Below are 46,841 nucleotides of genomic sequence, written 5' to 3' on the forward strand. Positions count from 1 at the left end.
TCAAAACAGTGTTTGGACCGAAGAATACCTGACATCAACAAACTGAGAGACGAAATCAATATCTGGCAACGGGAACGAAATGCGATCCGCGCAACTGTCCGCTGGAAGTTCAGCAAAGACAACGCCAGAGCAAAACTCAAAAGACACTACAATATGGTTAAAAATAAATGTTAAAGAGCACTAGTGATATTTACTCTCTTAGTGATGTGTGTATGCAGTGGAGTTGAAACAAAAGCCTATGTGATCCAAGAGAAAAATATTTCATTCGATCTGCCAGGTGCGACAATAAAACGACAGGGTTTTAATGTTTCAGGTGCAATGTTCTACGACTCTTTTGAGATAACGAAAGATAACGGCGTTGCTTATCTATATATGTACACAGTTGGGTCGCCTTGGAGCTATATGAGTTCTGAGGCCATAACCGATTTTCTTGTTGGTACAACTCGCGAAAACATGGAGAACGAAGGCTATATTGAAACCGGTAACTGGACATCTCAGGATCACTCTGGAAAATCTGTAACAGTATACAATTACTACCTGAAGGGTCAGCTGTTCGAAGTAAATCTTGCCATATGGCCACTAGAAGGTAAAAGATTTGCAGAACTCTATGCCATACTAGATCGTGATTCTACAAATAAAATAATAAATACTCTAAAAGTTGAGTAAAGTAGAATAGGTCTGCATAATTATATTTTACATTTTTCATCAAAAAGGTAATTTTCGGACCAAAGAAATCGTCTATCTCTGTAAGATGCCTATAGCTTCCGATTTTTCGCTCAGTCCGGCATGGGATCTCCACTTATATGGCTCTCTTTCTCGAATATCGACTCGAAGAGGAAGTACTTCTCAACGTACGCCTTCAGCTCCTCGTCAGATATGCATGATCTCCTCTTCTCCTCATCATACAGCCTCTTTATCTCAGAGTGTATGAGATTGAGCCGCCAGTCGTCCTTGCTCACACTGACATCCATATCGATGAGCTCTCTCAGCGCCTCCTCGACCTTGATCTTCAGAACCTCCCTGCCTGATGTCGGGCCTATCATGAGGCTTCTGGTGGCTCCCACGATCTCCGGCGGGTATGGCTCGTAGGTGAAGGGGTTCTTGATCACGCCAGCCGTGTGTATGCCGCTCTCATGCGAGAATATGTTCCTGCCAACCACTGCTTTGTTCCTCGGCACCCTTATGCCCACACGCTCCTCCATGAACTGCGCGAACTCCGTCAGGCACGATAGATCGTACTTCTCGAAGCCCTCAACCCTGGTCTTCAGAAACAGCAGAACCTTCTCAAGCTCAGCGTTGCCAGCCCTCTCCCCTATGCCCAGAAATGTGAGGTTCGACCAGTTTGCTCCGTACCAGTAGCCGACGATGGAGTTCACCGTGCCGAAGCCGAAGTCGTCGTGGATGTGCGTCTCTATGTTCTTCACCCCCATCTCGCGCAGCCTCCGGACCATGTTTGGTATCGAGTACGGATCGTTCAGACCATCAAACGGCAGCCCGTAGCCGAGGGTGTCGCAGATGCGGATGGTACAATCCCTGTCTATATCGATTATCTCCCTAACAAGTGGGTACACGAAACCCTCCAGATCCGAGCGCGTGATGTCCTCCAGATGCGCTCTGGTTCTAAGACCATGGTCGACAGCATACTGAAGCGCATTTAGATACATCTCCCGCGCAGCCTCCCTTCCAGGAAGTCCCATCTTTATCAGCATGTGCGGATCAGAGATCGACATCAGTATGCCTGTCTCCCTGATCCCGTCCATCTCCAGAACAAGATCTATATCATTCGTGTTCGCCCTGCTCCAGCCTGTTACCTCCGGGTTGCACCCCCTGTCCAGCATCTCCCTTGCAGCCCTCTTGTCGGTGCTGCTGAACAGGAATACCTCCAGCTTCTCTATGCCTATCCTGTGGAGGTACTCGTATATCCTCAGCCTGTCCCTCAGAGTTATGACTATCCCGGGCATCTGGGCTCCATCGCGAAGCGTGGAGTCGCTTATGTACACATCATTCCCGTTCGGCAATCTTATCTTCGGGAGATCCTCATAGGACATGAACCGCATGCACATCAGCCTCCATTCAGGGCTCTGTGTTCGACGTGCTGTGGTGATCGGACAACCTCTAAAAGCAGGCATCAAAGCAGGAATCCACACATGCGCGAAGAAACAGGCCCTGATCCAGATAATAAGGTCGACGATGATATTTATAAATTCTGCCCAATCTTAATTATAAAATTATATTAATATTATCAGGCGCTACTCTGTTAGGCTCTCTCATAAGATCGGGTGTATGAAGCAGGATTCCAATGACTAAACACCGGATGCCATTATCCCAAAAGTAGAAATACGCATCGATCTAATTCACAATTATGTCTCACGCCGACAGGATCATCAGGGCAGCATTCCAGTCGGATGAGGCTCTGAGGGAGGCTATAAGATCGGTCATCTCAGAGATGGGGATGAGCACCAGGGAGTTCAGCAGGATCTCATCAATACCCCAGAGCACCCTTTACAAGATACTCTCGGGGCACAGGGAGCCGAACATAACGACGCTCCGGCAGATCGTGAAGACCATCCGTGATCTCGAGGGCGGAGGCGAGAGGTTCATAGCGATAATAGCCGCCAGGCCTGTTCTGGACAAGATCGAGGAGACCAAGATGCGCATCGGGGATAAGGTCTTCACGCTCCGCGAGTACTCAGCGACAAATATCGAGGAGGCGATCATCGCTGCGGTCAGGGCAGAATCCGACGGCGCAGCCGCAGTAGTCTGTGCCCCGATCGTCAGCCCGACCGTTGAGAAACTCCTCACAATACCGGTCGCCACGATAATACCCAGGGAGAGCGTAAAGAGGGCGATAGAGGTCGCGGCAAAGAAGATAGAGGTATGAGCGCATGGGCGTCGATCTCGGGGACATTCTCACCAGAAAGAAGATCTCGATCGAGGATCTCTCGGGAAGCTGGATCGCAGTCGATGGATTCAACACCCTCTACCAGTTTCTCTCGACCATAAGACAGCCTGACGGCACACCACTAATGGATTCTTCTGGAAGGATAACATCTCATCTATCAGGACTGCTCTACCGCATGACGAACCTCGTGGAGGCCGGGATCAGGGTTGCATTTGTCTTCGATGGCAGACCTCCAGAGCTCAAGGCAGGGACGCTTGCCGCCAGGGCCCAGATGAAGGAGATCGCGGAGATCCAGCTCCAGGAGGCGATAGCCACAGGTGCTGAGAGTTTCAGGTACGCGCAGGCCACAACGAGGATAAACAGCGAGATACTCCATGACTCCATCAGGCTCCTGGACGCCATGGGGATCCCGTATGTCCAGGCCCCCTCAGAGGGCGAGGCGCAGGCAGCCTTCATGGCGATCCGCGGGGATGTTGATTACGTCGCATCCCAGGACTACGATTCCCTCCTCTTCGGAGCGCCCAGGGTTGTGAGGAACCTCGCGATCACAGGCAGGAGGAAGATGCCGAGGAAGAACGTTTACATCGAGGTCCCTCCTGAGGTAATCATCTTAGAGGATGAGCTCACCAGGCTCGGGATAAGCAGGGAGCAGCTCATAGACATAGGGATAATGTGCGGGACCGATTACAACAAAGGACTCCAGAAGGTGGGTCCGAAGAGGGCGCTCAAGCTCATAAAAGAGCATGGATGCCTGGAGGCCGTGCTCGATGCGCTGGGGGAGAGCATCGAAAATCTTCAGGAGATACGGGATATCTTTCTGCATCCGGAGGTCACGGAAAGCTACGAGCTCAGGATGAAAAAGCCCAGTATCGATGAGATTGTCGGGTTTTTATGTAACGAGAGGGACTTCTCGGAGGAGAGGGTCAGAAAAGCTGCGGAGCGCCTGAATGCATCGTTCCGCGCAGGGCAGTGCACACTTGAAAGGTGGTTCTGATGCTCATCTCAGGGTACGAGATCGATCTGGAGAAGGCGATCAGCATCATTAAAAGAGCGGGGGTCAGAAGGGTCGGCGTCCAGCTTCCCGATGGCCTGAAGAGATCCGCTGCTGAGATCTCAGGGATCATAGCGGAGACCGGCGCTCAGGTTCTTGTCTCTGGGGATCCCTGCTATGGTGCATGTGATCTGGATCTCCAGCTGTGCAGCATGGTCGATCTGATGGTGCACATAGGCCACTCGGAGATGTGCGAGAGCCTGAGCGACAGGATTGTTTACGTGGAGGCGAGGATGCCATCTGATGTTGGAGATGTCGTGGAGAGATCCCTTGGATTCCTCACGAAAAGCAGGGTGGCTGTCTGCACAACCGTCCAGCATTCTCATATGATCGATCGTGTGATTGGGATACTGAGATCTCACGGGATAGATGCCATCGCAGGCGGGCCGTCTCCGAGAACAAGGCACCGGGGGCAGGTTCTCGGCTGCTGCTACACAGCCGCCAGGGTCGGGGCAGAGGAGGCTCTCTTCATAGGCACCGGCAGGTTCCATCCTCTGGGCCTCTCGATGGCGACAGGCATGCGGGTGGTAGCAGCGGATCCTGTAACAGGCTCGGTGGAGGAGATAGATTCGCAGGGTTTTCTAAGGTGGAGATACGGGATCATCGCCAGAGCATCGGATGCGAAGAGGATTGGGATCCTGATATCGAAGAAGCCGGGACAGAGGAGATGCGTGACCGCGAGGAGGCTCAGATCTCTCGGTAGATCTAAAGGAAAGAGCATGCTTGATGTCTACATAGACAGAATCGAGCCTGAGAGGATTCTCGATCTCGGCCTGGACGCGGTAGTCTCGACAGCATGCCCGAGAATCGCCCTCGATGACGCCCGCAGGTACAGCGTTCCCGTTCTGACACCGCCAGAGTTTGAAATGGCGCTTGGCACGAGAAACGATTACGTCTTCGACGAGATCCTCGAGGCATGCGGCGAGCCCGAAAGCACTTGATGGCCAGCAGGGGGCTCTCCGGAGAGCTTAGCACCGGAAGCGCGCGAGGATTCACTGTACCAGTCAAAGATGCACACAGGTTGATACGTATTTATATAAAAATACATCAAAAATTGTGTGCTTATGAAGCCTCGCGCCGTTAGCAGGACCTCCTGGAGGTGATCGCCTCCAGATCACTCAGGAACAGATCGAGGTTCTCCTGGGTCATGTGCGGCATCAGTATGAGCCTCAGCGCCTTTGGCTCTCTGGTCATCGAGACGTGCCAGCCCCTCTCAAGCAGCGCCCTCCTGACCCCAGGCGGATCATCGATCTTCAGCGCGACAACGTTCATCACAGGCTCTATGACTGGCTCGATGCCCATGGAACGGGCCTCTGAGACGAGATGCGCCGTCATCTCCATGCATCTCCTGACAACCTTCCTGTAACCATCAGTGCCGAGATGCATGATCACAGCGTATGTGGCAGCGGCTGCAGCTCCGCTCCTGGTGCCCGTCAGCGATGCCTGTCTCGCGACAGTCAGGTAGTACGTCTCTGTCTCAAGCCGTTTTACATGATCCGGACTCCTGAAGATCAAACCGCCGGCTGGAATCGGACTCATGCCCATCTTGTGCGGATCGATGGTTATCGACTGCACCCCCTCAACCCTGAAATCCCAGTGGTACTCTCTTTCAAGGAACGGCAGAACGAACCCGCCGAATGCTGCATCCACATGAAGAGGTATTCCGTTCTCGATCGCGAGCTCTGAGAGATCCTCAATTGGATCGACCTGGCCGAACTCTGTTGTTCCGGCGATGCCAACAACACACACCGTGTTCTCATCGATCAGCCTCTCGACATCCCCGACATCCACCCTGAGCATCTCATCGAGCTCTGCCTTCCGAACCTCCAGGTTGAGGAGATCCGCGATCTTATCAAAGGAGAAGTGAGCCGATTTTGGAACGACTATGTTCCCGTCGCGCCTGCCGGATGAGTTCCTGGCGGCGCGTATCGCCTGGATGTTCGACTCGGTTCCGCCTGTTGATATGTAGCCTGATGCATCGGGGCATCCCAGTAGGGACCCAAGAATCCCAACAACCCTGCGCTCGATCTCCGATGTTCCTGGGAACAACCCGGGATCGCCCAGGTTCGTCTCCAGGAACATGGTGTATGCCCGTACCGCCACGGGATGAGGGCGTGTGCACATTGTGGAGAGGAGACGTTCGTAGGAGGAGTCCCTCCCACGCATCTCCCTCAGGAGATCCTCGACGGTCTCCTCTGACAGACCTTTCTCCGGGAACGTGTACATCATCGATTCCTTGCAGCCTCTAGGAGTATCGAGAGCTCCGCCCTTGCCACAGTCTCCCTCACAGCAGCCACCGCATCGATGTTCGCGGATATGCTGTCTATCCCGATCTCGACAAGCCGCCTGGCCATCTCCGGATATGATCCAGCCTGGCCGCATATCGATGTCTTGACACCGGCCTTCTTGCACCGCTCCACAACATACTCTATGAGCTTGATGACCGCTGGATGCATCTCAGAGTACAGGCCAGCGACGTTCTCGTTGTTCCTGTCCACGGCGAGCGTGTATTGGGTGAGATCGTTCGTGCCGAACGATATGAAGTCCAGTCCCTCCTCGATGAAGTCCTCGATTGTGAGCGCAGCAGCCGGCGTCTCGACCATTATCCCCACATCGATCCTGCTCAGATCCAGCCCTTCCTCGACCATGATCTCTTTCGCCCGTTTGAGCTCGCTCACGTGCTGGACCATTGGAAGCATGATCCCCACGTTTGTGAGCCCGAGCTCGTGTAGCTTCTTGAACGCCCTTATCTCCAGCCGGAAGTGCTCCACCTCTGTGAGGTCCCTCCGTATCCCGCGCCAGCCGAGCATCGGGTTGTGCTCGATCGGCTCGTTCTCGCCGCCCTCCATCGCACGGAATTCGTCCGTGGGCGCGTCCAGGGTTCTCACCCACACAGGCTTCGGGTAAAATGCATCTGCCACTATCTTGATGTTCCTGACGAGCTCATTGACGTACTCCTCGCTCCGTCCTGATCGTATGTAATAACCAGGTGTCTTCCCCAGCCCCAGGATCATGTGCTCTATTCTGAGAAGACCCACACCGTCTGCCATCGTTGCGGCTGCAGCCTGTGCTCTCGTGGGCTCGCTGATGTTGACCTTGACCTCTGTCGCTGTCACCGGCTTGTAGGCCACAGCGACCGGCTGAGCCTTCTTCTCCTCGGCCACGGCCACCTTTCCCTCGTAGACCTGGCCCTTGGTGCCATCGACTGTGACAACCATCCCATCCCTGAGCACTTTTGTTGCGTTCTTTGTCCCCACAACCGCGGGGCAGCCGAGCTCGCGGCTCACTATGGCAGCATGACATGCCATGCCGCCCTCGTCTGTGACTATTGCTCCCGCGCGCCTCATTGCAGGGACCATGTCGGGCATGGTCATGCGGGTGACCATTATGTCCCCGTCCTTTATCTTCTCCAGATCCCTGACTCCGGAGATGATCCTCACGGTGCCGGTGGCCGTGCCTGGAGACGCTCCGAGACCTGTGACCAGGACCCGGGCCGTGCCGGGAGCCTCTGCCGCGGCCTTTGCGGCGCTTTTTGCTATCGTTGTTATCGGCCTTGACTGTAGGATGTATATCTTGTTCTTCTGCACGCCCCACTCTATGTCCTGGGGTATACCGTAGTGCCTCTCCAGGATCTCCGCATACTTCGCGAGATCCAGTATCTCGCTCTCGGTGAGAACCTGCGCATCCCTCTTCTCCGGTGGAACCGGTACTGTCACGGTCTTCGAGGTCACAGGATCCCTGACGATCATGATCTCCTTCGTGGCGATCATCTTGTGGACTATCTTCTTGGAGGTTCTATCAACAACGTAGTTATCCGGAGACACACTGCCGCTGACAACCGCCTCTCCGAGACCCCATGCTGCCTCGATCACAACAAGCGGCTCTCCTGTGCTCGGCTGGGAGCTGAACATGACCCCTGACTTCTCCGAGTCGACCATCTTCTGGACTATCGCGGAGAGGTTGACCTTCTCATGCTCGAAGCCCTGCTCGACCCTGTAGAATATCGCCCTCGCGCCGTAAAGTGATGCCCAGCACTTTTTAACGGCCTCGAACACAGCATCAGCGCCCCTGACGTTCAGGTATGTCTCCTGCTGGCCTGCGAAGCTCGCATCCGGAAGATCCTCTGCGGTCGCGCTGGATCTGACAGCGACGAAAACCTCCTCGCCCTCCCGCTCGCAGAGCTCCCTGTACCTCTCCTTTATCGCGTTCTCTATGTCCTTTGGAACCTCTGCATCCATCACGATCTTCTTGGCCCTGGCCTCTGCCCTCAGAAGCTCCTCAGGGTTGTTCACATCCACTTTCAGAGAGTCGAAGAGCTCTTTAGCAATGCCTGCACGCTCGATGAACTGCCGGAAGGCCTGTGCCGTGACCGCAAACCCGCCAGGTACAGGAATGCCGATGTTTATCATCTCGCCCAGGCTCGCGCCCTTCCCGCCGACTACAGGTATATCCTCCTTCCCCACCTCTTCAAGCCAAACAACGATCGCCATTAAAGTCAGCCTCTTAGCGTTATCATGAGAGATGGTGGTGCTTCAATTCGCGACCGTATATTACTCTTTCCTTTCAGATACAATGAGGTGGATGATCTCAAAATTACAGATCAGAATATGCTCGTCAGGGTCCAGAATTACTGATCAACGAAATCGCTATCATCCAAATCGGTCAATCATCAGACACTCTTCTAAGAATGCGATTTATCTCAACATATTGATCATGTTCGCAGATCACCGGACCTGCAGCTCCCTGGCAACCTCCGCAGCCCTCCTGAGCGCCTTTATGGCATCCTCCCTCTTGAGATCCTCACGTCTGCTCTCAAGAAATCTCCTGAACTGTAGAAGCGTCTCCTCCGGAACCCTGCATCTGGCATCTCTTATCAGATTCTCATAGCTTCTGGAAGGAAAGTACCTGGCCCTCGCAATCTCCAGCAGATCTGCGGCGCTTTTCTCATCGATGAGGCCCTCGTTCACAGCCAGCCTGAGGTTGTGGCGTATGTTGACCAGAGGCTCGGAGAGTGGCTCGAGCGTCACGGGATCGAAGACCAGGGCGACCTCGTCGTCAGCGACTATCTCTCCGCTCTTATACGCACTGTAGATCTCGCCGACGCCCTCCATGCCATAGACATCCATCTCAGCTGCCCTCAGAGCTCCCATGCTTGAGGCGCCAATCACCCGCACGCCCATCTGGAGCGCCTCGAGGATCTCCTTGTGCGCCACAGAGGAGTCCTGGAAGAAGACGCCGTCTATCAGGCATATTATGTCCGCTCCATCTCTTGCAGCCGCGAGAACGTCTCCGCGCCTGGCTGGCGGCCTGTAATCCGCATCCAGGATGGAGCGCGCCTCATCATGAGGCATGCTTGGACCCAGAAACACGACGACTCTTGGCATCCCTGCACCGCTTGCCGACCCTCTCCGGATCCACAGCCGAGATCTCCAGCCCGGGCACTATCACCCTGACCACGGGCACCATTATCTCAGGAGCCGTGAGATCCACAACTATCGCCCTCTCAAACCCGGCCGACTGAAGCCTATCGAGAATATGTTTGATATCATCCAGAAAATCATCGGTATCATAAGACTTTATGGAGCTGAAATCCTCCTCGCGCTCGTACTCGAACCAGTGCCTGTTAAGGCGCTTCAGCCTTTCGTATCCCATCATGCGCCTGAAATCCGCGCTCACAGTATCCTCCCTGGCGCCATGTATCTGTGTGAGCCGGCTCTGTGCGACCTCTGTGAGCGCTCTCAGAAGCGCCACCTCTGGGTCGGTGTGCGTGCCCATCCCTGCGGTCAGAAGCGCCGGATCCCTCAGCCTCACATCATCTGAGACCGCGGCGAATGTTGTAACGCCCACATCGCTTGTTATATCCCTCACGTAAACCCGGACCTCCGCGCGCTGGAACATACCAAGAAGCTCCCCTGCAAGGCCGTCACCGTTGTATCGAAGCAGCGGCCCCATGCTCCTGGTGTGTTCTGCGACCGACCACGCATCCCTCTCGACGACCTCTGCAAGCCCGTGGAAGATCGCCTCCTCCAGCTGGTTCCCGGATGCAAGGCCTGTGGTGTTTGTCCTGAACAGACGCGTGTAGCTCGAGGGAAGCGGATGAAATACTGCGTTCGCAGGAACCAGGATCTCCTCCTCCCCTATGAGATCATATCCCCTCACCCACGGGATCTCTGCATCTGGATCAGCACCTCTCGGAAGTATGAGCTCCTCTGGATTTAACGCGTTCTCCCTGAGCTCCGAGAACCTGGCAGTTATGAGATCAGCATTGCGGACCTCTGCAGAGTATCTCTCGATGCCCTCCATTATGGCAGAGACCTTCGCCTCGGTCGGCGTGGCCCCCTTTCCATTGTAAACGGATATCGCGCCCTTCTCTGCCGTCGGTCTTATCGATGTGAATACAGGTATGCCTATCCGGTCGAGGTTGGTTATGTCCGCAACCCTTGTTATTCCGGCTGCGGGCATCTTTCTCTCCACAATCTCCAGCGTCTCCTCAGGAGGCAGAGCACGGTGTGTGTCCTTCTTGTACCTCTTCAGGCAGGATCTCAGTCGCAACTCACCATCTCCTGGCCGGTGATGGCTTCAGGATCCTCTCCGCGTCTCCCTTTAGAAGCATGTTGGTCAGGGCGCTCAGGGAGCAGAGTGTGCCGCGCCCCTCGATCTCCTCTCCAGCAAGCCTGGCGACTATGTAGCCCTCAGCCGAGACCTCGATCTCCGCGCCGATCTCTGTGAGCCGCTGCAGGATTATGTTTCCAGTGGCGCCCATGGACTTGTCCATCCAGCAGTGCTTGAACGGGCAGAGGTTGCAGTAGAGCTTGAACTGCTCTGCGCTCGCCTGCGGCACAAGCCCTGCGGCGATCTCAGCCTTCACAGTGGCGTATGCCATGCAGCATCCCAGAACCCTGCTGGCCAGAACCTCATCTCCCCTCGCCAGGGTGACACGGACGTGGCCGTGCTCTATCTCGTATCTGTTCTCTAGACCGAGATCGAGCTTCTTCCTCCCTGTGTTCGGCTTACCCTCAAGCGTTTTTTTAATATGATCAGCGATCTCCGGCGTGATCGCGGCGGCGATCGTGACCGCACATGTGGGGCAGTAGGATGGAGGAGATGATGTGATCACATTCCCCTTTGAGTCGAAGAATGTTGCCACCACGCCCAGCCCCTCCCGCCTGATCAGTGTTCTCCCGCCCATCTCCTTCACCATGTTCAGCGCCAGGACCGCTGGGGTCACGACCCTGCCGTAGCCGAAGAGCGCTGCAACCCTCTCCACGATATCCTGGGTGCTGGTCCCATCTCTTCTGAGAGAATCCTCAAGATCAGCGGGCACTATCCCCGCATCCAGCTCAGCTGCAAGGACTGCGGGCGACCAGACGATGCCGAAACCCTCCCCGATCACCTCTCCTCTGTCGTCTGTTATCCTGGCGAGTATTCCTGAAGGACGCTCGTATGCGAGGATGGACCCCCCTGTGGCGCACACCTCCTCAGCTATGGCGTGGCAGGTGCCGCAAGCGCCCTCCCTGGGGCGGATCCTCCTCGCAACACGCTTCACAAGCTCGTCCATGTACATACTATTAGGAATTGTCACGATGCTCCTATTAACTTTGTGGAGTGCCTGAGGCCTATAATAACATCCTCGCGACGTTACAGCGATCACGAAAATCTCGCAGAAGTTGTTCCCAGCATTCCAGAGACATAGCAGCGCCTCTGTACAAAGGTCCTTCATGCATAGCAATTTTCCCAAGTGATCTCATGCTACTGAATGCATGCGATCTGGCTTGATACTGACAGGTCTGCGTACTGCAAAACTCCAAGTACTATTAGCTCAACGTCACCAATGTGTATATAGTCGCAGACGCCTCTGTGTTCATACTTGGAAAGCCGCTGAAGGGAGAGGTGATCACGGTTCCTGCGGTGGAGCAGGAGCTCAAGGACATCCGCTCGAGGATCAAGCTGCAGATCTCAGATGTGAGGATCGAACCACCCACAAAAGAGGCCCTTAAAAGGGCGACAGATGCGGCAAGGGAGACAGGAGATCTCTCAAGGCTCTCACAGACGGATCTGGAGGTCCTTGCCAAGGCCATAGAGTATGATGCAGTGCTTGCCACAGACGACTACGCTCTCCAGAACGTCGCGGTCCATCTGGGTCTCAGGGTCGAGCCGGTCGTCCAGCGTGGAATAAGGCGGTTCATAAAGCGCACACAGAGATGCCCCGGATGCGGCAGAGCCTTTGAGGGAGATCTCTGTCCTGTATGCGGAACACCTCCCAGAGGAAGGAAAAGGGGATGATAATCATGAAGAGTATAGAGGATCTGATAAAGAAAGCCACAGAGCTCAAGTCTGAGGGCCTCTCAGAGGGCCAGATATCTGAGGAGCTGAACGTCTCCAGGGAGACCGTCACCTGGCTTCTAACGCACGCGGAGCGCGCCACCGTCCCCGGGCCGAAGGATATCTCGGTGGACTGGTCGATGATAGGAAGGAGCGCCTACAGGCTGAGCCACATAGCACAGGCGCTCTCAGAGATGATATTCGATGTCCTGGACGAAAAGGAGCTTGACATCGATATGGTCGTGGGCGTGGCGCTGAGCGGTGTCCCCCTCGCGAGCATGGTCGCGAACCATATGGGTGTTGGGCTCGCTGTCTACATGCCCACAAAGCAGATGGCATCGCAGGATGTCAAACCCCATGGAAACCTGAGCACGAACTTCGCCGACGTCAATGGCAGGGAGTGCGTCATTGTGGATGATGTGATAACATCTGGCAGGACCCTGGAGGAGGCGGTCGCATACCTGGATGATCACGGCGCCAAGACGAATGTCATAGCGGTGCTGATCGACAAGAGGGGCGTGGACAGCATCGCAGGCGTGCCGGTCTGCTCCCTGCTGAAGGTCATCAGGGTGAACTAGCGATCTTTATTTTTTTTGTGTCGGATATGTTATGAGAATCCGCAAGCAGAAGACGGTTCCAGGAATGCATGGAGAATCGATCGTAATCGATATCTGGAGAAGTTATCTAGAAAGGTTCTCAAACACAGCATTTTTATGCTCTGTACGTGCAGCCAGCGCAAGGGAATTTTCTGTGCACGATCTCGAAAACGTATGCTGCGGATCTGGATTTTCAGAGCTCAGGAAATGCCCATCAGCATGCCTGTTCTCTGTAAACCGTTGCGCGCAGGACAGCAGTGTGATTCCTGCTGTAGTACTGATTTGCATGCCGTGACCCACTTTGACCCCCTTGCAGCTGCTCCGATAACAAACTCTTATAACTCCCTTATGACATTGGCCGTATGTGCGCTCAGTCAGTCTCATAATACCCACCCTGAACGAAGCGGACACGATCGGCGAATGCATAAGGAGATCGCGCGCTGTCCTCCAGAGCATTGCCTCCGAGTGGGAGATAATCGTCGTAGACAGCTCTGATGATGAAACCCCAAGGATAGCTGAGAGACAGGGCGCCAGGGTGGTGAGATCCGAGGCTCTCGGATACGGAAGGGCGTACCTGAGGGGCTTCGGGGCGGCATCCGGGGAATACATCGTTCTCATGGACGGGGATCTGACATATGCACCTGAGGACATACCAAAGCTTCTGAAGCTGCTCGACGATGGCGCGGATCTGGCGATGGGCAGCAGGCTCCGCGGCAGGATACATCCAGGAGCGATGCCGGCGCTTCACAGATACATTGGAAATCCCGTTCTCACATGGATCCTCAACCATCTCTACTCCATCAGAGTCTCTGACGCACACTGCGGGCTCAGAGCGATAAGGAGGGATGCTCTTGAGAGGATGCATCTTAGAACCACTGGCATGGAGTTCGCCTCGGAGATGCTGGTCGAGGCATCCCGGCAGGGTCTCAGGATCGCCGAGGCGCCGATCGATTACTATCCACGGGGGAAAGGTGGATCGAAGCTCCGCTCGTTCTCAGACGGCTGGCGCCATCTGAGATTCATGATGCTCTATCAGCCGATCCCGTTTCTCGTAGCGCCCGGGGCGCTGGTGATGGCTCTGGGCATGATGCTCACCGCCGGGGTCCTTCTTGTATCCCGCTCCTCTGAGCTCCGTATGCACTCACTGATCCTTGGAATAATGATGCTCTTCATCGGATACCAGACGCTCCTGGCGGGCGTTCACTTCAGCATATTCGGCGCCATGCACGGAATCGCGAGCAGCTGGCTTGCAGATAGGCTGCTGAGCTATCACTCCCTGGAGAAGGAGATTCTTCTGGGGATGGCTTTCATAACCGCAGGCATCGCGATCGGTGGTAGGGTGCTGATGAGCTGGATCAGCTCCGGCTTCGGATCGCTTGCGGAGGTCCAGAGCGCAATGATCGCGATGGTCTTCTCCATGATCGGGATCCAGACAATATTCTCAGGCATGCTCATAAGCCTCTTCCTGCTCACAGACGGCAGGGAGTGATCTGAGCATGATCCTCTGAGGGCAGGGCGGATCGCCATGAGAATCGCATATGTTTATGACGCAGTGTACCCCTGGATCAAGGGCGGGGCTGAGAGGAGGGTTTACGAGCTCTCGCAGAGGCTCGCCCGGAGGGGGCATGAGGTCCACTGCTACGGAGCCAGATGGTGGGGTGGAGAGAGGAGGATCAACCTGGGCGGTGTCTGGCATCACGGCGTCTGCCCGCCACATCCGTTATACATAAACAATAAAAGGTCGGTGAAGCAGGCCCTGCTCTTCTCGCTTGGCGTTCTCAGGAAGCTCGAGGGCGGATTTGATGTGATCGACTGCCAGGAGTTCCCGTATCTCTCATGCTTCTCCGCAAGACTCCGCTCCGGAGGAGCATCTCTCTTCATAACATGGCACGAGATCTGGGGCGATTACTGGCTCGATTACCTGGGCATCCTGGGTCATCTTGGAATGGCCGTTGAGAGAGCTGCTGCGATGCTTACCGGCAACAACATAGCTGTCTCTGAGATGACGGGGAGGGAGCTGATGAGGCTCGGGGCCGAGAGCACCGTGGTTCCGAACGGAATAGATTTCATGCATATTCAATCAATCATGCCCGCGGATTCTGAGCACGATCTTGTGTTCGCAGGAAGGCTGGTCTCCCACAAGAACCTTCACATGCTTCTGGAGGCCATCGCTCAACTTTCGGAGGTGAATCTACTCATAATCGGGGAGGGCCCGGAGGCGCCGCGGCTTCGCGCCCTCTCAAGATCGCTGGGTTTGGATAAGAGGGTGAGATTCAGCGGCTTCCTCAAATACGAGGACACCATCGCTCTGATCAAGTCCTCGAGGGCTTTCGTGCTCCCGTCAACGAGGGAGGGGTTCGGGATGGCCGCGCTGGAGGCTATGGCATGCGGGGTTCCTGTTGTCACGGTGCGCCACAGGATGAACGCCGCATGTGACCTTCTCACCCATGAGACAGGTGTGATCGCAGATCCCTCCCCGGGCTCGCTGGCAGGTGCAATCAGTACAGCGCTCGATCTACCAGGAAGCGCTGGCCAGAAGTGCAGGGAGATCGCCAGGCGGTACGACTGGGATGTGATATGCGGAGAGATCGAGAGGGTGTATGCCGCGGGCGTATGAGATGCTGCATCGAGGCCCCTGGAAAGCATGATACGACAGCGTCAAATCAATCCTTATTTATCGAGGTAACAGGGGGATCTATTCGATGATCACCATCAGGACATCAGGAGAGAAATGCCTCTGCGATTTCACCTTCGATTTCTACTGGCAGCACAGAGGCTCGCGTTTCGATCCTGATGCTGAGATCGATGGATGGAGCTACAGGGCTCTGGTGGACGCGCTCAGGCGCGGCGGGACCGTGAGGATCTTGGGAGATGTGGGGAGCAGGCTCTGCTCCAGCATGGGAGTGGATCTGATGAGGCTGGGCGGGAGCGGTGGCGCTGTGGATGCAGGGAAGGTGATAGTGGATGGAGACGTGGGCCCGAGGATGGGGATCTCGATGATCCGAGGCACTATCTACGTTAGCGGCAGGGTCGAGGAGCCGCTGGGAAACGTCATCGAGGTTGAGAGCGATCTGTCTGGGTACAGAAGGTTTGTGTCCATAACAGAGCTTCTTGAGAGGGGGTATTCTCCCCTGCATCCGAACGAGCTGTCTGATGGCGTTCTCAGGATATCTGATGGCATAACCAGAGAGACGATAGGAGCGAGGAACTGCTCTCCCATGAGGATCGAGGTCTTCGGGAATGCGGGAATGAGCGCAGGAATCCTCATGCGCTTGGGGGTTCTCGAGATCCACGGCAGCTCGGGCAGGAACACAGGGGTTCTGCTCAGCGGTGGAACTGTGGTTGTGCACGGCGACACGGAGGATTTCACGGCGACAGAGATGAGATCTGGCGAGATCTTCGTGAAGGGAAACGCAGGCGGTTTTGCGTGCTCCAGGATGCGCGGTGGGTGTGTGTTTGCGAGGGAGTGCAGGCCGGTGCCTCCAGCCAGGAACACCTCACCCGGTCCGGATGATCTCCGGAGAATCTCGAGGATCTTCGGCATCAGCAGCATTCACGCGATGATGTACCGGAAAATTGTGCCTGTATGATGCTGATCTCAGTGATTCGGGAAAAATCACCGTGTTCGCTCACATGGGGTCTCAGTATTCGAGGTGCTGGGAAGCAGCTAATTTTATAATCCACATCTCACTCTCATAGGGTGGTACGATGAGCGAGATGCGAGAGCTTGTCATAAACGAGGAGGAGATCCGTGACTTTCTTCTGGAGCGTCTCAGGCTTGAGGGAAAGAGCGCAGAGGCCCTCGATAAGCTGAGCCTGCCGTTCCTGTTCGCGTCGGGCAGCGAGCTCCTGCGCACATACATCCTGAACGCGTCGGGTTTTGCATCGACGCTTCCCGACAAGTACAAGATTCCACAGAGAGGATACATCTGGTACATGTTCTCGCAGGCTGTCAGGGAGATAGAGGTGCGCCCAAAGGAGATTCTGATCAGATACGAGCTCCAGGACAGCTACATGCTCCCGTTCAGGCAGTTCTACCTCTAGTGCAGCCTTCCCTTCAGCTTCCCGGCCAGCGCCAGCCGGCCCAGCCTGAGCTCCGCCTCCCTCAGGAGCGGCGATGGCTCCCGGGATTCCAGCGGAGTTCCCGGCAGAGGCATGAACCTGTGGGCTCTGACCCTGCCCCCCATTCCCACTATCCTCTCAGCCAGCTCGACCGTGAGCATCTGGTCCTCCTCGCTCTCCCCGGGTAGGCAGAGTATCAGGTCGACATTCGGGATTATGCCATGGTCGATGCAGAGCTCGCATGCCATCTCGATATCATGCACAGAATGACCCCTGTTGATCGATCTCAGAATCCTGTCGCTCCCCGACTGTCCGCCTATGCTGAGCGTTCGGTTCGTGCAGTATGTGTTTATGAGCTCAAGCGCTCTCTCTGATACGAAGTCAGGCCGCACCTCCGATGGGAACGTGCCGAAGTATACCGGCCTGCCGAGTTCTGAGAGCGTCCTCAGCAGCATCTCGACCCTCTCCAGTCTCGGTCTGAGACCGTCTGAGCCGTATGCGAGAGCGTTCGGGGACGTGAACCGGAGATCCATGTGCATCCTGGCATGGCTGAGGATCGATGGTATGGAACGATGGCGCATGACGCTTCCGCAGAGCCTTGGTGTCTGGCAGTATGCGCAGCCCCATGGACACCCCCTGCTTATCTCTATAGGCGCGAGGAGAGGGCGGGAGAATGAGGGATATAGATCGAGGTCCACGAAATCCCTGCGCTCCGTCACTACCAGCTCCCCGTCCTTCATGTATGCTATCCCCTTCACAGATCCCGGATCGCGGCCCGATCGGAGAGCATCGATGAGCTCTGGCAGCGTCTCCTCGCCCTCTCCTATCACAACGTAATCGAAGTGCCTGAGGACCTCTGCAGGCCTTGCAGATGGATGTGGCCCACCAGCGATGAACAGAGATCTCATGCCTGAACTGCGAGCTGCATCTACCTCTCTGTAGACCTCCTCGGCCTGCGGGGTTGCAATGCTGTAGAGCATGATTCCCGGCCTCGGGCCATCAGCAAGCCTGGCGCCGCTCACTAGCGGCAGCAGAGCTGCTATCGTGTACCTGTTCTTCCTGCTCCACCTAAACCATACATCAGGCCCGGACATCGCCACCCTTTACTCCATAAATAGAGGAACGTGCCTGAACTCCCTCACATCCACAAGGCCTCTGTCTGTGATCCTGAGCTCGGGTACGACCGGCAGGGCTAGGAATGAGAGCGTCATGAAGGGATCGTCCAGCTCTGATCCAAGAGAGTGTGCTGCTGATACCACATTCTCCGCGTCCTCGACCACATCCTCCACACGCCTCTCGGATAACAGACCGGCGATCGGGAGGGGCAGCGAGGCGAGTGTTCTCCCATCGACAGCAACCCATCCACCGCCCGTTGATATCAGGGCTTCCACAGATCTGAGCATGCTCTCATCATCAGCTCCAACGACTGTGATGTTGTGGGAGTCGTGTGAGACGGAGCTCGCGATCGCGCCTCTCCTCAATCCAAACCCGCTGACGAGGCCGAGACCGACGTTGCCGGTGGCCCGGTGCCGCTCAACAACAGCTATCTTCAGGACGTCATCCGTGGTATCTGATACGACCTCCCCGTTCATCACAGTGGGGCGCGCTGCAATTGCCTCTGTCAGTATCTGGTCCGGCACAACGCGGATGACCCTGGCGATTCTGCCTGCTGCAGGGATTCTGAAGGATTCCAGCGTGAGGGGCCTGCGCACATTCATGCTGCTCTGTATCGGCAATCTCTTCGATTCAAACCCCGCTGTGAGCCTTCCCTCCCTGGCCACCTCCCTGCCCTCGAAGATAACGCGTCTCACATTAAAATCGTGATCCATAACGACGATGTCAGCCCTGTATCCCGGGGCAACAGCACCTGTCCTGCGGAGCCCGAAGTGGCGCGCCGGGTTGATCGTGGCCATCTGTATCGCCGCGACAGGATCTACGCCTGCAGATACGATTCTTCTTATCATGTGATCGATGTGTCTGTGCATGATATCTCTCGGGTCTAGGTCATCAGTGCAGAGCATGATGTTTGGTGTGTTGTGTTCTCCGATGATCTTCAGGAGCTCATCGAGGTTCCTCGCCGCGCTTCCCTCCCTGATCATTATGCATATGCCTGAGCGGAGCTGCTCCATCGCCTCCTCCGCTCTGGTGCACTCGTGGTCGCTCTCGATCAGCGCGGCAGCATACGCGTGTAGATCCCTGCCCCTCAGCCCGGGAGCATGGCCGCAGATCGTCTTGTTCTTCGAGGCCGCGACCTCCAGCTTCGCGAGCACGGACTCATCCCCGTGTATCACTCCGGGATAGTTCATCATCTCCCCAAGGCCCACGACCCTGGGATCCTCAAGAAGCCTGGAGATCTCGCTCACGCCCAGAGCAGCGCCTGATGTCTCCAGCGGCGTCGCGGGCACGCACGATGGTGCTGTCACAAGAAACCTCATCGGGATGCCCTCGGCGCTTCTGAGCAGATATGATATCCCCTCCACTCCCATCACGTTCGCGATCTCATGCGGATCCGCTATCACCGCGAGCGTCCCGCGCGGGACAACAGCCCTCGCGTACTCAGAGGGCATCACCATGGAGCTCTCGATGTGAACATGTGCATCTATGAACCCAGGCGATATCAGATGGTCCTCGACCGGGATCACCTTTCTGGCGCTCGAGCAGTCAAAACCTGCCACGTATCCGCCGTAAATCGAGATGTCAGCCCTATGTATTTCCCCTGAGAAGACGTTGACCAGCTCCCCGCCCTCCAGGAGCAGATCCGCCTCAAGCTCACCCCTCGCTGCGGCTATCAGATCACTGATCCTCAAGGAATCACCTTCAGAACATCGTTCAGCCTGGGATATAGATCTGCTCTGAGCGGCTGCGGATCGTCAGAGAACCTTAACAAACTGTTAGAACAAGAATGCAAAAAATACTACGGAGTGTTAAATGCGGAATGTGGGATGCCAGCTTGCCCTCATTTCCTTCGTGCTCACGCAGGGAATTGGTGCTTGCGCCCTGCTCTCTATAATGCTACAGGGCTCTTTGAGCCCCGCCGGGCTCCATCTATCCTTCTCAGAAGGTACGCGGTGGCAGCGCCTCCTGCGATCGTGAGGAACCAGAGCTGTATCAGCCTGGAGAGTATTGTTGCGGCGACAGCGTAGCTCGTGGGAACCCCTATGGCGCTGAAGAGCGTTATCATCACTATATCGACAAGCCCGATGCCGCCTGGAAGCACCAGAGGCAGCATCTGGATGAATATCATCACAGCATAGACCGCGAATATCGCCCACATCGATACCTCGATACCCATCGATCTGAAAGTGACAAACGCGACCAGATTCATGCAGAGCCAGGCTGCAAATGCCCAGGCTGTGCTCACAACGATCGTCCACCTGTGCTCCGTGAATCCGCTCATCGCTGAGTGAAATCTGCGGACTATTCCGATGCACATGCTCCTGTCGACCCTGCGGTGGAACACCCTCTCCACAAACTCGATCAGTTTGGATATGATACCCTCAAGCCAGCCGCTCGAGAAGCATATGCCAACGAATATCGCGTTGATGCCGAGAAGAACAACCGCAATCCCTGAGCATGTCGCGATCGCCCATGCCGGCGCGCTCGTCTCGAGCACCAGATAAGCCATGCCGATCACCACGCCAAAGAAGAACGGCACAGCTGTGATTATGCGCGTCGCAGCGACCGTCGCCGATGATTTATCTATACCCGGAGATGCGATCTTTTCCAGGAAGTATATTCTTGCGGTCTCGCCCGAGAAGCTGCCAGATGGTATCAGATTGTTCAGGAATATGCAGGAGAGGTACATGAGAAACGCGTCCGCTACCGACATCCTGCAGTCGAACTTGATGGCGACACGCCTCCAGGCGAGCCCGTCGAAGAACACGCCGAGAAGTGCCAGGATGAATCCGAGCGAGAATATGCGGATATCCACAGATCTCATGCTCTCCGCTATATCCGAGAATCCGACGTGGTAGAGATAGATGAGATACAGTGCTGTGCCGATCACCACCAGTGCGACCGACTTTCTCGCATCCGGCGTGGGAAGCTCTATCCCGTCTCGATGCACACCACAGGGGATGATCTGAAGATAAAAATAGCTTATCGTCGAAATGTTGCGAGGCTGTCAGAAGATCTCATCGGGCGGTCATACCGCTGTAGATCACCGCAGCACGAGCTGGAGCGCGCGATGGGGGCACGCTGTCACGCACGCTCCGCACTGGATGCATTTTCCCGGGTCTGTCACGACCTTCCAGTCGTCGAACCTGAATGTGCCGGTGGGGCATATCGCGATGCATGCGCCGCAGTGGACGCACTCCTCCTCGTTTCTCATCACGGGGATCTCGAGAAGTATGACATCAACGCCCCTGCGCTCGAATGCGTCTTTTACCTGCCTGCACTTATCATCTGAGACATCGAGGACTATCTCGCCGCTGACAGCATCTATGCTCGCCCTCTCGATGTTTATGAGCGCGCCGGTCTCCAGGATGACCGAGGCTATGAGAGGCTTTCTGACTATTCCAGGTGCGACCCTGAGCATCAGCTTCATCTCGATCTCCTCCCGGCAAACAGCCTGCTCAGGTCGTTGCTTGTTATCATTCCTATGACGCGATTGTCCTTATCCACAACGGGCAGCGCAGAGATGCTGTGGATATCCATCGTCCTGGCGGCCAGCTCTATCGGCTCATCCGGGGTCGCTGAGTACACCCTTCTGGTCATGATCTCCGAGACCCTTGAGATGTTGCCGTTTGCAACAGCCTTGGATATGTCCCATGTCGTTATTATGCCCATGAGCTTTCCATCCTCAGAGACCACGGGGAGATGATCGAACCTGCTTCCGACGATGACACGTGCTGCCTCAGGCACGCTGATGTTCTCTCCCACTGTGACAACATCCCTGTTCATGACGTCCCCGACGTACGGGAGCTCCTTCGTCTGCTTCATCGGCCTGCTGACGCCACCTCTTGGCAGAGGCTCAGCCTGCTCTGTAAGTAAGAACTCCCCCCTCTCGATCCACTTCTTCAGGGTTCCTGCGACCATTCTGGCCATGTGGAAGCTTGATAGAGATGCTGTCGGAACCTCCTTTCCGTTTATCTCCACAAAGCCGGACCTCAGCTCCGCGTAGCTCACGCTCCTAAGCACAGGCCTGTCCCTTCGCTGCACCCCATAATCGACGATCGGGACTGTTATGTCTTTATCCCGGACAGCAGTGCTCAGCGCGAGCCTCTCGTTCAGTATCGGTATCGGAACGCCAACGCCAACGTAAAGCGTCGGCCCGTACCTTGTGAACGTGGCTGCTCTCAGAAACTCGCTGCTCATCCTCTTTAGGTCCCCTGCGACCATGAGCGTGGCGAACCCGGTCTCAGGGCTGTGCTGTGTGCCGGGTCCCACGATGTAACCCTGCGCGCCGCCGAGGAATATCCTGACTCCAGTCCCTATGTACTCGAATCCAGGATCATTGGAGATCGGGTTGAGAACGCCCGCCCCGCTGTAATGTACATTCCCGAGGCGTGGAAGCAGCGTGCCCATGTATGTGTGAAGGGTCCTGTCAGAGGAGTTGGTGGCAGCATTGTACCTCTGGTATGCGTTTCTTGGATTGACCATCAGCGCCTGGTTGAGGTCCTCCAGATGGAGGGTTGTCTCGATCTCCATCCTGGGGTAGCAGTCCGTGCCCACGCCCTCGCCCATCACATCGACAGCTCTTCCGGAAACCAGATCCTCTATGACGTGAGCACCGCCGTACTCTATGCCTCTGTCCTCAGATGGCTGGGTCGCTCCGAGAAAGAGATCAACCGCGGCGACCCCACCATATGCCTCAACCCGGTTCAGCCAGGCCCTCGAGATCTTTATCGGCGGATCGCTGTGCCCGAGGTTCAGGAAGACGCCGGAGGAGCACATCGCCCCGAAGGTGCCGGTGGTCACGACATCAACCTCGCGCACCGCCCCATCCGGACCCAGCTCCTCGACGATGGCCGGCATCTCCTCTGCGGTCACAACCCTGACGCTTCCGTCACGTATCCGCTCGTTGATCTCGGATAGCGATTTCTCTGCTTCCACGGGTGGGGCTTGCACCTTTTCCGATAAAAAGATATCCCATATACCACAGCGATCAATGATATCATTCCACATGCCTCCTGGCACGAACAGGGTTATATTCTACATCCGGAGAAGCCTCTACAGATGTCTGGAAAGAGGATCGTCCTGACCAGCGACCGGACAATGATGTCCTCCTATCACGGTGGCGTTCTGCTCGGATTCGCCGCAATCATGCCCAGGGCAGTCATGCCCGAGTGGGTGCTGAGATCCCTATTCTGTCCTCCAGTGAGGGCGTATCCCGACGGCAGGGCAGTTTATGCGCCATGCGGCATGAGGAAGGTGGAGGCTGCGCTCTTGGATGCAGGTTTCTCCAGGGACGAGGTCATGGTTGCGCATCCCGACCACCTCGATAAGGCCATCGGCAGCGACACCGAGATCGTTGGCATAACACATGACGATCCTATGGGGAAGATAGCGGTCCGCGAGATCGAGGATATAATAAACCGGGGCCCGCCGCACAACAGGCACAGCTTTCTGAAGCTCATAAATAATCCTCTCATAAAAAAATACGATCCCGTGATCGTGGTCGGTGGCAATGGCGCATGGGAGCTCGCAGATGAGGATGTGAGCGTAGATCACATCTACCTGGGCGAGGGCGAGAGCGAGTTTCCGGAGGTGTGCAGGGCGATCCTCGATGGGAGGAATGTCCCCAGGATCATACAGGGAACGCCTGTGGCCGGGGACAGGATTCCGGTGAACAGGGGCGCCACGATCGCAGGCATAGTCGAGATCGGAAGGGGATGCTGGCGCGGCTGTGCATTCTGCTCCCCGACGATGAGGTCGCTTAGACACCGGCCGGTATCCAGCATTCTGGAGGACATCAGGGTGAACATGAGGGAGGGCATGAGGGATGTTCTCCTTCACTCAGAGGACGTTTTCACATACGGGTCCAGGGGAATGCGCCCTGAGCCTGATAGGGTGCTGGAGCTCTTCAGGAGCGTCAAGCAGCTCTCGCCGCACACAATAGATGTCTCGCACCTCAGCCTGGCGACCGTGCACCAGTCCATGGATCTCCTCAGCGATGTCTCTGAGGTGGTTGGCGTTGGCACAGATCAGAGATACATGTCAGCATGGATAGGAATAGAGACCGGAAGCTGTCGTATCCTGGAGATGCACATGCCCAGGAAGGCGCTTCCGGAATCTCCTGATCGCTGGCCCGAGATCGTCAGGGAGTGCTACGCGCTCTTCCATGAGGAGCACTGGGTGCCGGTCGCGAGCCTTGTCCTGGGGCTGCCCGGTGAGACCGCTGAGGATGTTGTCAGGACCACGGAGCTCGTGGAGTCTCTTAAAGAATACACAGGTCTCATGCTGCCGCTCTTCTTCACCCCGATGGCAGGCACAGCGCTTGGCAGTTACAGAGGCCTCGGAAAGGACAATGCCCTTCCCGAGCACTGGGAGCTGGTCGGGACCTGCATGGAGTACAACCTAAGACATCTCAGGAAGCTTCACAGCCTGTACAGAGAGCGCATGACGCCGAATCCGCTGGTGCACATGGGTCTGCGTGCCATTAACATAGCCGCAGATATAGTTCTCCCGAAATACATGAGAAGAATGAAAAGGGGAGAACCGCCAAACTGAAAGAAATTTTTCAATCCAAGACTGAGGATGGCCTGAAGCTAGTAGTTCTCCAGCACCGATTTCACTATCATCTTGTGGTCGTTCTTCAGTGAGTACACGTTGTGGTCTCCGGATACATCTATGCTGAGAATTCCCAGGCGCGTGTTCATGAGTCCGACCATGGCAGACACACCGCGATAGCTTACATTGAAGCCCTCCTTCTCCAGATACGTGAAGATGTCCTCGGTCGTAAATGACGAATCGCTCAAGAACAACTTCAGCACCGCTTTTCTGATTCCTATACCATCTCGCTTCAGATAATTCCTCAGCCGCTCCTGAATTCTCTCCTCAGCGCTCTCCATCCAGCAAGCTCACCGGCCATAAAGAAGGATGCGATGGCTTATAAAGGTATTCTCTCCACGACCATCCTGTCAGCGGTTGGATACCTCTCAACTATGTGAGGCGATCCCATATGCCTCACCTCATCTGCGATCTCCTCCAGTATCCAGGCCGCGATCTCTATTTCGTTATCTGAAAGCTCATACATGCTCTCAGGAACACCGAGATCCTTCAGCACTCTGATCGCGGCCTGCGGATCCGGAGCCAGGATGACTCCTGTCAGTAGAGTGCCATCATCGCTCACGATATCGAAGACCCTCCGGACCCTCTCAGCGCGCCGCTTCAGCCTCTCCCTGAGCTGGACAGAGTCCTTGAAGATCGAGGAGCAGTAGTGTAGCTTTATCCCGTAGTGCATGAACGATCTCGCGATCGATTCGCTCCCGATCGCGGCGCACGATTCCGGGTCTGCCCTGAAACCCCTGGCTCTGAGCATATACGCATTGGTCTCGGAGAACTCTAGCTCATTTATGTTAAGAAAAGCACCGGCGCTCCGAACAGCCTCTGCGATCCACGGCGCAGGAGCGATCGCTGGGATCTCGACGCCGGCCTCGATCCCCAGATCCATCGCGGATTTAAGTGCTTCCGCGAGGCGGGCATCCTCACGCTCCAGATCTGGATGCATCCTCAGCTCATCCAGACCTGCATCGCGAAGCCTTGAAAGCACACCCTCCTCCGGTATTATCCCAGTGTAGAGATGGATGTGATGCTCATTCCCCAGATTCCTCTTCAGCATGTGAATTGTATCGAGAACCAGATCCAGCCTCAGCAGAGGCTCCCCTCCGGTTATGCCCGTCCCGAGGGCATCGATCGCCCGCGCCTCCTCCAGGATATCCTCCTGGGATGAGACGATCCGCTCGTTCGCGAAGATGATATCCCTGCCCCTGCGCTCCAGGGAGAGCGGACAGTAGAAGCATCCTCTGGCGCATACACCTGTTACGAACAGGACCAGAGATGCGCCCTGCCTGCAGATCTCACATCCATGAGGGAGGTAGTTGTGGAATGATCCGGTGCCGTCCTGAACCCACTCCTCAGGCATACTTTATCAGGCGTCCTTTACGATCCTAATGCGTTGCATTTCTGGGCATATCACACATAAACTGCGATTGTGATCCCGCGAGCAGCTTTTGCATTCATTGCTTTCTTGACCACCTCAAACCTGACGAGCTTAAGGCTGAGGTCTACGATCTCATTCTGGCGAGCTTTTTACATGAGATAGAGCTGACCGCAGGAGGGCACAGACACAGCTCTTAATAAAAATGAATCAAAAACGTTGACATGAGGCGGCTTCCTCACGCCCGCCTCAGCTGCCCCCTATCAGGCTTATGACCAGATAAGCCAGGAGCGTACCGACAACAAACACAACTGCAAATGCGCCAAAGACCATCGAATCCGCTATGACGAACTCTCCGCCAGTCATCTATCTCACTACCAGGACAGGAGTTGTTGCCCAATATAAGACTTTCTGGACCACGCTGCCTATGAGAAGCTTCGAGACGCCGCTCTCGCCGTGGCTGCCCATCACGATGCAGTCGATGTTCTCGGTTCTGGCCACATCTATGATGACATTTGCGGGCGCACCGATCCTTATGACAGGCTCGACCTTGACGCCTATCTTCTCGCCCATCTCCTTTATGTCATCCAGGGCCTTCTCGCCCTGCTTCTGCAGCTTGGCCTCCACCTCTTTCTTGTCGGCACCCAGCTGCCTTACAGCGCTCGCTATGACGACCTCGTTGACCACGTAAAGCGCCAGGACCTCCGCACCCAGAGCCTTCGCAAGCTCAAGCCCCTCCTGCGCAGCCAGTCTGGACTTGTCGGAGCCATCTGTGGCAATCAAAATACGCTTGTACATCCTAATCCCACCTTTGTGACCTCTATCAACGGCTTGGTATAAATAGCTATCTTCAGGATTTTAGCATCCGCAGGGCCAGTAATGCGGCATTCTCTCCTGCATCTATTCCCACACATGCAACAGGCACCCCGGGGGGCATCTGGACTATGGAGAGCAGCGCATCTATCCCGAGAAGCTTCCCGCTCACCGGCACGCCTATCACAGGCCTCTCGGTCCTGGCAGCCACCGCTCCAGGAAGAGCAGCTGACATCCCGGCGACCGCTATGAATACCCTCGCATCCGAGCTCTCGATGTACTGATCGAGCTCCCTCGGGTTCCTGTGCGCGGATATGACCCTGTGCTCGTAGCTGACGCCCCTCTCCTCCAGGACTCTCAGAATTCTGTCCACGACATTCTGATCAGATTTTGATCCTGATATGATCGATACGTCTGGCATGTACCTCTAAGAGTTCTGTGGTGGAGATGAACTTTATCCGCTCTGGCGCTTCACGTGGATCACCCTCTGGGCCTTGCCCTCGGTTCTCGGGAGAGATCCTATCGGGAAGACGTCCCCCTTCGGGCTGAAACCCAGCGCTTCCTTGAGCGCCTTCTCGACCGTGTACCCCGTCACCCCTGGCTCAGCCTCGACATTGATCCTGATATCCTTGACGCCATCAATATCCTCGACGATGATCTGGTAGTTCGCCCCGACGCCCGGAATCTGCATCAACGCCTGCTCGACCTGCTTCGGGAAGAAGTTCACGCCCTTCACTATGATCATGTCATCCAGCCTGCCTGTTATGGGCGCTATCCTGATGTGCGTTCTGCCGCAGTCGCACCGCTCCCTCGAGACGATCCTGGTGAGGTCAGCTGTGCGAAAACGTATCACTGGAAGCGCCTCCCTTGTGATCGATGTCACGACAAGCTCCCCTGGCTCGTCATCCTCCACAGGCTCTCCTGTTCTCGGATCCACGATCTCCACTATGTAATGGTCCTCCCAGACGTGTATGCCGTCGTGTACCGCACAGTCCATCCCGAGGGTCCCGACTCCTCCGGTCTCGGTCATTCCGTATATGTCGAAGACCTCCACGCCGAGACCTGTGGATATCCTCTTCTTCATCGCATCCGAGAACGTCTCCGCTCCGAATATACCAATCTCGAGATCGGGAAGCTCCACGTTGAGCTCGTTCATCACCTCTATCAAACGCACCCCGTAGCTCACAACGCCGGTGATGATCCTGGTCCTGAGATCTCTGGCGAGCCTGATCTGCCTTGCAGTGTTTCCAGGGCCTGCTGGTATGACAAACAGTCCTGCAGCCCTTGCGCCGTGGTACATGCCGAAGCCGCCGTTGAACAGCCCGAAGAGTGGCGTGATCTGCACAGCATCGCCCCTTCTGGCGCCGGACATCATGTAACACCTAGCCATGCACTCCGCCCACTGCGCGAGATCCCCCTCGGTGTACGGCATTATCACAGGTGTCCCAGTGGAGCCGCTAGACATGTGCATCTCCACGATCGACTCCCTGGGAGCACAGCTCAGCCCGAGAGGGTAGTTCTCCCTGAGCAGCTCCTTGTTCATCATCGGGAGCTTCTGTATATCATCAAGAGTTTTGATATCCTCAGGCGAGACGCCGTGAGAGTCGAAGAGCCTCCTGTAAACAGGATTCGATTCGTAAACGTGATGCACTGTTCTGCGGAGCCCTTTGGTCTGGATATCGCGCAGCTCCTCCCTGGATGCAGTCTCCATTCTTTTATTGTGGAACCTCATTCAGATCACTCTACCTTTTACCGTCACTGACGGCAGACTCTTCTACCAGATTTTGACATCCATGGACAACTTTGTACAATCAAGGCCGCGGATGCTGAGAATCGGATTTAACGTTTGCGGTTGTTGTGGACGATCAGCACCAGTTCATGGGAGCAGGCTGTAGGTTTGAATAGCCGAATGGGCTCCAGGAGATCAGCATGCTGCGGAATCCGCGCACAACCTCGCATGTGAGAGGTCTCAATGATACAGGCGAGGTGGATTCGCATCCCTCAGGGAAGCTACCTCAGCATCCTCTCCCTTATATCTCTGAAGCTCCACATGCGACCTCGATCGATGCCAGGGCATCTTGATGCCTCGGAGAGCCATGATTCCCTGCTCTCCAGGATCTCCGCCCAGAACGGGTAGCTCCTGCACTGCAGAGGGCGTGCCGGGTAGATGATGCATCGGTCGCCCTGAAGCATCACACAGCTCATATCCAGATGGTCCCTCAGGACGAAGCCGTGCTCGCACTCCAGAAGATACTCCCTGATGAGCACATCCTGAGAAACGCCCAGAAAATCCGCGATCGTGTTGCACTCCTCAGGCGAGATCCAGACGATGCCCTGCCCCCTGCAGCACCTCCCGCACTGGACGCACTCAAACCTCAGCCCCTCGCGGTACCACGGCTCTGGGTTCTGCTTTATGGTATGCACCACCATTATGACTCACGAGATGCAAAGAGAGCCAATCCGACAGAACAGCTGAAGAGATGTTCAGGCATGCATTCCAGCCCTCCGCCAGCAAATTCACTGTGCTACAGAAAGTTTCGCAAAGATAGTAATCCCTTAAGCCCCATACGCATGTCCACATTGCTCGGACGAAGCCGATTCTTCATTGGATGCGCTTCCATCGCCCTATAATTGCATATTTCGCGTATCAAAGCTGGAAGGAAGTTTCTGCCACCACGCACTCACCGCACCGAATCCTGTATCCATCTCAGATACGGCTCATGCCCGTCCGCGATCTCCAGAGCTATGATCTCGGGCAGCTGGTAGCTGTGGAGCTCCAGTATCCGCCTGCGGGCTCTCTCTGCTGCATCAGATGCTGTTTTCACGAGGAGCATCTCCTCGTTCTCTCTTGAGAGCTTTCCGTCCCAGATGAAGTGCGACCTGACCGGCATAACGCTGACACATGCTGCCAGATGCTCCTCAACGAGGGCCTGAGCTATGCGATCCGCATCTCCTGGAGGCGCTGTGGTTATTATCAGAATGCATCTCCCTTCACCCATCTCCCACCCTCCTCCGTCAGCTCCTTCTTCCATATCGGAACCCTTCTCTTCAGCTCGTCGATGACATACTCACACGCCCGGAAGGCCTCCTTTCGATGAGCTGATGCGCACACCACCAAGACGATCACCTCACCCGGCGAGAGGCGCCCCTTCCTGTGCACCACATCCACTGATGAGACGCCGAAGCGGGCGATGGCCTCATCCTTTATCCTTCTGAGCTCCTCAACGGCTGCCTCATCATATACCTCCACCTCCATGGCCCTGACGCCCGGATCGGCTCTCACGACCCCCACAAATGCGACCACAGCTCCAGCATCAGGTTTTATGGAGCGATGGAGCATCTCTCCCAGATCTATCCCGCTGTCAGATATCAATCAACCACCTGCCACAGGCGGGAATATGGCAACCTCGTCGTTGTCGTAAAGAGCTGCATTGAGATCCCCAGGAAGATCCAGCCTCCGCCGGTTGAGCATGATCATGAAGTAATCCCTGAGCTCTCCTGTATCGGAGAAGAGCGCCTCCCTGAGCTCCGGCTTGATCTCACAGAGGTGGTTTATGAGATCCGATACCCTGGATCCGCTCTCAATCTCGACCATAATCTCCCTCCCCAGAATCTCCCTGAAGCTGGCGAACGCCCTGATCTTTATCCTCATGATAACCTCTGCCAAGATTTTGCGCCCTGCTCGCCATCAGCGCCTCTTTAGGGATCTCATGACCTCCTCCCTTCCCAGCTTCCTGACCCGCTCTGCCTCCGCCTCGTCCCTGTGCTTCAGCACGAATGTGCCGTGGCACGGCTTTGTGTAGGGGAACACAACGCTCCCGTCCTTCATGAGGCCAACAGCTATCGGCGGCACCCCGATTATGTACTCGCCGAACAGCTTGAACCCTGGCTGGAAATAGTAGTACTCGTCGCAGCTCGACTCTATGTACTCCCTCGCCTCTCTGAACGATATTCCTCTCAGAAGAACCTGGGGTTTGAGCATCTCTATACAGCCCATGCCAGCACCCCGTCGATCTTTTTCTTCAGCCCGAGAGGGTTGTGGACCGCCTTCTCCACGATCTTCTCCGCATCGAAATCCACATTGTCAGCAAGCTCCTCCGCGTTCCTGCCAAAGATTATCAGGAAGAACTTTGATTCCGGCAGCAGCGCCCTGACAGTGGCAGCATATGTGATCCCTGCATCGTTGTGAGCTAATGCGAAGCAGATGTTGAAAGATCGCCTCTTCTCGACGATATCCGCTATCGTTCTATCAAGATCGATCAATCTTCCCAGGTAGCATCTCTTACGATCCGCGACCCTGGCGAGGTTGAGCGCTGCAGGATTTCCAGCGATGAACACATCAGATCCTTTATCCCTTAGAGACCCGGAGAGGTAGAGCACAAGGCTCATCTGGACAGGCACCTCAGGGCAACCCATCAGAATAAGCGCTTCAGTGCTGCTCATGCACCCTCCATCAAGTGCCGATCCTGACGTTCAGCGTCGCGTTTCTCAGGGTCGCTATCGCTGAGAGGGCTGCGAGGTAACTCGTCCGCGGGTTCCTGGGTGATGGAACGTTCTCGACCCTCGTCACCATCCTGCCGAAATCGCCCTCCGCGACCACTTCGTGGATGTTCACCGTGGCGCTGGGATCCACAACTATCCTGACCCATGCATCCTGCCCGTATGTGAGGCTCAGGGTTGCAGCGACGTTGACGTTCGCCGGGAACGCCCTGACAGCCTCTGATGCTGGTCCTTCATAAATTAAAGTCGGCTCTCTGAACGAGCGGAGATCTATGTTGTTCTCAACGACGTAAGGCGCCCCCTCAAGGCCTGCAGGTGGCTTTGTGCTGGTGAGGACGACCCTTCTCAAGCGACCGATCGAGGCGGACTTGAGCCCGTCGAGGCCTGCTATCGCGCCTGAGGGTATGTACACCCTGCCGCCGCTGGATTCAGCCATTGAGCATATCCTTCTGTAAAGCTCTCTGTCCATGAGCGCGCCCACAGACATGATCATGATATCCTTTCCGCGCTTGAGAGCAGCCTCTGCGACCTGGGGAACTGCAGCCTGGGATGCTGCCTCAACGACTATGTCCGAGAGCTCCACGAGCCTCTCGAGCTCCACGACCTCAGGCCTCTTTCTCAGGGCCTCTATGAGCCTTCTCATGTTCTTTGGGTTCCTGTCGAAGACAGCTGCGAGATCAGCATCGATCTCCCCACGGTCTATTGCAGATGCGATCTCAAAACCTATGGCTCCGCAGCCTACAAGGCCAACTTTTAGGGGCATCAAAGGCTATGAATCAGTTGGAGATCAAAGCCTTTGCGGTATGCTGCGGTATTTCTGATGCAAGGCAAATGAGCACTCAGGGGCTGAGATACACAGGTCGCCCTGCGGTGCCAGGCGTTTGTGTGTCACATGAGCAGATCTCACCGTTTTCTTTTACCATGAAAGCACGACATGGAGGGTTGACCTTACTTCTCGGGTTGTTTGGACGAAACCAACCCGCATCTCAAACGCTTTCATCCTTTTGGCACGCCTCTAATGTCGCATGCAGCGTTTCAGAAGGAACGCGAGCACCACGCATATCGATGCCGCGGCAGCTCCCGGGCCTGGCTGTGCAGCAGGAGCGCTCGCGTTCTGGGACAGGTTCTGCCCTGCAGGAGGTCTCCAGTATCCCCGGATCTTCAGGGGGAATGCGAGATCTCCGCCCGGTACCTCCCGATCGCCGATGACGAAGACGTATCTTCCCGCTCTACCCGAATCATCCCAGACAGCCACAAGGTACTGGCCGTCGGTCGGGATTTTCACAATCTCTTTCTGACGTGTCCAGTACGATGTGCGGGTGAACGGTTCAAAGAACATGCTCGCGTTTGCCGGTGGCATCAGCACCATTGTGCCGTATCCCTCTGGTTTGAACACCCTGTCCGGAGGCCTGGCAGGAGCGAGACCGCGGCCCATCAGCGCCATTATGGGCGTGAAATTCTCATGCCCCTCGATCTGTGGGATGACAATGCTCAGCAGTACAGTCTGGCCCCGTGTGGCGTTGAACGAATAGTAATCCACGTCATCAGGACCATCAAGGGTTGCATAAATCGCGGTCGAGATCGCCGGGTCCTTCACAAACCACGGATCATCTGCTTTGATATCCGCCTCCTCAAAGAAGGGCTGGTGGGCGGTTGCACCCGTGAAAAGCATCAAAAGCATCATGATAGCAGTAGATCGCATGTCCCACATCTCCTCTGTAAAATTCGGCCGGTTCACTGAAATAGTTATCGTCGAACTGAGCCGTGTGAGCTCCTCGCCGGCAGGAGGGCCGGAGCTTGCGGCCTGCTACCATCATGTCCGGCCTGCGATCTCAGTTCGTGTACTTGTATCATTGGGTTCAGATGCATGCGATGCCATGGCATTATGTCAGTACGCACTGATTCCTGACAGCCTGTTCAGCTATTCGAGCACAAGGCCCGCTCTTTTGGTGATCCAAGACGCGATTGTCTCTGGTCATGGTTCGATCCCTTGAGTCGAGCTCATGAGCCGTGAAGTCCCTTCCCTCGGGGTCACCCTAAAGAATTTATTTTTGCGCTCTGGCATAGGCTGGGATACAGGTTTCAGGGTTGGTAGCTGAAGACCAGCAGCAAGAGACCTGATCACTGGAGCGATACAGGCGGGGTGTTGGATTGCTGACTCTCGAGATTGGAGGCAGGCGGTGGGAGCCTGATATCAGGCGATTGAGCGATATGCGCGACCTTCTCTGCGATACAGAATGGGCATCATCCGCTGAGGATTTGGATCTCTACTACATGTACAGGGATCTTTACCTGAGCAGGGCGGATCGGAGCAGGCTCATAGAGCATGATCTGCGGTATGACATAACAATCATACCTCCCAGAATGCTCGGCAGGGAGTATGTGAAGACAGCGGGCCACTACCATCCGAAGGTCCCTGGCACGGATGTGACATACCCGGAGGTATACGAGGTCCTGGAGGGCGAGGCGCTTTACCTTCTCCAGAACGAGGACGCGAGCTCTGTCGTGTGCATAGCAGCCTCTGAGGGCGATAAGGTCATCATACCTCCTGGCTACGGTCATGTCACAGTAAACCGCTCGAATAAGCGTCTGAAGATGGCTAACTTTGTATGCAGGAGCTTCTCGTCGATCTACGGCCCGTACAGGGATCTGCGCGGAGGAGCATACTACTGCACAAGAGATGGTTTCGTGAAGAACCCCAGGTACAGGGATCCTGCGCCCCTCAGGCGGCTGGACGCCCCGGATGATGGGGTGCTGAAGAGATTCGGGCTCAGCCGCAGCAGGGAGATGTACTCAGCTCTTAAGGAACCCGACAGGCTGGAGTTTCTGACAAAACCACATGATCACCTGAGCCTCTTCGAGGGCATTCTGGGGTGATTTTCATGGATGTGAGGGCATACCTGGAGCTGCTCCGCCCCCCGCTGGCGCCCATGGATCTCGCACTTCCTGCTGCATCAGCTCTTCTCTCCGCGTATGCAACCACAGGCTCGCTTCCAGGAGCAGCACCATTTCTGATAGCGACGATCGGAGCATACTTTGCGATAACCAGCTCATACGTCTTCAACGATTACGTGGATGTTGATGTTGACAGGGTGGCGATGCCGGGCAGGCCCCTCCCCTCGTCCAAGGTCAGCAGACGCGGCGCCGGCATCTACGCCGTTATGCTTCTCATGCTCGCGGCTGCTGCAGCGGCATACCTCAACCCTGAGAGCCTCGTGATGCTCTTCGCCGCCACCGCGATCATAACCGCTTACTCTGCATGGGCGAAGCGTAGAACGCCGCTGAGCTGGATATTCGTCGGGCTCGCCTATGGGATGGTTCCTGTTGGCGTCTGGCTCGCCATATCGCCTGCAGGATACCTCATGCCCGGCCCGGGTTTTCATCCTGCAGCCCTCATCCTGGGCCTCATGATCTGCATAACAGACTGGGGGTTCACGAACTGTGATGCATCCAGGGATGTCCCCGGGGATCGGGCAAAGGGCATACCAACAACCCCTGCCACTTATGGGATACCCCTCACATCGAAGCTCGTGGCAGCCTTCTGGACCGCGGGCGTGATTCTGTCGCTGCTGCTTGGCATGCTCTCAGGACTTGGAATTCTCTACCACGCAGCAGCTCTCCTCTCAGGCATATGGATGCTCCTCCAGTGCGCAGATTTCGTCAGGAACCCCACGCCCTCACGCGGTGAGAGGCTCTTCTACCAGGGCGCAAACTACAGAGCTGTGCTATTCGCAGCGCTGATGCTCGATGTGATCATCGGCGTGATGATCTGAATATCCCTGCCGGAAGACGGGAGCTTCATCCACACCGGGAGAAGCCTGTGAGATCAGATCTTGACAGGCCTAAAAAACTGTGAGATGCTGGCAGAGCAGGGCTTTTCGCAGGTGTTATGAACCTGGACGGTAGATACTGTAAGGAGCATGACACGAACCGGAACCGCGGATCTCCCGCTCCATGATGGTAAAGCGCCGCCATGGCTCTTCAGGAGGATGCAACTTCTTGCCGGCGAGATAGCCAGGGCGATCATATACGAACACGGCGAGAAGGAGCTTTTGCGCAGGATCTCAGATCCATTCTGGTTCCAGGCGTTCTCCTGCGTTCTCGGTTTCGACTGGCACTCATCAGGCACGACGACCACAACCACCGGAGCGCTGAAGGCCTCTCTTCGTCCCGAGGATGGTGTGGTTGTGGCTGGCGGAAAAGGAGCAACATCTCTGAACGCCCCTGAGGAGATCCTGCGCTACGGGGAGATCTTCTCTTTATCGGAGAGAAAGATCGAGGAACTCATAAGGGCGAGCAGGCTCTCGGCGAAGGTCGATAACGCCCTCGTGCAGGACGGTTACCGGCTTTACCACCATTCATTCATACTGACATCGAACGGCGACTGGGCTGTGGTCCAGCAGGGGATGAGCGAGAGGTACGCGCGCAGGTACCACTGGCTTTCAGATGGTCTGTGCAGCATGATCGAGGAGCCGCACACAGCCATATGCGCACAGCGCCTCGAATCCAGGGTTCTGGATCTCACATCGAGGGAGAGCAGGGAGAACAGGCAGGCCACGCTCGATCTCATCAGGGATGGTCCTGCACACATCAGGAGGTACACAGCACAGCGGAGCCTCGAGGACTTCTCGCCGGTGCTGAGGATGCCTGCGAGGCACCAGATACTCCCTGTGGATATCGGCAGAGATGGCCTCAGGATACTCCAGGCAGCCTACGAGCTGCAGCCATCAACTTACGAGGAGCTGATGGCTCTCAGGGGGATGGGCCCGAAGAGGATACGCGCCTTATCCCTGATAGCAGAGCTTATTTTCGGGGCACCGCCGAGCTGGAGGGATCCTGCGAGGTACAGCTTCGCCCACGGCGGGAAGGACGGGCATCCGTATCCGGTGGACAGGGAGAACTACGATCGGAGCATAGAGCACCTCAGAGAGGCGCTTAAGGAGGCGAAGCTGGGAGATAGGGAGAGGTACGGGGCTATGAAGCGGCTCTCAGAATTCATCAGCAGATCGCGTTCTGGGTGAACTTATGGCCAGAGATCAGAGGGACTACTACTACAGGAAGGCGAAGGAGGAGGGCTACCGGGCGAGGTCAGCTTACAAGCTGAAGCAGATAAATGACAAGTTTCACATCATCCGCAAGGGATCAAAAGTTGTCGATCTCGGCGCAGCGCCCGGCGGCTGGCTGCAGGTAGCGAAGGAGCTCTCCGGCGGCACTGTTGTGGGGGTGGATCTGGAGAGGATAGAGCCGGTTGAGGGCGCTGTGACGATACAGGGGGACATCACGAAGGAGGAGACCCTGGAGGCGATAGCAGCTGCTCTAGGAGGGCAGGCGGACGTTGTGATATCGGATGCTGCCCCGAACCTCTCAGGTATATGGGATGTTGACCATGCCAGATCGATAGACCTCTCGAGGGCAGCGCTCAGGATAGCGAAGCGTCTTCTGCGGCCTGGCGGCAGCTTTCTCGTGAAGGTCTTCCAGGGGGATATGTTCGATGACTACATAGAGGAGGTGAAACGCGAGTTCAGCTCAGTACATGCGTACACACCACCTGCATCCAGGAAGGAGAGCGCTGAGATCTATGTGATAGGGAAGAAGCTGCTCAGCGCGCCTGTGAGAGCCGGTGAGATCTACGAGGTCACGATAGAAACCGCTGGACGCACCGGCGACGGGATAGCGATGATCAAAGGCTTCGCTGTGATCGTGAAGGATGCCTCCCCGGGAGAGAGGCTCAGGATAAAGATAGGAGCTGTCAAGCAGAGGTTCGCCTTCGCATCGATAGTGGAGAGGCTTTGAGTCTGCTGAACAGCCCGCTGCCTCACGCTTCATGCGTCCCCCATACCCGAACCGGTTCCGCCCTGATAGCGAGCAGCGGGGCGCAAAATCCCCGGGGAGGATGTCATGTCCCCACCACATGAGAAAACATTCCGCCGCATATCCGGGCCGTCTCGTACTGAGCACATTTGTGGCTCAGATGCTACACCAGAGACCCCAGCATGAATGCGAGGAGCGCCAGGGCCATTCCAATCTTTATACACCTCTGAGATCCGGATGCATCGCCGCGGAGCATTCTGTTTACGGATACCAGAAACGCAAGATTTGCTATGCTGACCGTAGCCATGTATTCGATCCCCAGCGGTACAAGATAGCTCAGCATTATCGCCATGATCAGAGCAAGAGATGCCAGGACGAATGATCTTCTCTCTCCAATGAACGCAGGAAGCGTTTTCGCGCCATGTGCAAGATCTCCTGGAAGATCCTCGATGTCCTTGACGATCTCCCTGCTCAGGGTTGCGAGGGCTGAGAGGATGGAGAGAAATGCTGTTACGCTCGATGGCACTGCGGCAAGCCCACCGAAGAGGAAGGTTGTGCCTGTGAGATACGAGACCGCGATGTTGCCCGCGAGAGGCAGACCCTTGAGCCTAGCAGCGTAGATGACGAGCACGGACGAGTTCAGCAGGGCCAGCGCCATGCACATCTGATTTATCAGTCCAGAGATAGCGCATCCCGCTACGAAGAGCGTAACCGACCACATCAGAGCTGCACGCGGGGAGAGCCTGCCGCTCGGTATCGGCCGCTCAGGACGGTTTACTGCATCGATCTCTCTATCAAAGAAGTCGTTTACCGCATTGCCCCCGCCGGTTATCAGAAACACCGCAGAGAATACAAGAGCAGCCACATGCAGCGACTGCGGGGGTGCGCCTGATGCGATCATGCCTATGAGAGATGCAGCTCCTGCCATAGCGCAGTTCGCAGGGCGCATGATCTCCAGCAGGATCAAGAAGAGCGCCTCCGATTTTTGGTACTGAGGGAAGAGCTCACAAGGAAAAAGACATAGAGCTCCGCTAAGTAACTGTCGATCGGCCTTCTCTGCGAGGCGTTCATCTTTACCAGGTAGGTCCTCCTCCCCCTGAATGTGGTCCTGCTCCTTTTCACGAGCCCCTTCCTCTCCAGGCTGCAAACAATACGCGAGCACCTGCTGCTGCTTATGCCGAGAAGCCTAGCCAGCTCAGACTGCACGATCCCATCGCTGCCGATCAGGGCCAGAACTCCCTCCTCGAGCGGTCTGCAGTGCCTCAACCCTGCACCACTCAATCCCACGCCTCCGATGCAGGAGCATCTAGAAGATTTTCTGAATATATATTTTTTACCTAGCAGCCAATTGGTCTGTCTGGAGAGGCAGATGGACTCCTGAACCATGTATCTTTATACGAAAAACAACCTCGGTATACAAATCCACACCCACCGGCGTAGTTACGTTCAGTGAATTCTACTTTCGGGAACGATGCCCAACACCAGTAGCACATCCATTAAATTCCGGATGCTCTTGATATCTATGATAGCGGGTGCATGCTGACGCACGCATAAGACAAAATTATTTGCTCAGGAGTAAACTTTTTTGTTTAAAAATCTTTAAATAAAAATTTGTTCCCTCTGGTAGCGGTGATCGCATGGGCATGCTTGAGGATGCAGCAGCCGGAAGGCTGAATGACGAGATGAAATATGTGGCGCAGGCTGAGGGGAAGACCCCTGAGTTCATATGCAGAGGTATCGCAACCGGAAGAATAGTGATACCCGTCTCCCCATACAGAGAGACCAGGCCGGTGGGTATAGGAAAGGGTCTGCGAACAAAGGTGAATGCATCCATAGGTACAAGCTCCGATATTGTGGATGTGGATGTGGAGGTCGAGAAGGCGCGCGCTGCAGAGGGCGCAGGGGCTGACACGCTGATGGAGCTCTCGACAGGCGGAGACCTTCGCGAGATCCGGAGGAGGGTGATAGAGGCGACGAGCCTCAGTGTGGGAAGCGTGCCGCTTTATCAGGCCTTCATCGAGGCGATAAGAAAGCACGGCGCCGGAGTTGACATGACAGAGGATGAGCTCTTCCGGGCGGTGGATGAGCAGGCGAGGATGGGCACGAACTTCATGGCTATACACACAGGCATAAACAGAATCTGCCTGGAGCGTCTGAAGGCGCAGGGCGGCAGGTTCGGAGGGCTCTGCAGCCGAGGCGGCGCCTTCATGATAGCCTGGATGATTCATAACGAAAAGGAGAACCCGCTGTACAGCGAGTTTGACTATCTTCTTGATATACTGAAGGAGCATGAGGTGACCCTGAGCCTTGGAAACGGCCTGCGTGCAGGTGCGATTCACGACTCGACAGACAGGGCTCAGATACAGGAGCTTATAATCAATGCGGAGCTCGCGGACAGGGCGCAGGCTGCGGGCGTCCAGACGATCGTCGAGGGGCCGGGGCACATACCCATTGATGAGATAGAGGCGAATGTCAAGGTGATGAAGCGCCTCACAAATGAGCGGCCGTTCTACATGCTGGGTCCTCTGGTGACAGATATAGCTCCGGGCTACGATCACATCGTGGCTGCTGTCGGGGCGAGCCTCTCCAGCGCATACGGCGCGGACTTCATCTGCTATGTCACACCTGCGGAGCACCTCGCGCTTCCCACTCCTGAGGATGTCAGGGAAGGGGTCATCGCAGCGAGGATCGCTGCTCACATCGGGGACATGATAAAGCTCGGCATCAGAGACCAAGATCTGGAGATGGGCAGGGCGAGGAGAGACCTGCTCTGGGAGAGGCAGTTCGAGCTCGCTTTGGATCCGCAGAGAGCCAGGCAGATCAGAGCTGAGAGGGAGCCCGCGGATAGCAGGGTCTGCACGATGTGCGGCGACTACTGCGCTCTGAAAATAATAAAGAGCAGCATCGATCTTAGCAGATAGCTTCCAGGATCCGGCGGGATGTTTATGCAAGCCCATTCGCAGCGTATGGATCTGCCAATGTCCCGTTCTCTTAGAGGTGTTCGCGGTGCCTGCAGCATCTACCCTATGGGTCTGTTGATCCGGCCACTGGATCTATAAATCATAAGCACAGGCTACCACCCGGGAAGGGCTTTCCATGCGAGAATATCTTCTGGGCAACGTGGCAATCGCAAGAGGGATCCTGGAGGCCGGTGCAGGTCTTGTGGCCGGATATCCAGGAACCCCATCGTCTGAGATCATAGATACCCTTTCAGGTATCGCATCCAGGTATGACATCCATGTCGAATGGTCTGTCAATGAGAAGGCTGCTCTTGAGGTCGCAATAGGCGGGTCCTGGGCCGGAACGCGATCCGTCGCGACGATGAAGCACGTCGGCCTGAATGTAGCAGCCGACCCGTTCATGACGCTGGCGTATCTAGGGGTCGACGCCGGGCTCGTAATAGTCTCTGCTGATGATCCTTACTGCCACTCGTCTCAGAACGAGCAGGACACGAGGCGGTATGCGCAGTTCGCATCTGTTCCCTGCCTCGATCCCGCTGACCCGCAGGAGGCGAAGGACATGACGGTCTACGCATTCAGCCTATCAGAGCGTTTCAGCGTGCCGGTGCTCCTCCGCCCCACGACACGCGTATCGCACGCGAGATCTGATGTGGAGCTCGGCGAGATACCTGATGGCAGGAGAAGGGGCCGTGGATTCAGAAAGGATCCTGCGCGGCGTGTCTCCCTGCCCGTAAATGCGAGGCGTCTCCACAGGGAGCTGATCGATAAGCAGAGGGATATCGAGAGAGAGCTCGAATCCGCCCCCTGGAACAGGCTTGCGCTGAGAGGGGATGTGGGTGTGATAGCCTCAGGCATAGCGGGTCTCTACGCAGAGGAGGCTCTGGCAAATCTTGGTGAGGACCTCTCCCTGCTACGTATAGGCACATATCCAGCTCCATCGCGCATGATCGAGGAGATCGTGAAGCACACATCCAGGGTCATGGTGGTCGAGGAGCTCGAGCCGGTCATTGAGGAGCAGGTCGAAATGGTGGCGAAACGCTTCAATCCGGAGCTGGAGATCCTGGGGAAGAGAAGCGGTGATATCCCCAGAGCTGGCGAACTGGATCTCCTCACGGTGAGAAATGCGATCGCCAGGATGCTCGGCATGAGCGTTACAGTGCCTGGAGATCTCCCCGGCGCTGAGATCGTCCCGCCCAGGCCGCCATCGCTCTGCCCTGGATGCGGGCACAGAGCTGCATACTACGCCATGCGAAAGGCCTTCGGAAAGGACGCGATATACACAAACGACATCGGATGCTACACCATTGGGGTCTCAATGGGCACCGTGGACACATGCCTGTGCATGGGCGCCAGCATCACAATCGGCTCAGGCATAAGGTTCGGCGGCGATGAGCGCCCGGTTTGCTGCTGCATAGGCGACTCGACATTCCTGCATGCTGGGATGACAGGATTGTTAAACGCAGCATACAACAGATCCAGAATGACCGTGGCGATACTAGACAATTCGACCACAGCGATGACCGGCCACCAGCCACATCCCGGTACAGGAATCACAGCGACAGGCGAGGAGAGTGTGCGCATCTCCCTGGAGGGGATCGCGAAAGCTCTCGGCGCGGGCCATGTCGAATGCGTTGATCCGTACAATCTGGAGGAGAGCATAGGCGCCTTCACGCGCGCACGGGATTTCCCCGGGCTCTCTGTGGTCGTATCGAGAGCACCATGCAGGATACTCCTCAGAAGGAAGGGCGAGAGGTTCAGGCGCTACAGGGTCACCGATGAGTGTGTGGGATGCAGGCAGTGTGTTGAGTTCAACTGTCCGGCCATAGAGTTCGATGAGAAGGCGGCCATCAACCAGCTCTGCACCGGATGCGGGGTCTGTGCGCAGATCTGCCCGAAGGGCGCGATAGAGGTGGTGAAATGAGAACATCGAAGTGCGATATGGTGATTGTTGGTGTTGGTGGACAGGGCGTGATTCTGATCTCGGAGATCATAGGAAGGGCAGCGCTCAGGGCGGGCATTCCTGTCAGAGCTGCGGAGACACACGGCATGGCACAGCGCGGCGGTAGCGTCATAAACCACACGCGTCTCGGATGCGTCTACGGCCCGATGGTTCCCGAGGGCGGCGCTGACATCCTCCTGGCTCTGGAGCCGGCTGAGGCCCTCAGGTACGGAAGGTATCTCTCCCGCGGCGGAGTCGCTCTGGTGAACACAAAGCCCGTGCTCCCCACCACGGTCACCACGGGCCAGTTCAGGTATCCGGAGATTGAGGAGATACTTGCTCCGCTGAGAGGCATCGCACGCGTGATACCCATGAATGCAACAGAGATCGCGGAGAGGGCCGGAAGTTCACAGGCGGCAAACATCGTGATGCTCGGAGCCATGTCCAAGTTCATGCCGATCGGGGAGGCTCTGGTCCTGGAGGCGCTAAGGGACTCAGTTCCAAGGAAGTACATCGATGTCAACCTGAAGGCCTTCGAGCTGGGAAAGGCTGAAGTATCCGGATAGCTGTATTTTTTATTATGGAGATTAACCCCGATAAAAGGAGCGATGAGCCCGAGATCCCAGAGGTCATGCCCGACGAATCATGGCCAACGGATCGTCTCATAGAGGCCACCAGAGACAGGAACATGCTCGTCAGGTCGAACGCTGTGAGCATTCTCGCCACCAGAGACGGGCCGGAGGTCATCGAGGCCCTCATCCAGGCGATGAGGGATGAGGATCATATTGTGAGAAGCAACGCGATGGTCAGGCTCTCCGAGAGGGGGGCGGCAGTACTCGATAGAGTTCTTCAGGCCCTGGATGACCCGGACGAGAATATACGGGCCGGGGCTGCATGGGTGCTCGGTGAGCTGAAGGATCCCAGGGCGATAGAGCCGTTAAAGAACGCGATGAGCGATGAGAATATTGTCGTCAGGATCCAGGCGAGGGCGTCGCTGATGGCGATGGGGGTCGTTGGCCAGAAGAAGTGACATAGAGCAGCAGGGCGCAAAATCTCCCCCGGAGAGAATGTCACCGGTGGGGCGCATAGGGTCGGCGGCTCCGTTATCTGTGGATTTTATGGATTGCCCTCCCTGCGGGTGTTTGTTTTGGAATGTGATGCGCGTCCGGCCGCCTTGGCCGACGCGGTTTTTTCGCATTTCACTCGAGCAGATCCTCGGGTATCACTCCTGTGAGCGATTCTATTCTGCGCTCTGCGCTCTCAATCTTAGAGCTGCAGATCCTCACAAGACGGATGCCCCGCTCGAATAGCTCCAGGCTCTCGTCGAGCGATAGCCTGCCTGACTCGAGCTCCCTGACGATCTCCTCCAGCTCGTCCAGAGCGCTCTCAAGGGATTGCTCCGATATCTCAACCACGCTCCTTCACATTCCAGGCCGAGTTATGTGTCTCAAACAGCCGGTAGCGGGTCCTGCAGAGGCACATACTGCACCGCCGACGCTGTTTTGAGATCTCCCATTGTGCGGCTGCGCTGACAGCACTGGATATTATCTGGACTTAATGTGACTTCCTCCCTTCCCCTGAAGGGGAAGGGCTTCCTGCGCTTCGACTTTGTCGAAGCCTCTCGATTGTATCGAGAGCCGTCGAAGCCCTTCGACGAAGTCGAAGGTTTCATAGATCCTGTTATCCAGTATGCTTCTACTAACGTAGAAGCAGCGGCTACTTCAGTAGCCGCTTCTCCACAGGCACTACCCCTCAGTCCGAGGGTGAGAATGTTCAACGCTGCATTATGATCTCTGTCCAGCTTGATCCCGCATCGCGGGCACTCGTGGACTCGATCCTCAAGCGTTTTCGGTACGATGATACCACAACCTGAGCACCGCTGTGACGTATATCTGGAATCGACCAGCTCAACAGACTTACCAGCCCTTGCAGCCTTGTAAGTCGTGTATTGAATCAATCGACCCCAGGAGTGATCTAAGATGTGTTTCGCTAGGCTGTGGTTCCTGACCATGCTCTTGATATTCAGATTCTCAAACACTATGAGATCCGCTTTATCCACGATCTTCTTAGAGATCTGATGCAGAAACTCATTTCTGAGATTCCTGATCTTCTTATGGATCTTAGCGACCTTCAGCTTCTGCTTGATCCAGTTCTTCGAGCCCTTGATCTTCCGAGAGAGACAGCGCTGTGCAGCAGCCAGCTTCTTCTCCATCCGTACGAGATATCGCGGGTAGCTGAACGTCTCGCCGGTTGAGAGCGTTACAGCGTTCTTGATACCTACATCGACGCCTATCGCAGTCTCAGGCTCGACCTTCGGCGGTTCCTCTTCTGTATCGGTGGAGAAGATCGCATACCATGCACCGGTGCTGTCGCGCTTAATTGTGCATGTCTTGATTTTGCCCTCGATCTCTCGATGCTTGAATATCCGGATGGCACCTATCCTGGAGAGTATCAGTTTTGAGCCATCCAGCCTGAATCCGCTTTGCGGATACGTGAACGACTTGTACCATCCTCGGCCCTTGAACCGTGGATAGCCTGGTTTCTCTCCGCTCTTCACCCGCCTGAAAAAGTTCTGAAACGCTCTGTCAACACGTCTGAGTACATCCTGGAGAACCTGTGAGTGAACTCCAGCAAAGTTTCCTCTCTTCTTCTCGACTACCAGCATTGTAGCCTGATCCTTGTACGTCCGGCTGATTTTTTCGTTGCTGTATGCGTTCTTCCTATCTTCAAGCGCCCAGTTATATAGCTGCCTGCAGGTCTCCAGAATCTCCTCTAAGCGCTTGGCCTGATCCTCAGTCGGATACAGCCGGAACTTGTAGGCAGATCTCATTTCCCTCCCAAATGAAGACTAGCCAAAAGTATATCTAGTTATCCCGAAATCGTACGGCATTCATCCCTCCCCTGAAGGGGAGGGGTCTTCTGCCTGCTCTTCTATAAATCTGTTTGTCCAATGATTAGCAGTGTACTCGAATCATTGAGATCAACAGCATGTGACATCGCTGACTCCATGAGGTAATGCGCCTAAAGGGACTGTTCCAGTGATACGAGTAAACGATCGAGGCTCATCCAAACGAATTAGTGGAATGTTTAGAATGGCGAAAAGAGAAGCTTCAACGGTACCGAAAATCCAGCTCAATCAAGCTTTCCGATAATTAGCGGAGATGAGCCACGATCGATAGTTCCAACTGCATACAATTGGAACGGCGGCGATATCATGACTCCACAGCTCAGTCTCCTGAGAGAAAGTTTTATCTCCGATTACAGACTCGATCTCCTCGCGCGCCGGGATAGGGTAGTGGTCATCCTGCGGGACTGTGGATCCCTCGAGCCGGGTTCGAATCCCGGTCCCGGCCTAGGAATATCGCTTTTCGCTGCTGTGTTGGATTACCTCCCGTGATGACGTCTCAAGATATCGATTCCGGTCTATTCTCCATGCATTCCTGAAATCGTTTTCTGCTTGCGGATTTTCATGACTTATCCAACACAGCACTTTTTGCGCGTTACCGCTTCTTTTGGTCCTGTTTGCATGATGGATAGACCGCAGATCACTCCACCGCTCAGCGGCCTGCATGTGCCCTTCCATCGAAAAACGGCGCTCTTCTCCTCACAGCCTCCACGATCAGCATCTCGATCTCATCCGGATCCGTCGATCCTATCTCCAGCAGATTGTCGTTTCTCAGGAGGCATGGCTTCAGCCTTCCATCGGAGGTCACCCTTAGCCGGTTGCAGTGAGCGCAGAACTCAGTGTTGTCCATGGGCCTGACGATCTCAACAACAGCGCCTTTAATAAAGTACTTCCTGCGCCTGTGCATCTCTCTCGTCAGAACCCCATCCGCCTCAGCCTCAAGCATCCTCTCAACACTCTCCAGATCACCCTTCGGCCCATCCCCGAGCAGCTCGATGAGCTGGAGGATAATGCCGTTCTTCCGGGAGAACTCGATCATATCCGGGATCTCGCACTCGTTCTCCCTCAGAACGACCATGTTGAGCTTTACAGGTCGCAATCCCGAGATCAGAGCAGACTCAATCCCGCAGAGAACCCTCTCCAGATCGCCCTCTCTGGCGCCGGTGATGCGCCTGTACCTCTCAGGATCCAGCGAGTCCAGGCTTATGTTAGCTCTCGAGAGCCCGGCTGCTGCGAGCCGGTCAGCCCGCTCCTTCAGATATACACCATTGGTGGTGATCGAGATCTCGATCCCGGGCGCGACCTCCTTGAATCCGGCTATCATCTCCTCAAGATCAGTGCGCATCAGCGGCTCTCCTCCAGTTATCTTAACACTCCTCATGCCGAGACGTGATGCAGCGCTCACCACATTCACCGCCATCTCCCTGGAGATCTCGCGATCTGCCGGCATCTCACCCTCATGATGACAGTAGATGCATCTGAGATTGCATCTGGATGTAACTGACATGCGCAGACCTGTGACCTTACGTCCGTATGGGTCTATGAGGACCATTGTGCTGAAGAATCGGCTGATACTATTTAGCGGATTTGCTGTGCACTGCTGTGCTGGGGAACTTTCTCAAAATCACGTCTCCAGATGTCGATTCCGATCTATTCTCCACACATTCCCGGAATCACCTTCTGCTTGCCGATTTTCATTACTTATCCAACACAGCACGGCGAGAAGCTTCTGGAGACCAGAGAACGACTCGACTCGCTCAGAGCCAGGCTCCAGAGTGTGGGTACCAGGTCTGCTAAAAGGCATCTCAAGAAGCTCTCCGGCAGGATGAAGCGATTCACCAGGGATGTCAACCATCGCATCTCCAGGCATATAGTCGCGA

The 46,841-nt window shown here is 55.8% G+C and carries 48 protein-coding genes, 1 tRNA gene and 2 pseudogenes; 22 read left to right on the forward strand and 29 right to left on the reverse strand.

Features of this window, described 5'->3' with window-relative positions; all coding sequences use genetic code 11:
- Positions 1–174: pseudogene (locus tag QFX31_RS07420) on the forward strand (IS630 family transposase); the annotation flags it as partial.
- A gap of 27 nt (positions 175–201) precedes the next feature.
- Positions 202–666 carry a hypothetical protein gene (locus tag QFX31_RS07425; protein WP_348531478.1) on the forward strand — a complete coding sequence of 155 codons (465 nt, stop codon included), beginning with the start codon at positions 202–204 and terminating at the stop codon, positions 664–666.
- A gap of 110 nt (positions 667–776) precedes the next feature.
- On the opposite strand, the gene QFX31_RS07430 is transcribed toward QFX31_RS07425, so the two are convergent.
- Positions 777–2,057 carry an isopropylmalate synthase gene (locus tag QFX31_RS07430; RefSeq protein ID WP_348531479.1) on the reverse strand — a complete coding sequence of 427 codons (1,281 nt, stop codon included), beginning with the start codon at positions 2,055–2,057 and terminating at the stop codon, positions 777–779.
- 305 nt (positions 2,058–2,362) lie between these two features.
- On the opposite strand from QFX31_RS07430, the gene QFX31_RS07435 reads away from it, so the two are divergent.
- The 3 genes from QFX31_RS07435 to dph2 are packed head-to-tail and all read left to right on the forward strand — an operon-like array spanning position 2,363 to position 4,894.
- Positions 2,363–2,881, forward strand: coding sequence for a helix-turn-helix domain-containing protein (locus QFX31_RS07435; protein WP_324303869.1), 519 nt, complete (start codon positions 2,363–2,365; stop codon positions 2,879–2,881).
- A 4-nt stretch (positions 2,882–2,885) separates the two neighbouring features.
- Positions 2,886–3,896: a flap endonuclease-1 gene (gene fen, locus QFX31_RS07440; RefSeq protein WP_348531480.1), complete on the forward strand. Its 1,011-nt coding sequence runs from the start codon at positions 2,886–2,888 to the stop codon at positions 3,894–3,896.
- Positions 3,896–4,894: a diphthamide biosynthesis enzyme Dph2 gene (gene dph2, locus QFX31_RS07445; protein ID WP_348531481.1), complete on the forward strand. Its 999-nt coding sequence runs from the start codon at positions 3,896–3,898 to the stop codon at positions 4,892–4,894. Before fen ends, dph2 begins: the two co-directional genes overlap by 1 nt.
- A gap of 139 nt (positions 4,895–5,033) precedes the next feature.
- On the opposite strand, the gene mfnA is transcribed toward dph2, so the two are convergent.
- The 5 genes from mfnA to QFX31_RS07470 all read right to left on the reverse strand — a co-directional run bounded on the left by mfnA (position 5,034) and on the right by QFX31_RS07470 (position 11,517).
- A complete protein-coding gene (gene mfnA, locus QFX31_RS07450) occupies positions 5,034–6,182 on the reverse strand; it encodes a tyrosine decarboxylase MfnA (RefSeq protein ID WP_348531482.1) in 1,149 nt (382 codons plus the stop codon).
- Entirely contained in the window at positions 6,179–8,443 is a 2,265-nt protein-coding gene (ppsA, locus tag QFX31_RS07455) for a phosphoenolpyruvate synthase (protein WP_348531483.1), read from the reverse strand. The genes mfnA and ppsA overlap by 4 nt, the downstream gene beginning before the upstream one ends.
- Before the next feature lie 234 nt (positions 8,444–8,677).
- Positions 8,678–9,337, reverse strand: a complete 660-nt coding sequence (locus QFX31_RS07460) for a TfuA-related McrA-glycine thioamidation protein (RefSeq protein WP_348531484.1) — start codon at positions 9,335–9,337, stop codon at positions 8,678–8,680.
- The gene (locus QFX31_RS07465) at positions 9,294–10,505 is read right to left on the reverse strand and encodes a YcaO-related McrA-glycine thioamidation protein (RefSeq protein WP_348531485.1); all 1,212 of its coding nucleotides are present in this window, start codon (positions 10,503–10,505) and stop codon (positions 9,294–9,296) included. Before QFX31_RS07465 ends, QFX31_RS07460 begins: the two co-directional genes overlap by 44 nt.
- Before the next feature lies 1 nt (position 10,506).
- Positions 10,507–11,517, reverse strand: coding sequence for a hypothetical protein (locus QFX31_RS07470; protein WP_348531486.1), 1,011 nt, complete (start codon positions 11,515–11,517; stop codon positions 10,507–10,509).
- 269 nt (positions 11,518–11,786) lie between these two features.
- Between QFX31_RS07470 and QFX31_RS07475 the strand changes: the two genes are divergently transcribed.
- From QFX31_RS07475 to QFX31_RS07500, 6 genes are all read left to right on the forward strand, one after another.
- The gene (locus tag QFX31_RS07475) at positions 11,787–12,236 is read left to right on the forward strand and encodes a PIN domain-containing protein (RefSeq protein WP_348531487.1); all 450 of its coding nucleotides are present in this window, start codon (positions 11,787–11,789) and stop codon (positions 12,234–12,236) included.
- Between the two features lie 5 nt (positions 12,237–12,241).
- Positions 12,242–12,853: an orotate phosphoribosyltransferase-like protein gene (locus QFX31_RS07480; RefSeq protein ID WP_297759032.1), complete on the forward strand. Its 612-nt coding sequence runs from the start codon at positions 12,242–12,244 to the stop codon at positions 12,851–12,853.
- A 382-nt stretch (positions 12,854–13,235) separates the two neighbouring features.
- Positions 13,236–14,360 (forward strand): glycosyltransferase family 2 protein, encoded by a 1,125-nt coding sequence (locus QFX31_RS07485; RefSeq protein WP_348531488.1) that lies wholly within the window; start codon positions 13,236–13,238, stop codon positions 14,358–14,360.
- 36 nt (positions 14,361–14,396) lie between these two features.
- Positions 14,397–15,488 carry a glycosyltransferase family 4 protein gene (locus QFX31_RS07490; RefSeq protein WP_348531489.1) on the forward strand — a complete coding sequence of 364 codons (1,092 nt, stop codon included), beginning with the start codon at positions 14,397–14,399 and terminating at the stop codon, positions 15,486–15,488.
- Positions 15,489–15,573: 85 nt separating this feature from the next.
- On the forward strand, positions 15,574–16,461 hold the full coding sequence (locus QFX31_RS07495) for a tributyrin esterase (RefSeq protein WP_348531490.1): 888 nt from the start codon (positions 15,574–15,576) through the stop codon (positions 16,459–16,461).
- A 118-nt stretch (positions 16,462–16,579) separates the two neighbouring features.
- A complete protein-coding gene (locus QFX31_RS07500; RefSeq protein WP_348531491.1) occupies positions 16,580–16,915 on the forward strand; it encodes a hypothetical protein in 336 nt (111 codons plus the stop codon).
- Here QFX31_RS07500 and QFX31_RS07505 read toward each other — a convergent pair.
- The 5 genes from QFX31_RS07505 to QFX31_RS07525 form a co-directional block, all read right to left on the reverse strand.
- Positions 16,912–18,027, reverse strand: coding sequence for a TIGR04013 family B12-binding domain/radical SAM domain-containing protein (locus tag QFX31_RS07505; RefSeq protein WP_348531492.1), 1,116 nt, complete (start codon positions 18,025–18,027; stop codon positions 16,912–16,914). The two genes, QFX31_RS07500 and QFX31_RS07505, sit on opposite strands and share 4 nt — an antisense overlap.
- A 9-nt stretch (positions 18,028–18,036) precedes the next feature.
- A complete protein-coding gene (gene ade, locus QFX31_RS07510) occupies positions 18,037–19,740 on the reverse strand; it encodes an adenine deaminase (RefSeq protein WP_348531493.1) in 1,704 nt (567 codons plus the stop codon).
- A 197-nt stretch (positions 19,741–19,937) separates the two neighbouring features.
- Entirely contained in the window at positions 19,938–20,999 is a 1,062-nt protein-coding gene (locus tag QFX31_RS07515; protein WP_348531494.1) for a lysylphosphatidylglycerol synthase transmembrane domain-containing protein, read from the reverse strand.
- 93 nt (positions 21,000–21,092) lie between these two features.
- Positions 21,093–21,479 carry a 4Fe-4S binding protein gene (locus QFX31_RS07520; RefSeq protein ID WP_297759012.1) on the reverse strand — a complete coding sequence of 129 codons (387 nt, stop codon included), beginning with the start codon at positions 21,477–21,479 and terminating at the stop codon, positions 21,093–21,095.
- Positions 21,476–22,987 (reverse strand): homocysteine biosynthesis protein, encoded by a 1,512-nt coding sequence (locus QFX31_RS07525; RefSeq protein ID WP_348531495.1) that lies wholly within the window; start codon positions 22,985–22,987, stop codon positions 21,476–21,478. Before QFX31_RS07525 ends, QFX31_RS07520 begins: the two co-directional genes overlap by 4 nt.
- A 123-nt stretch (positions 22,988–23,110) precedes the next feature.
- On the opposite strand from QFX31_RS07525, the gene QFX31_RS07530 reads away from it, so the two are divergent.
- Complete coding sequence (locus QFX31_RS07530; protein ID WP_348531496.1) at positions 23,111–24,604, forward strand: radical SAM protein; 1,494 nt, start codon at positions 23,111–23,113, stop codon at positions 24,602–24,604.
- A gap of 38 nt (positions 24,605–24,642) precedes the next feature.
- On the opposite strand, the gene QFX31_RS07535 is transcribed toward QFX31_RS07530, so the two are convergent.
- The 13 genes from QFX31_RS07535 to QFX31_RS07595 form a co-directional block, all read right to left on the reverse strand.
- Positions 24,643–24,945, reverse strand: coding sequence for a DUF2551 domain-containing protein (locus QFX31_RS07535; protein WP_348531497.1), 303 nt, complete (start codon positions 24,943–24,945; stop codon positions 24,643–24,645).
- A gap of 38 nt (positions 24,946–24,983) precedes the next feature.
- Positions 24,984–26,018 (reverse strand): radical SAM protein, encoded by a 1,035-nt coding sequence (locus QFX31_RS07540; RefSeq protein WP_348531498.1) that lies wholly within the window; start codon positions 26,016–26,018, stop codon positions 24,984–24,986.
- A 381-nt stretch (positions 26,019–26,399) separates the two neighbouring features.
- Positions 26,400–26,831 (reverse strand): universal stress protein, encoded by a 432-nt coding sequence (locus tag QFX31_RS07545; protein ID WP_297758998.1) that lies wholly within the window; start codon positions 26,829–26,831, stop codon positions 26,400–26,402.
- A gap of 52 nt (positions 26,832–26,883) precedes the next feature.
- Positions 26,884–27,267 (reverse strand): 5-(carboxyamino)imidazole ribonucleotide mutase, encoded by a 384-nt coding sequence (gene purE / locus QFX31_RS07550; protein ID WP_348531499.1) that lies wholly within the window; start codon positions 27,265–27,267, stop codon positions 26,884–26,886.
- Positions 27,268–27,300: 33 nt separating this feature from the next.
- Positions 27,301–28,578: a phenylacetate--CoA ligase gene (locus QFX31_RS07555; protein ID WP_348531500.1), complete on the reverse strand. Its 1,278-nt coding sequence runs from the start codon at positions 28,576–28,578 to the stop codon at positions 27,301–27,303.
- Between the two features lie 278 nt (positions 28,579–28,856).
- Positions 28,857–29,276: a YkgJ family cysteine cluster protein gene (locus QFX31_RS07560; RefSeq protein ID WP_348531501.1), complete on the reverse strand. Its 420-nt coding sequence runs from the start codon at positions 29,274–29,276 to the stop codon at positions 28,857–28,859.
- Between the two features lie 251 nt (positions 29,277–29,527).
- Positions 29,528–29,845: a divalent-cation tolerance protein CutA gene (gene cutA / locus QFX31_RS07565; RefSeq protein ID WP_348531502.1), complete on the reverse strand. Its 318-nt coding sequence runs from the start codon at positions 29,843–29,845 to the stop codon at positions 29,528–29,530.
- Complete coding sequence (locus QFX31_RS07570) at positions 29,821–30,219, reverse strand: molybdenum cofactor biosynthesis protein MoaE (protein WP_348531503.1); 399 nt, start codon at positions 30,217–30,219, stop codon at positions 29,821–29,823. The genes cutA and QFX31_RS07570 overlap by 25 nt, the downstream gene beginning before the upstream one ends.
- Entirely contained in the window at positions 30,220–30,498 is a 279-nt protein-coding gene (locus QFX31_RS07575; RefSeq protein WP_348531504.1) for a ubiquitin-like small modifier protein 1, read from the reverse strand.
- Between the two features lie 36 nt (positions 30,499–30,534).
- Positions 30,535–30,843 carry a DUF1894 domain-containing protein gene (locus tag QFX31_RS07580; protein WP_348531505.1) on the reverse strand — a complete coding sequence of 103 codons (309 nt, stop codon included), beginning with the start codon at positions 30,841–30,843 and terminating at the stop codon, positions 30,535–30,537.
- Complete coding sequence (locus QFX31_RS07585; protein WP_348531506.1) at positions 30,831–31,289, reverse strand: DUF1890 domain-containing protein; 459 nt, start codon at positions 31,287–31,289, stop codon at positions 30,831–30,833. Before QFX31_RS07585 ends, QFX31_RS07580 begins: the two co-directional genes overlap by 13 nt.
- A 10-nt stretch (positions 31,290–31,299) precedes the next feature.
- On the reverse strand, positions 31,300–32,109 hold the full coding sequence (locus QFX31_RS07590; RefSeq protein ID WP_348531507.1) for an aspartate dehydrogenase: 810 nt from the start codon (positions 32,107–32,109) through the stop codon (positions 31,300–31,302).
- A gap of 252 nt (positions 32,110–32,361) precedes the next feature.
- Positions 32,362–33,048 (reverse strand): hypothetical protein, encoded by a 687-nt coding sequence (locus tag QFX31_RS07595; RefSeq protein ID WP_348531508.1) that lies wholly within the window; start codon positions 33,046–33,048, stop codon positions 32,362–32,364.
- Positions 33,049–33,497: 449 nt separating this feature from the next.
- Between QFX31_RS07595 and QFX31_RS07600 the strand changes: the two genes are divergently transcribed.
- From QFX31_RS07600 to QFX31_RS07615, 4 genes are all read left to right on the forward strand, one after another.
- Positions 33,498–34,223: a glucose-6-phosphate isomerase family protein gene (locus QFX31_RS07600; protein ID WP_348531509.1), complete on the forward strand. Its 726-nt coding sequence runs from the start codon at positions 33,498–33,500 to the stop codon at positions 34,221–34,223.
- 5 nt (positions 34,224–34,228) lie between these two features.
- Positions 34,229–35,119, forward strand: a complete 891-nt coding sequence (locus QFX31_RS07605; RefSeq protein WP_348531510.1) for a UbiA family prenyltransferase — start codon at positions 34,229–34,231, stop codon at positions 35,117–35,119.
- A 147-nt stretch (positions 35,120–35,266) separates the two neighbouring features.
- The gene (locus QFX31_RS07610) at positions 35,267–36,367 is read left to right on the forward strand and encodes a DUF763 domain-containing protein (RefSeq protein ID WP_348531511.1); all 1,101 of its coding nucleotides are present in this window, start codon (positions 35,267–35,269) and stop codon (positions 36,365–36,367) included.
- A gap of 4 nt (positions 36,368–36,371) precedes the next feature.
- Positions 36,372–37,139, forward strand: a complete 768-nt coding sequence (locus QFX31_RS07615) for a 23S rRNA (uridine(2552)-2'-O)-methyltransferase (protein WP_348531512.1) — start codon at positions 36,372–36,374, stop codon at positions 37,137–37,139.
- A gap of 181 nt (positions 37,140–37,320) precedes the next feature.
- Here QFX31_RS07615 and QFX31_RS07620 read toward each other — a convergent pair whose 3' ends face one another.
- Positions 37,321–38,124, reverse strand: a complete 804-nt coding sequence (locus QFX31_RS07620) for a geranylgeranylglycerol-phosphate geranylgeranyltransferase (protein WP_348531513.1) — start codon at positions 38,122–38,124, stop codon at positions 37,321–37,323.
- Positions 38,121–38,423 carry a helix-turn-helix domain-containing protein gene (locus QFX31_RS07625; protein WP_348531514.1) on the reverse strand — a complete coding sequence of 101 codons (303 nt, stop codon included), beginning with the start codon at positions 38,421–38,423 and terminating at the stop codon, positions 38,121–38,123. Before QFX31_RS07625 ends, QFX31_RS07620 begins: the two co-directional genes overlap by 4 nt.
- Before the next feature lie 371 nt (positions 38,424–38,794).
- Here QFX31_RS07625 and thiC point away from each other — a divergent pair, with 371 nt between their 5' ends.
- The 4 genes from thiC to QFX31_RS07645 all read left to right on the forward strand — a co-directional run bounded on the left by thiC (position 38,795) and on the right by QFX31_RS07645 (position 43,086).
- Positions 38,795–40,078: a phosphomethylpyrimidine synthase ThiC gene (gene thiC, locus QFX31_RS07630; protein WP_348531515.1), complete on the forward strand. Its 1,284-nt coding sequence runs from the start codon at positions 38,795–38,797 to the stop codon at positions 40,076–40,078.
- A gap of 175 nt (positions 40,079–40,253) precedes the next feature.
- The gene (gene iorA / locus QFX31_RS07635; RefSeq protein ID WP_348531516.1) at positions 40,254–42,038 is read left to right on the forward strand and encodes an indolepyruvate ferredoxin oxidoreductase subunit alpha; all 1,785 of its coding nucleotides are present in this window, start codon (positions 40,254–40,256) and stop codon (positions 42,036–42,038) included.
- Complete coding sequence (gene iorB / locus QFX31_RS07640) at positions 42,035–42,622, forward strand: indolepyruvate ferredoxin oxidoreductase subunit beta (RefSeq protein ID WP_348531517.1); 588 nt, start codon at positions 42,035–42,037, stop codon at positions 42,620–42,622. Before iorA ends, iorB begins: the two co-directional genes overlap by 4 nt.
- A 14-nt stretch (positions 42,623–42,636) precedes the next feature.
- Positions 42,637–43,086 carry a HEAT repeat domain-containing protein gene (locus QFX31_RS07645; RefSeq protein WP_348531518.1) on the forward strand — a complete coding sequence of 150 codons (450 nt, stop codon included), beginning with the start codon at positions 42,637–42,639 and terminating at the stop codon, positions 43,084–43,086.
- A gap of 169 nt (positions 43,087–43,255) precedes the next feature.
- On the opposite strand, the gene xseB is transcribed toward QFX31_RS07645, so the two are convergent.
- Positions 43,256–43,462 (reverse strand): exodeoxyribonuclease VII small subunit, encoded by a 207-nt coding sequence (xseB, locus tag QFX31_RS07650; RefSeq protein WP_348531521.1) that lies wholly within the window; start codon positions 43,460–43,462, stop codon positions 43,256–43,258.
- Positions 43,463–43,503: 41 nt separating this feature from the next.
- Entirely contained in the window at positions 43,504–44,886 is a 1,383-nt protein-coding gene (locus QFX31_RS07655) for a transposase (protein ID WP_348531519.1), read from the reverse strand.
- Positions 44,887–45,337: 451 nt separating this feature from the next.
- Between QFX31_RS07655 and QFX31_RS07660 the strand changes: the two genes are divergently transcribed.
- A tRNA-His gene (locus tag QFX31_RS07660) sits at positions 45,338–45,409 on the forward strand.
- A gap of 204 nt (positions 45,410–45,613) precedes the next feature.
- Here the strand turns inward: QFX31_RS07660 and moaA are convergent.
- Positions 45,614–46,513: a GTP 3',8-cyclase MoaA gene (gene moaA, locus QFX31_RS07665; RefSeq protein ID WP_348531520.1), complete on the reverse strand. Its 900-nt coding sequence runs from the start codon at positions 46,511–46,513 to the stop codon at positions 45,614–45,616.
- Positions 46,514–46,678: 165 nt separating this feature from the next.
- Between moaA and QFX31_RS07670 the strand changes: the two are divergent.
- Positions 46,679–46,841, forward strand: a pseudogene (locus tag QFX31_RS07670) (RNA-guided endonuclease TnpB family protein); the annotation flags it as partial.

It is taken from the genome of Methanothrix sp. (genome assembly GCF_030055635.1).
Taxonomy (GTDB): Archaea; Halobacteriota; Methanosarcinia; order Methanotrichales; family Methanotrichaceae; genus Methanothrix_B.

Coding starts and splice junctions, on each gene's coding strand:
- QFX31_RS07430 (WP_348531479.1), bottom strand. CDS start 2,057: ATGCGGTTCATGTCCTATGAGGATCTCCCGAAGATAAGATTGCCGAAC.
- QFX31_RS07435 (WP_324303869.1), top strand. CDS start 2,363: ATGTCTCACGCCGACAGGATCATCAGGGCAGCATTCCAGTCGGATGAG.
- fen (WP_348531480.1), top strand. CDS start 2,886: ATGGGCGTCGATCTCGGGGACATTCTCACCAGAAAGAAGATCTCGATC.
- dph2 (WP_348531481.1), top strand. CDS start 3,896: ATGCTCATCTCAGGGTACGAGATCGATCTGGAGAAGGCGATCAGCATC.
- mfnA (WP_348531482.1), bottom strand. CDS start 6,182: ATGATGTACACGTTCCCGGAGAAAGGTCTGTCAGAGGAGACCGTCGAG.
- ppsA (WP_348531483.1), bottom strand. CDS start 8,443: ATGGCGATCGTTGTTTGGCTTGAAGAGGTGGGGAAGGAGGATATACCT.
- QFX31_RS07460 (WP_348531484.1), bottom strand. CDS start 9,337: ATGCCAAGAGTCGTCGTGTTTCTGGGTCCAAGCATGCCTCATGATGAG.
- QFX31_RS07470 (WP_348531486.1), bottom strand. CDS start 11,517: ATGTACATGGACGAGCTTGTGAAGCGTGTTGCGAGGAGGATCCGCCCC.
- QFX31_RS07480 (WP_297759032.1), top strand. CDS start 12,242: ATGAAGAGTATAGAGGATCTGATAAAGAAAGCCACAGAGCTCAAGTCT.
- QFX31_RS07490 (WP_348531489.1), top strand. CDS start 14,397: ATGAGAATCGCATATGTTTATGACGCAGTGTACCCCTGGATCAAGGGC.
- QFX31_RS07495 (WP_348531490.1), top strand. CDS start 15,574: ATGATCACCATCAGGACATCAGGAGAGAAATGCCTCTGCGATTTCACC.
- QFX31_RS07500 (WP_348531491.1), top strand. CDS start 16,580: ATGAGCGAGATGCGAGAGCTTGTCATAAACGAGGAGGAGATCCGTGAC.
- QFX31_RS07505 (WP_348531492.1), bottom strand. CDS start 18,027: ATGTCCGGGCCTGATGTATGGTTTAGGTGGAGCAGGAAGAACAGGTAC.
- QFX31_RS07520 (WP_297759012.1), bottom strand. CDS start 21,479: ATGAAGCTGATGCTCAGGGTCGCACCTGGAATAGTCAGAAAGCCTCTC.
- QFX31_RS07530 (WP_348531496.1), top strand. CDS start 23,111: ATGTCTGGAAAGAGGATCGTCCTGACCAGCGACCGGACAATGATGTCC.
- QFX31_RS07535 (WP_348531497.1), bottom strand. CDS start 24,945: ATGGAGAGCGCTGAGGAGAGAATTCAGGAGCGGCTGAGGAATTATCTG.
- QFX31_RS07540 (WP_348531498.1), bottom strand. CDS start 26,018: ATGCCTGAGGAGTGGGTTCAGGACGGCACCGGATCATTCCACAACTAC.
- QFX31_RS07545 (WP_297758998.1), bottom strand. CDS start 26,831: ATGTACAAGCGTATTTTGATTGCCACAGATGGCTCCGACAAGTCCAGA.
- purE (WP_348531499.1), bottom strand. CDS start 27,267: ATGCCAGACGTATCGATCATATCAGGATCAAAATCTGATCAGAATGTC.
- QFX31_RS07555 (WP_348531500.1), bottom strand. CDS start 28,578: ATGAGGTTCCACAATAAAAGAATGGAGACTGCATCCAGGGAGGAGCTG.
- QFX31_RS07560 (WP_348531501.1), bottom strand. CDS start 29,276: ATGGTGGTGCATACCATAAAGCAGAACCCAGAGCCGTGGTACCGCGAG.
- cutA (WP_348531502.1), bottom strand. CDS start 29,845: ATGGGTGAAGGGAGATGCATTCTGATAATAACCACAGCGCCTCCAGGA.
- QFX31_RS07575 (WP_348531504.1), bottom strand. CDS start 30,498: ATGAGGATAAAGATCAGGGCGTTCGCCAGCTTCAGGGAGATTCTGGGG.
- QFX31_RS07580 (WP_348531505.1), bottom strand. CDS start 30,843: ATGGGCTGTATAGAGATGCTCAAACCCCAGGTTCTTCTGAGAGGAATA.
- QFX31_RS07585 (WP_348531506.1), bottom strand. CDS start 31,289: ATGAGCAGCACTGAAGCGCTTATTCTGATGGGTTGCCCTGAGGTGCCT.
- QFX31_RS07590 (WP_348531507.1), bottom strand. CDS start 32,109: ATGCCCCTAAAAGTTGGCCTTGTAGGCTGCGGAGCCATAGGTTTTGAG.
- QFX31_RS07595 (WP_348531508.1), bottom strand. CDS start 33,048: ATGCGATCTACTGCTATCATGATGCTTTTGATGCTTTTCACGGGTGCA.
- QFX31_RS07605 (WP_348531510.1), top strand. CDS start 34,229: ATGGATGTGAGGGCATACCTGGAGCTGCTCCGCCCCCCGCTGGCGCCC.
- QFX31_RS07610 (WP_348531511.1), top strand. CDS start 35,267: ATGACACGAACCGGAACCGCGGATCTCCCGCTCCATGATGGTAAAGCG.
- QFX31_RS07615 (WP_348531512.1), top strand. CDS start 36,372: ATGGCCAGAGATCAGAGGGACTACTACTACAGGAAGGCGAAGGAGGAG.
- thiC (WP_348531515.1), top strand. CDS start 38,795: ATGGGCATGCTTGAGGATGCAGCAGCCGGAAGGCTGAATGACGAGATG.
- iorA (WP_348531516.1), top strand. CDS start 40,254: ATGCGAGAATATCTTCTGGGCAACGTGGCAATCGCAAGAGGGATCCTG.
- iorB (WP_348531517.1), top strand. CDS start 42,035: ATGAGAACATCGAAGTGCGATATGGTGATTGTTGGTGTTGGTGGACAG.
- QFX31_RS07645 (WP_348531518.1), top strand. CDS start 42,637: ATGGAGATTAACCCCGATAAAAGGAGCGATGAGCCCGAGATCCCAGAG.
- QFX31_RS07655 (WP_348531519.1), bottom strand. CDS start 44,886: ATGAGATCTGCCTACAAGTTCCGGCTGTATCCGACTGAGGATCAGGCC.
- moaA (WP_348531520.1), bottom strand. CDS start 46,513: ATGGTCCTCATAGACCCATACGGACGTAAGGTCACAGGTCTGCGCATG.